50 protein-coding genes and 2 tRNA genes are annotated in these 56,797 nt (G+C 63.4%); 24 read left to right on the plus strand and 28 right to left on the minus strand.

Annotated features, from left to right (window positions below; translation table 11 throughout):
- Positions 1 to 102: 102 nt before the first annotated feature.
- Positions 103 to 393, minus strand: coding sequence for a DUF2798 domain-containing protein (locus B3361_RS03990; protein WP_154211807.1), 291 nt, complete (start codon positions 391 to 393; stop codon positions 103 to 105).
- An 83-nt stretch (positions 394 to 476) separates the two neighbouring features.
- Here B3361_RS03990 and B3361_RS03995 point away from each other — a divergent pair, with 83 nt between their 5' ends.
- Positions 477 to 1,406, plus strand: a complete 930-nt coding sequence (locus B3361_RS03995) for a LysR family transcriptional regulator (RefSeq protein ID WP_029888088.1) — start codon at positions 477 to 479, stop codon at positions 1,404 to 1,406.
- 220 nt (positions 1,407 to 1,626) lie between these two features.
- Here B3361_RS03995 and B3361_RS04000 read toward each other — a convergent pair whose 3' ends face one another.
- From B3361_RS04000 to B3361_RS04010, 3 genes are all read right to left on the minus strand, one after another.
- Complete coding sequence (locus B3361_RS04000) at positions 1,627 to 2,892, minus strand: OmpP1/FadL family transporter (protein WP_029886693.1); 1,266 nt, start codon at positions 2,890 to 2,892, stop codon at positions 1,627 to 1,629.
- A gap of 147 nt (positions 2,893 to 3,039) precedes the next feature.
- Positions 3,040 to 3,522 (minus strand): hypothetical protein, encoded by a 483-nt coding sequence (locus B3361_RS04005; protein WP_029886692.1) that lies wholly within the window; start codon positions 3,520 to 3,522, stop codon positions 3,040 to 3,042.
- 250 nt (positions 3,523 to 3,772) lie between these two features.
- A complete protein-coding gene (locus tag B3361_RS04010) occupies positions 3,773 to 3,997 on the minus strand; it encodes a hypothetical protein (protein ID WP_009686213.1) in 225 nt (74 codons plus the stop codon).
- 946 nt (positions 3,998 to 4,943) lie between these two features.
- Here B3361_RS04010 and B3361_RS04015 point away from each other — a divergent pair.
- Together B3361_RS04015 and rmuC are read left to right on the plus strand one after the other, a co-directional pair.
- Entirely contained in the window at positions 4,944 to 5,363 is a 420-nt protein-coding gene (locus tag B3361_RS04015) for a tetratricopeptide repeat protein (protein WP_029886691.1), read from the plus strand.
- Positions 5,364 to 5,522: 159 nt separating this feature from the next.
- Entirely contained in the window at positions 5,523 to 6,896 is a 1,374-nt protein-coding gene (gene rmuC / locus B3361_RS04020) for a DNA recombination protein RmuC (protein ID WP_166524986.1), read from the plus strand.
- Here rmuC and B3361_RS04025 read toward each other — a convergent pair.
- Entirely contained in the window at positions 6,868 to 10,344 is a 3,477-nt protein-coding gene (locus B3361_RS04025) for a hybrid sensor histidine kinase/response regulator (protein ID WP_029886689.1), read from the minus strand. The two genes, rmuC and B3361_RS04025, sit on opposite strands and share 29 nt — an antisense overlap.
- Positions 10,345 to 10,604: 260 nt before the next feature.
- On the opposite strand from B3361_RS04025, the gene B3361_RS04030 reads away from it, so the two are divergent.
- The 4 genes from B3361_RS04030 (at position 10,605) to B3361_RS04045 (ending at position 15,584) form a co-directional block, all read left to right on the plus strand.
- Complete coding sequence (locus B3361_RS04030) at positions 10,605 to 11,336, plus strand: GntR family transcriptional regulator (RefSeq protein ID WP_029886688.1); 732 nt, start codon at positions 10,605 to 10,607, stop codon at positions 11,334 to 11,336.
- Positions 11,337 to 11,435: 99 nt separating this feature from the next.
- Positions 11,436 to 12,710 (plus strand): MFS transporter, encoded by a 1,275-nt coding sequence (locus B3361_RS04035; RefSeq protein ID WP_029886687.1) that lies wholly within the window; start codon positions 11,436 to 11,438, stop codon positions 12,708 to 12,710.
- Positions 12,711 to 12,733: 23 nt separating this feature from the next.
- Positions 12,734 to 13,567, plus strand: coding sequence for an amidohydrolase family protein (locus B3361_RS04040; RefSeq protein WP_029886686.1), 834 nt, complete (start codon positions 12,734 to 12,736; stop codon positions 13,565 to 13,567).
- 139 nt (positions 13,568 to 13,706) lie between these two features.
- Positions 13,707 to 15,584: an MFS transporter gene (locus B3361_RS04045; RefSeq protein ID WP_286920115.1), complete on the plus strand. Its 1,878-nt coding sequence runs from the start codon at positions 13,707 to 13,709 to the stop codon at positions 15,582 to 15,584.
- Positions 15,585 to 15,593: 9 nt separating this feature from the next.
- Here B3361_RS04045 and sugE read toward each other — a convergent pair whose 3' ends face one another.
- Positions 15,594 to 15,911 carry a quaternary ammonium compound efflux SMR transporter SugE gene (sugE, locus tag B3361_RS04050; protein ID WP_009686221.1) on the minus strand — a complete coding sequence of 106 codons (318 nt, stop codon included), beginning with the start codon at positions 15,909 to 15,911 and terminating at the stop codon, positions 15,594 to 15,596.
- Positions 15,912 to 16,195: 284 nt separating this feature from the next.
- Positions 16,196 to 17,116, minus strand: coding sequence for a recombination-associated protein RdgC (gene rdgC / locus B3361_RS04055; protein WP_154211809.1), 921 nt, complete (start codon positions 17,114 to 17,116; stop codon positions 16,196 to 16,198).
- A gap of 217 nt (positions 17,117 to 17,333) precedes the next feature.
- On the opposite strand from rdgC, the gene B3361_RS04060 reads away from it, so the two are divergent.
- Both B3361_RS04060 and B3361_RS04065 read left to right on the plus strand, forming a co-directional pair.
- Positions 17,334 to 17,409: transfer RNA gene (locus tag B3361_RS04060), tRNA-Val, on the plus strand.
- 13 nt (positions 17,410 to 17,422) lie between these two features.
- A tRNA-Asp gene (locus B3361_RS04065) sits at positions 17,423 to 17,499 on the plus strand.
- 108 nt (positions 17,500 to 17,607) lie between these two features.
- Here B3361_RS04065 and map read toward each other — a convergent pair.
- Positions 17,608 to 18,405 carry a type I methionyl aminopeptidase gene (gene map, locus B3361_RS04070; RefSeq protein ID WP_238784005.1) on the minus strand — a complete coding sequence of 266 codons (798 nt, stop codon included), beginning with the start codon at positions 18,403 to 18,405 and terminating at the stop codon, positions 17,608 to 17,610.
- 259 nt (positions 18,406 to 18,664) lie between these two features.
- Here map and B3361_RS04075 point away from each other — a divergent pair, with 259 nt between their 5' ends.
- The 3 genes from B3361_RS04075 (at position 18,665) to nirD (ending at position 25,900) form a co-directional block, all read left to right on the plus strand.
- Positions 18,665 to 22,690 carry a bifunctional nitrate reductase/sulfite reductase flavoprotein subunit alpha gene (locus tag B3361_RS04075; protein WP_154211810.1) on the plus strand — a complete coding sequence of 1,342 codons (4,026 nt, stop codon included), beginning with the start codon at positions 18,665 to 18,667 and terminating at the stop codon, positions 22,688 to 22,690.
- 295 nt (positions 22,691 to 22,985) lie between these two features.
- Positions 22,986 to 25,538 carry a nitrite reductase large subunit NirB gene (gene nirB / locus B3361_RS04080; protein WP_154211811.1) on the plus strand — a complete coding sequence of 851 codons (2,553 nt, stop codon included), beginning with the start codon at positions 22,986 to 22,988 and terminating at the stop codon, positions 25,536 to 25,538.
- Positions 25,538 to 25,900, plus strand: a complete 363-nt coding sequence (gene nirD / locus B3361_RS04085) for a nitrite reductase small subunit NirD (protein WP_009686226.1) — start codon at positions 25,538 to 25,540, stop codon at positions 25,898 to 25,900. Before nirB ends, nirD begins: the two co-directional genes overlap by 1 nt.
- Before the next feature lie 127 nt (positions 25,901 to 26,027).
- Here nirD and B3361_RS04090 read toward each other — a convergent pair whose 3' ends face one another.
- The 4 genes from B3361_RS04090 to B3361_RS04105 form a co-directional block, all read right to left on the minus strand.
- Positions 26,028 to 26,978 carry a 2-hydroxyacid dehydrogenase gene (locus tag B3361_RS04090; protein ID WP_154211812.1) on the minus strand — a complete coding sequence of 317 codons (951 nt, stop codon included), beginning with the start codon at positions 26,976 to 26,978 and terminating at the stop codon, positions 26,028 to 26,030.
- Positions 26,979 to 27,018: 40 nt separating this feature from the next.
- The gene (locus B3361_RS04095) at positions 27,019 to 27,777 is read right to left on the minus strand and encodes an SDR family oxidoreductase (protein WP_029885869.1); all 759 of its coding nucleotides are present in this window, start codon (positions 27,775 to 27,777) and stop codon (positions 27,019 to 27,021) included.
- 18 nt (positions 27,778 to 27,795) lie between these two features.
- Positions 27,796 to 28,506 carry a fumarylacetoacetate hydrolase family protein gene (locus tag B3361_RS04100; protein ID WP_154211813.1) on the minus strand — a complete coding sequence of 237 codons (711 nt, stop codon included), beginning with the start codon at positions 28,504 to 28,506 and terminating at the stop codon, positions 27,796 to 27,798.
- 203 nt (positions 28,507 to 28,709) lie between these two features.
- On the minus strand, positions 28,710 to 30,050 hold the full coding sequence (locus B3361_RS04105) for an MFS transporter (protein WP_009686232.1): 1,341 nt from the start codon (positions 30,048 to 30,050) through the stop codon (positions 28,710 to 28,712).
- Positions 30,051 to 30,464: 414 nt separating this feature from the next.
- Here B3361_RS04105 and B3361_RS04110 point away from each other — a divergent pair, with 414 nt between their 5' ends.
- From B3361_RS04110 to B3361_RS04145, 8 genes are all read left to right on the plus strand, one after another.
- Positions 30,465 to 31,394: a helix-turn-helix transcriptional regulator gene (locus B3361_RS04110; protein ID WP_286920116.1), complete on the plus strand. Its 930-nt coding sequence runs from the start codon at positions 30,465 to 30,467 to the stop codon at positions 31,392 to 31,394.
- A gap of 10 nt (positions 31,395 to 31,404) precedes the next feature.
- On the plus strand, positions 31,405 to 32,337 hold the full coding sequence (gene pcaQ / locus B3361_RS04115; RefSeq protein ID WP_009686234.1) for a pca operon transcription factor PcaQ: 933 nt from the start codon (positions 31,405 to 31,407) through the stop codon (positions 32,335 to 32,337).
- A gap of 193 nt (positions 32,338 to 32,530) precedes the next feature.
- A complete protein-coding gene (locus tag B3361_RS04120; RefSeq protein ID WP_154211763.1) occupies positions 32,531 to 33,295 on the plus strand; it encodes an FKBP-type peptidyl-prolyl cis-trans isomerase in 765 nt (254 codons plus the stop codon).
- A gap of 289 nt (positions 33,296 to 33,584) precedes the next feature.
- A complete protein-coding gene (locus tag B3361_RS04125) occupies positions 33,585 to 34,025 on the plus strand; it encodes a YkvA family protein (protein WP_029885873.1) in 441 nt (146 codons plus the stop codon).
- 77 nt (positions 34,026 to 34,102) lie between these two features.
- Entirely contained in the window at positions 34,103 to 34,273 is a 171-nt protein-coding gene (locus tag B3361_RS04130; RefSeq protein WP_009686237.1) for a YhfG family protein, read from the plus strand.
- Complete coding sequence (locus B3361_RS04135; protein WP_054905608.1) at positions 34,270 to 34,887, plus strand: Fic/DOC family protein; 618 nt, start codon at positions 34,270 to 34,272, stop codon at positions 34,885 to 34,887. Before B3361_RS04130 ends, B3361_RS04135 begins: the two co-directional genes overlap by 4 nt.
- A 283-nt stretch (positions 34,888 to 35,170) precedes the next feature.
- Positions 35,171 to 35,509, plus strand: coding sequence for a helix-turn-helix domain-containing protein (locus B3361_RS04140; protein ID WP_029885875.1), 339 nt, complete (start codon positions 35,171 to 35,173; stop codon positions 35,507 to 35,509).
- Complete coding sequence (locus B3361_RS04145) at positions 35,506 to 35,874, plus strand: hypothetical protein (RefSeq protein ID WP_009686241.1); 369 nt, start codon at positions 35,506 to 35,508, stop codon at positions 35,872 to 35,874. The genes B3361_RS04140 and B3361_RS04145 overlap by 4 nt, the downstream gene beginning before the upstream one ends.
- Positions 35,875 to 35,970: 96 nt before the next feature.
- Here the strand turns inward: B3361_RS04145 and B3361_RS04150 are convergent, their stop codons facing one another.
- On the minus strand, positions 35,971 to 38,052 hold the full coding sequence (locus B3361_RS04150) for a carboxy terminal-processing peptidase (protein WP_165944151.1): 2,082 nt from the start codon (positions 38,050 to 38,052) through the stop codon (positions 35,971 to 35,973).
- Between the two features lie 143 nt (positions 38,053 to 38,195).
- Between B3361_RS04150 and B3361_RS04155 the strand changes: the two genes are divergently transcribed.
- Complete coding sequence (locus B3361_RS04155; protein ID WP_009686243.1) at positions 38,196 to 39,158, plus strand: NAD(P)H-quinone oxidoreductase; 963 nt, start codon at positions 38,196 to 38,198, stop codon at positions 39,156 to 39,158.
- Between the two features lie 106 nt (positions 39,159 to 39,264).
- On the opposite strand, the gene B3361_RS04160 is transcribed toward B3361_RS04155, so the two are convergent.
- The 6 genes from B3361_RS04160 to B3361_RS04185 form a co-directional block, all read right to left on the minus strand.
- Complete coding sequence (locus tag B3361_RS04160; RefSeq protein ID WP_029885876.1) at positions 39,265 to 39,918, minus strand: HAD family hydrolase; 654 nt, start codon at positions 39,916 to 39,918, stop codon at positions 39,265 to 39,267.
- 14 nt (positions 39,919 to 39,932) lie between these two features.
- On the minus strand, positions 39,933 to 40,922 hold the full coding sequence (locus B3361_RS04165) for an ABC transporter ATP-binding protein (RefSeq protein WP_009686245.1): 990 nt from the start codon (positions 40,920 to 40,922) through the stop codon (positions 39,933 to 39,935).
- A gap of 1 nt (position 40,923) precedes the next feature.
- Positions 40,924 to 41,718 (minus strand): ABC transporter permease, encoded by a 795-nt coding sequence (locus B3361_RS04170; protein ID WP_029885877.1) that lies wholly within the window; start codon positions 41,716 to 41,718, stop codon positions 40,924 to 40,926.
- A complete protein-coding gene (locus B3361_RS04175; protein WP_054881375.1) occupies positions 41,708 to 42,556 on the minus strand; it encodes an ABC transporter permease in 849 nt (282 codons plus the stop codon). The genes B3361_RS04170 and B3361_RS04175 overlap by 11 nt, the downstream gene beginning before the upstream one ends.
- Complete coding sequence (locus tag B3361_RS04180; RefSeq protein ID WP_009686249.1) at positions 42,535 to 43,341, minus strand: alkaline phosphatase family protein; 807 nt, start codon at positions 43,339 to 43,341, stop codon at positions 42,535 to 42,537. The genes B3361_RS04175 and B3361_RS04180 overlap by 22 nt, the downstream gene beginning before the upstream one ends.
- 138 nt (positions 43,342 to 43,479) lie before the next feature.
- Positions 43,480 to 44,544, minus strand: coding sequence for an ABC transporter substrate-binding protein (locus tag B3361_RS04185; protein ID WP_154211764.1), 1,065 nt, complete (start codon positions 44,542 to 44,544; stop codon positions 43,480 to 43,482).
- A gap of 315 nt (positions 44,545 to 44,859) precedes the next feature.
- On the opposite strand from B3361_RS04185, the gene B3361_RS04190 reads away from it, so the two are divergent.
- Positions 44,860 to 45,573 carry a UTRA domain-containing protein gene (locus tag B3361_RS04190; RefSeq protein WP_029885880.1) on the plus strand — a complete coding sequence of 238 codons (714 nt, stop codon included), beginning with the start codon at positions 44,860 to 44,862 and terminating at the stop codon, positions 45,571 to 45,573.
- Positions 45,574 to 45,611: 38 nt separating this feature from the next.
- Here B3361_RS04190 and B3361_RS04195 read toward each other — a convergent pair whose 3' ends face one another.
- The 7 genes from B3361_RS04195 to minC all read right to left on the minus strand — a co-directional run bounded on the left by B3361_RS04195 (position 45,612) and on the right by minC (position 52,365).
- Entirely contained in the window at positions 45,612 to 47,765 is a 2,154-nt protein-coding gene (locus B3361_RS04195) for a mechanosensitive ion channel family protein (RefSeq protein ID WP_029885881.1), read from the minus strand.
- Between the two features lie 44 nt (positions 47,766 to 47,809).
- On the minus strand, positions 47,810 to 47,977 hold the full coding sequence (locus B3361_RS04200) for a hypothetical protein (RefSeq protein WP_009686254.1): 168 nt from the start codon (positions 47,975 to 47,977) through the stop codon (positions 47,810 to 47,812).
- A gap of 183 nt (positions 47,978 to 48,160) precedes the next feature.
- Complete coding sequence (locus B3361_RS04205; protein ID WP_029885882.1) at positions 48,161 to 49,450, minus strand: M18 family aminopeptidase; 1,290 nt, start codon at positions 49,448 to 49,450, stop codon at positions 48,161 to 48,163.
- A gap of 173 nt (positions 49,451 to 49,623) precedes the next feature.
- Positions 49,624 to 50,259, minus strand: a complete 636-nt coding sequence (locus tag B3361_RS04210) for an RluA family pseudouridine synthase (RefSeq protein WP_029885883.1) — start codon at positions 50,257 to 50,259, stop codon at positions 49,624 to 49,626.
- Positions 50,260 to 50,412: 153 nt separating this feature from the next.
- Positions 50,413 to 50,667: a cell division topological specificity factor MinE gene (gene minE, locus B3361_RS04215; protein ID WP_009682849.1), complete on the minus strand. Its 255-nt coding sequence runs from the start codon at positions 50,665 to 50,667 to the stop codon at positions 50,413 to 50,415.
- Between the two features lie 3 nt (positions 50,668 to 50,670).
- Positions 50,671 to 51,483, minus strand: a complete 813-nt coding sequence (minD, locus tag B3361_RS04220; protein ID WP_003252574.1) for a septum site-determining protein MinD — start codon at positions 51,481 to 51,483, stop codon at positions 50,671 to 50,673.
- 120 nt (positions 51,484 to 51,603) lie between these two features.
- A complete protein-coding gene (gene minC, locus B3361_RS04225) occupies positions 51,604 to 52,365 on the minus strand; it encodes a septum site-determining protein MinC (protein ID WP_009682850.1) in 762 nt (253 codons plus the stop codon).
- A gap of 111 nt (positions 52,366 to 52,476) precedes the next feature.
- Between minC and B3361_RS04230 the strand changes: the two genes are divergently transcribed.
- Together B3361_RS04230 and B3361_RS04235 are read left to right on the plus strand one after the other, a co-directional pair.
- Positions 52,477 to 53,412 (plus strand): lipid A biosynthesis lauroyl acyltransferase, encoded by a 936-nt coding sequence (locus B3361_RS04230; RefSeq protein WP_009682851.1) that lies wholly within the window; start codon positions 52,477 to 52,479, stop codon positions 53,410 to 53,412.
- 25 nt (positions 53,413 to 53,437) lie between these two features.
- Positions 53,438 to 54,589, plus strand: coding sequence for a patatin-like phospholipase family protein (locus B3361_RS04235; RefSeq protein ID WP_154211766.1), 1,152 nt, complete (start codon positions 53,438 to 53,440; stop codon positions 54,587 to 54,589).
- 54 nt (positions 54,590 to 54,643) lie between these two features.
- Here the strand turns inward: B3361_RS04235 and B3361_RS04240 are convergent, their stop codons facing one another.
- Together B3361_RS04240 and B3361_RS04245 are read right to left on the minus strand one after the other, a co-directional pair.
- A complete protein-coding gene (locus B3361_RS04240; RefSeq protein ID WP_050492197.1) occupies positions 54,644 to 55,390 on the minus strand; it encodes an MlaA family lipoprotein in 747 nt (248 codons plus the stop codon).
- A gap of 73 nt (positions 55,391 to 55,463) precedes the next feature.
- A complete protein-coding gene (locus B3361_RS04245; RefSeq protein WP_029885886.1) occupies positions 55,464 to 56,762 on the minus strand; it encodes a serine/threonine protein kinase in 1,299 nt (432 codons plus the stop codon).
- Positions 56,763 to 56,797 lie beyond the last annotated feature (35 nt).

A 56,797-nucleotide genomic window follows, 5' to 3' on the forward strand; every position in this document is an offset into this window, starting at 1 on the left:
AAGATCAAGATCAAGATCAACAGCCAGATCAAAAGCCAGATCAAAAGCTGTGCGGGGGTTGAAGAGGTGGGCCAGCGCCACCTGTGCCAGCGGTAGGCGACCTCACTTGGCATGCACCGTGATCGCCACCAGCCGTACAACCACCGGCCTCACCATCAATACACAGACAAACGCCACCGGCATCGCCAACTGATAGGCCTTCAATACATTGCTCAGGTAGTCCGGGGTAACCCCAGCGTTCGCTGCTGTAATAACAAAGCTCATCAATAACGCCATGATCGAAGACATGTAGAACGCGAAAACATAGGGCGTGGCAACGGGGTGCAATTTGCGGCGGCGGCGGGTGGGGACAGATCGCTCATGCGTACTCCTTGAAGTTAAGTGAAGCCGCAGGCTAGCAACCCTCGCAATGGCAGCAGTAGACCAGCAAAACTGAGTTCTTTATAAAGAGATGCTTACGAATCAAGGGCCACTGCATGGACCTGCTCAACGCCATCCGTTGCTTCATCAAGGTCGTCGAAGCCGGCAGCATTGCCGCTGGCGCCCGTAACCTCGGCCTCACCCCGGCCGCGGTCAGCCAGAACCTCGCCCGCCTGGAAAGCCACCTGCAAGTGCGCCTGCTTACCCGCACAACCCGTAGCATGTCCCTGACACCCGCAGGCAACCAGTACTACCAACGTGTCAGCCATATCGAACGTGACCTTGCCGAAGCCGAGCAGGCCATCACCACCCCAGACAGTGAACCCCAGGGCCGACTGTGCATTGCTTCGACCTCGGCCTTCGGTCGCCATGTACTGGCTCCCCTGATACCCGCATTCAGCGCCCGTTACCCACTGCTTTCGATAGAATTGGTAACGACCGATCGCCGCGTCAACCATGCCCGTGAAGATGTCGATGTGAGCCTGCGCATCACCCCGCAGTTGGAAGAGCAGCTGCTGGCCCGGCACATCGCCCGTATCCCGTTCATTTGCTGCGCCTCCCCCGGCTACTTGCGAAGCGCCGGCCTACCGAGCACGCCTGAGGCCCTGCGCGATCACCGGTGCCTGGTGTTCCGCTACCCGGTGGACGGCCGCCTGCTACGGTGGGGGTTCATGCGTGACGGGCTGCGCTTCGAGCCGGTGTTCGGCAACGTGCTCATCAGTGACGACATCGATGCGCTGACCCACATGGCCGTGCATGATGGTGGTATTACCCGCCTGGCCGAATTCATCGTGCGGCCACATCTGGCTTCAGGTGCGCTGGTGCCGTTGTTTGAATACAGCGACAACGGCCAGGCATACGCCCAGACCGAGCCGATGGACATCTACCTGTGCCTGGCGGACCGCTTTGCCATGACGCCTGCTGTGCGCGTGTTCACGGCGTACCTGCGTGAACACCTGGCTGACACCTGGCAAGTCCAGACGTGAAAAAACCGCCACGAGGGTAATGCCAGTCAGTTAAGTAATTTGGGGCCGCTTTGCGACCCTTCGCGGGCACGCCCGCTCCCACAGGGAATCGCGCTTTTCTTGAGTTCAGCGCCAAACCTGTGGGAGCGGGCGTGCCCGCGAAGGGCTGCAAAGCAGCCCCAGTAACGCTTAACTGACAGGCATCAACCGCGAGGGCGGTTTTTTCAGGCAGCGCGTACCGTCAGAAACGATAGGTAAGCGACGCACCGACACCGTGCGCGCTGTTCTCGTACTTGGCCTGGTAGCTGCCCTTGGTTGCGCTGACCTGGTTGACCTTGGTGTCTTCTTCCCAAAGGTAGGAATACGCCACGTCAATAGTCATGTCGTCATTCGGGCTCCAGCCTGCGCCCAGGCTGAACACCTTGCGATCACCTGTCGGGATGCGCGGCGAACGGTCGTGGTTGTTGGTTGGCGATTGGTCAACGGTAAAGCCGGTACGCAGTACCCACTCCTTGTTGACCTTGTACGATGCACCAATGGCGTGTGCCCAGGTATCGTGCCAGTTCTGCTCCTCGGTAATGGTCTGGAATGCCGAACCTGCCAGTGGCGCAGGCACATCGTTCTGCACGGTGATGTTTTCCAGGCGGCTCCAGCGCGTCCAGGTGCTGCCCGCGTACAGGGTCCACTGGTCATCGAGTTCGTGTGTAACCGAAAGGTCGACCGATTCCGGCGTCTTGATCTTCAGGCTGGCATCGAACTTGTTGCCGTTAAACGGCCCGATCAGCGGGGTGCTGACGCGGGTCTTGCCTTCCAGCTTGTAATCGACCATCGAGTGGTAGGTCAGGCCGACGCGGGTGCGGTCGGTGGCCTGCACCATAAGGCCGATGTTGTAACCAACGGCAGTATCGTCACCCTTGATTTTCACTTCACCATCGTTGCGGCCCGGGGTGAATGGGTTGATCAGGCTGGAGCCCAGCTCACCCTTGATGCGGTTGATCGTTGGACCAAAACCGATCGAGACCTTGTCGTTGAAGGCGTAGCTGACGGTGGGCTGGAAGGTGACGACCTCGACGTGGCTCTTTTTGCCCCAATAGCGCGCAGCGTCATCGCTGCCGTAGTCGGTCACCAGGCCGAACGGCACATAGACACCGAAGCCGACGCTCCAGTGGTCGTCGATAGGTTTGACGTAGTAGCCCATGGGCACGCCAACGACCGGCACCATGTCACCATCGGTTTCCCCCCCGAGGTTGCTGCCAGGCCCGGAAATGTCGGTTTTGGCGATGACGGCTGCGCCGCCCACGGTGAACTGTTCACGTTTGAGGCGGGACATGCCGGCCGGGTTGCCAAACACGGTGCTGGCATCTTCGGCAGAAGAAGAACGTCCCGCGAAACCTGTCCCCATGCTGCTGATGCTCTGTTCGTTCAATGCAAAGCCGCTGGCGAGCAGTTGGCTGGATGCAAGAGCCACGGCTACGCCGAGGGAGGTTTTGAGCATTACTTTTTTCATTATTAGAAAACTCCTTGGGATCTCCGGGGCGAAAAGCTACCAACAAATGACGCGCCGCGCTATAGCCTCAATCGCAGGAGTTAGAGCGTTTTTGTAGGACAATCCGACCAAAATTCCCTTTTTTCCGGCTTTGATGTAGGACGCTTCTCAAGATGCCTGGGGCAATCTTTGATCCACGCAGGTGTGCCAAGCATGAGTGAAGTCGCGCAAGCGGCCTTGGGGGTAGAAAATCTGACGCCATATGCGCGCCAGTGCCAGTAAATCGTCAGCGGCGGGCAAGGGCATGGCGTGTTCTTCGACGAGCATCCAGGCAATGGCCGTGGAGTATCGCAGGTTGACCGTAAGCTCGAGGTGCGGGCCGCCCAGGAAGGCATGCTGGCTCGCCAGGCCCCGGACGAGGCTGGCCAGGTCGGGATCACGGGCCAGGTAGTTATCCCACAGCGCTTGGTGGCGGTGTTCGCCAATGCGGTAGAGGCCGTGCCCGCGTCGGTCGTGCAAGGCAGCCCCGAGTGCCGACTGGCTGGCGGCAATGCCCAGTAACAAGGCTTCAGCGCTGGCGCAGTGACGGTTCAGGTAAACCAGGGTGGGCCGTATCACATACTGACACAATTCATTCGCCGCAATACCCATGATGCCCTCGAACAGTAAAGGGCCGGACGGGCGCTGGAGCTTGGCAGCTGGTGAAGGAGTCAGGCCCGCCGGAAGCGGCAAGTACCGCTCGAGTTGAAGTGTAGTGTGATAATCGTGGTGTAAAGAGCTGTTTTTAAATCAATTGCTGCCTGACGTTGCGGGGTATATGCCCTAAGGCAATTACGCCGTGAACGTTCAGGCAGGTAGACGATGGCATGATTCAGCGTATGAATACTGCAGCATTCGCCGCTCACGCGGTGAGCGACTGGCGAGTCCTTGCAATGACTGCCTGCAAGGGTTCATTGCGGCTGTACTGTTCAGGGTACAGGCGCTCGGTGTGGCAGGCGACGCCGTGTTCGTCTACCAGGGTAAAGCTGAAGCTGCCTTTGCGTGGGGCAACGATAAGGCACTTCAACGGCGAGAAGGCCTGGGAAAGGGTGCCAATGGCAGCCTGAATCTGATGATGGGTTTGCATATTGTTGGATGTTCCTGCTTTAAACACGGGGAGTATGATCCGTGCATGATAGAAACGTTCCAGTGACGCCATTATTAAGGGACGAGCGAACCTGACTGGAACAGGGCAGCCAGAGGGGCGCAATCAAATGTGGGCGCTTGGGCTGACTGGTAGGTACTTCAGAAGGCAGGCAGCACGCCGGGGCCAAGGTTCGCGGCCATCGGGGTGGGATCCTGATCAATCTGTCGGGTGATTCGTGCTTGACCAGCCTGTGGCTGGCGAGTGAATCATCGAATGGGCCGGTCCTGGTTTCAGCAGGGCCGCACTTGGGAGGTGGGCGACTGCAAGGACATGGGGCCAGAATTGACTTTCAGCTTGGTACTAACGAGGCGGACTGTACAGTGAATGAGTGCGCTTGGCAAGCACCGTGTCAGTATTGGGTAGCCGAGCAGTATGGCCTGAATTCGCCAGGCTGGGAAGAGGGTGCAAATGGCCCGTATCGCCACGGATGTACCCATTGCGTGCATTCAAAAGAGGGCTCACGGTGCATTTGTTCACATTCGGTGCAGGGCTTGTAACAGCACCGCAACAACCCCTGGCGACTTCGCCAATGCCTTGACTGCGTGGTTAAGTCAATGAAAAAAAACACTATTTTCAGCTGGTGAAAAAATCGTCAGTTTGACTGAAGCCCACAGTTTACGGGGGTTTGCGGGGTGTGTCATAGGGTTGTCCACCGAGTTATCCACAGGAACTGTGGATTGTCCCCGGCACTTGCTCTAGCACGGGCGTATCAGCTACGCGCCGAGCTGTCCGACAATCGCGAAGCCTGGACGACTAGCCCAACCATTCGCCGGCGAACGTCAAGAAAAGATCATCTAAAATTTTTTTCATTGTTCCGGATTCGACAGGCCATGGCGGAAAAAAAAGCGTACAGTGGCGCGCCTTTCGCATTGCCTGACGTGTTGCCATGAAGTTCCGCAGTAAACACCTCGCCAACTCCGCCGCCCCTACACCACCCCCTGACGCCGAGCGGTTCAGCTTGAAAGTGGCCTTGTGGCTGCTCGATAGCCCGCGCCTCGGTGACAAGCCCCAGGTCAAGCATCTGGCGGGCCGCCTGCTGAAGCAGCCGGCCCGCCAGGGTGTGGTGGTGGCGCAAAGCCGGCTAGGGCAAATGCTGTGCCGGGATTGCGGCAATGCCCGTGACCGGCGCATTGGCCATGAGTTACTGCGCCAGGCAGCGCGGGCCGGGGACCGGCGGGCGCAGCTGGAATACGCGCGGTTGTGCCAGCACAACGCGCCGGCGCAGGCGCGTTACTGGCTGGAGCTTGCGGCGGGGCAAGGTTCGCAGGAAGCGCGGCGGCTGCTGGGGCAGTGGTTTGCGGGTTGAAGGCTGATAAGCTGCACCCATTCGTACAGCGCGTTCGGGGTAAGCATGACAGTGGATCTGGCCAGCATTCTGCTCGGCGTGGTGGCAGGGGCTTTGCCCTGCCTGGGGTGGATCATTCAGCTCCAGCGCCGTCAGGGTGCACGGCAGGGCGAGCAGGCATTGCTGGAGGAGCGCCTCAACGCCGCCCAGTTGGCCCAGGCCGGGCTGCAAGCGCAGCTGGATGCCAGCCGCGACGAAATCAGCGACCTCAGCGAAGCCAATACCCTCAAGCAGAGCCAGCTGGCCGCCCAGGGTCGTGAGCTGGAGTTGCTGCAGATCGACCGCGACAACGCCCGCGACGCCGCCCATGCCTGGCACCTCGAACGCGCCAACCGCGAAGCCGAACTGCGCCGCCTGGAGGCGCAAAGCGCACGCCTGGAGGCTGAACTGCGCGAACAGCAGGAAAGCCACCAGCAACGCCTCGAAGACCTGCAAGAAGCCCGTGACACCCTGCGTGCCCAGTTCGCCGAAATGGCCACCAAGATCTTCGACGAGCGTGAGCAGCGCTTTGCCCAGACCAGCCAGCAGCACCTTGGCCAGTTGCTCGACCCCCTCAAGGAACGCATCCAGTCGTTCGAAAAACGGGTCGAGGAGAGCTACCAACAGGAAGCCCGGGAGCGCTTCTCGCTGAGCAAGGAGCTGGAGCGCCTGCAACAGCTCAACCTGCGCCTGTCCGACGAAGCTACCAACCTGACCCAGGCACTGAAGGGCCAGAAAACCCAGGGCAACTGGGGCGAGTTGATTCTCGAACGGGTACTGGAGCATGCCGGTCTGGAGAAGGGCCGTGAGTACCAGACCCAGGTCAGCCTGAAGAGCGCCGATGGCGAGCGCTTCCAGCCCGATGTGCTGATCATGCTGCCGGGCGACAAGCAGGTGGTGGTGGATGCCAAGGTCAGCCTCACGGCCTACCAGCAGTTCGTTTCCAGCAATGACGAGGCCGCGCTCAAGCAGCATGTGCAATCGCTGCGCAGCCATGTCAAAGGCTTGTCGAGCAAGGATTACAACCGCCTCGAAGGCCTGCACAGCCTCGACTTCGTGTTGCTGTTCGTGCCCATCGAGGCGGCCTTCTCGGCGGCCCTGCAGGCGGAGCCGAACCTGTTCCAGGAAGCTTTCGACCGGCAGATCGTGATCGTCAGCCCCACGACCTTGCTGGCGACGTTGCGGGTGATCGACAGCCTCTGGAAGCAGGAACGCCAAGGCCAGAACGCCCGGGAGATCGCCGAGCGGGCCGGCTGGCTATACGACAAGTTCGTCCTGTTCATCCAGGACCTGGACGAGCTGGGCAGTCGCCTGCAACAGGTGGACAAAGCCTATGCTGCGGCGCGCAACAAGTTGTGCGAGGGGCGCGGTAACCTGGTAAGCCGCAGCGAGCAATTGAAGTTGCTCGGCGCCCGCGCCAGCAAAAGCCTGCCGCCCGACCTGCTGGAACGGGCGCTGGCCGACGCGGCGCTGGCCGATCAAGCGCTTACTGAACCAGGTTCAGATGGCGATTGAGCATAGCGCGCAGGGCCGCAGGCTTGACCGGCTTGGCCAGGTAGTCGAGGCCGGACGCATGCACCAGGGCAATGGTTTCCTTGCTGCCGTCGGCACTGATCACCACACCCGGTACGGGCTCACCCAACCGCGCACGTAGCCAGCCCATCAGCCCGGTGCCGGTCTCGCCGTCGTCTAGGTGGTAGTCCACCAGCGCCAGGTGCGGGCGCAGGCCGTGGTCCAGCAAGGCGGCGCATTCGGCCTGGTTACGCGCAGTAGACACCTGGCAACCCCAACGGCTGAGCAGGCTGTTCATGCCGATCAGAATGCTGTCTTCATTGTCTACGCACAGTACCTGCAAGCCTGCCAGCGGCTGGCTCGCCTGCTCCAGCGGGGCGGGCTGTGCCGGCGCGGCCTGGCGGGCGATGGGCACACTGACCCGAAACACCGTACCTTTGCCTGGCCATGAACGTACTTCCAGTGGGTGGCCGAGCACCCGGCACAGGCCGTCGGCGATCGCCAGGCCCAGGCCCAGGCCCTTTTCGGCACGGGTCTGGTGGCTGTCCAGGCGCTTGAATTCCTGGAAGATCACCTGCAGCTTGTCGTCGGCGATGCCTGGGCCGCGGTCCCAGACTTCCAGCCACAGCCGCCCGCCCTGGCGCCGTGCCCCCAGCAGAATCGGGCTTTTGCCATAGCGCAGGGCGTTGGTAAGAAAGTTCTGCAGCACCCGGCGCAGCAGTTTCATGTCACTGTCCACCCGCAGGCGGCTGCCGCGCAGGCGGAATTCCAGGCCCTTCTCGGCAGCCAGCAGCTTGAACTCGGCGCCGAGGGTGTCGAACAGTTCGGTAAGGGCGAAGGGCTTGGCGTCTGGCGTGATCTTGCCGTTTTCCAGGCGCGAGATGTCCAGCAGGTCGCTGATCAGCTCCTCTGCCGAGCGCAGTGAGCTGTCCATGTGCTGCACCAACTGCCGGGCTTCTTCATTCATGCCTTCGGCCTGCTGCGACAAGGCGGCGGAAAACAGCCGCGCAGCGTTCAACGGTTGCATCAGGTCATGGCTGACTGCAGCCAGGAAGCGGGTCTTGGACTTGCTGACCGCTTCGGCCTGGCTCTTGGCTTCGGACAATGCCTGGTTCAGTTGCGACAGTTCATGGGTGCGCTCGGCCACCCGTTGCTCCAGGCCTTCGTTGGCATCGCGCAGTGCCTGTTCGGCCTCGCGGAACGGCGTGATGTCGGTGAAACTCATGACGAACCCGCCCCCGGGCATCGGGTTGCCGATCAACTCGATCACCCGGCCGTTGGGGAACAACCGCTCGGAGGAGTGCGCACGGCCCTGGCGCATCCAGTGCAGGCGGCGCGCCACGTGCACCTGGGCCTCGCCGGGGCCGCACAACCCGCGCTCGGCGTTGTAACGGATGATGTCGGCAATCGGCCGGCCGACACTGATCAGCCCCTCCGGGTAGTTGAACAGCTCCAGGTAACGGCGGTTCCAGGCCACCAGGTGCAGGTTCTGGTCGACCACGCTGATGCCTTGGTTGATGTTCTCGATGGCGCCCTGCAGCAGGGCGCGGTTGAACTGCAGGACTTCGCTGGCTTCATCGGCGATGCGCACTACGTCTTCCAGCTGCATGTCGCGGCCTTCGATGGCCGCCTTGACAACCGCGCGGGTCGACGAGGTGCCCAGCACGCCGGCCAGCAGCCGTTCGGTGTGTTCGATCCAGTCGCCGTCCGCGTTCTGGTTGGGGTTGAAGCCCTTGCCCTGGCGGTAGGCAAAGCGGATGAAGCTCTGCCGGGCGCGCTCTTCGCCGACAAAGCGCGATGCCAGGGTCAGCAGGTCGTCGATCTGTACCGCCAGCAGCGGCTTGCTGCTGGGCCGGGCGCTGGTCTGCTGGCCAATGAAGCGGCCAGCCTGCCAATGTTCGGACACCCGCGTGCGCGACAGCAGCGACACCCAGGCGAACAGGGTGAAGTTACCCGCCAGCGACAACACCACGCCTTGGGTCAGGGGACTGATCGGCAGGTTCAGCGGGTTGCCGTGCAGCCAAGCCAGCCCTGGGAACACCTGCAGGGGCCAGCCCACACTGTGCGCGGCAATCGGCAACACCAAGGTGTAGAACCACAGGAAGATACCGGCAGCCAGGCCGGCAAACACGCCGCGGCGGTTGGCCTGCTTCCAGTACAGCGCGCCGAGCATGGCCGGGGTCAATTGGGTCACGGCGGCAAACGCGATCTGGCCGATGGTTGCCAGGCTGGCGGTCGAGCCCAGCAGGCGATAGCTGACATAGGCCAGCAGCAGGATCACCACGATGGTCACCCGGCGCACCGAGAGCATCCAGTGACGGAACGCTTCGAACGGCCGTTCGGCATTGTTGCGGCGTAGCAGCCAGGGCAGCAGCATGTCGTTGGAGACCATGGTCGACAGTGCCACGGCCTCGACGATGACCATGCCGGTGGCTGCCGAGGCGCCGCCGATGAACGCCAGCAGCGCCAGGCTCGGGTGGGCCTCGGCCAGCGGCAGGCTGATCACGAACGAGTCGGAAATCACGGCCCCTGGCAGCAGCATTTGCCCGGCCAGGGCAATCGGCACCACGAACAGGGCAGCCAGCCCCAGGTACAGGGGGAACACCCAGCGGGCCAGGCGCAGGTCTTGTGGTTCGATGTTCTCCACCACAGTAACGTGGAACTGCCGCGGCAGGCAGATGATCGCCATCATCGCCACGGCGGTCTGCACCACCATGGAGGGCCAATTGATGGTCTCCTGCCAGTAATCCTGCAACTGAATCGACTGGCGTGCCTGGCTGAACAGGTCGCCGAAGCCGTCATACAGGTTGAACACCACGAAGATGCCCACAGCCAGGAAGGCCAGCAGCTTGATCAGCGATTCGAAGGCAATGGCCAGGACCATGCCACGGTGGTGTTCGGTCACGTCCAGGCTGCGCGTGCCAAACACGATGGCGAACAGCGCCAATACCAGCGACACCACCAGCGCGGTGTCCTGGACGCGTGTGCCGGTGGCGTCGGCACTGGCGCCGATCAGCAAGTTCACGCCCAGCACGATGCCCTTGAGCTGCAGGGCGATGTAGGGCAGCACGCCAACCAGGCAGATCAGCGCCACCACCACCGCCAGGGTCTGCGACTTGCCATAGCGTGCGGCGATGAAGTCGGCGATCGAGGTGATGTTCTGCTGCTTGCTGATCAGCACCATCTTCTGCAACACCCAAGGCGCAAAAATCAGCAGCAGTACCGGGCCCAGGTAGATCGGCAAGAACGCCCACAGTTGTTCGGCGGCCTGGCCAACGGCGCCGAAGAAGGTCCAGCTGGTGCAGTACACGGCCAGCGACAGGCTGTACACCCAGGCACGCAGCTTGGGCGGCAACGGCGTGCTGCGGCGGTCGCCATAGAAGGCGATGGCGAACATGATGGCCATATAGGCCAGGGCGACCACGGCGATCAGCCCGCTGGACAACGACATGAAAACTCCGAAGCAATAAGATAACGCGGTCCCGATCTACCAGTCTGGCACGCTGGTGGCGCTTCGTCAGCGCCGACGATGGTCGCAGTGGCGCGTGGTCGCAGGGCCCGGCTTCGCTGACCGGTACCGGCCCTGTCGCCAGCAAGGCAGCTGACGCCTCAGAACCGCGACAAGCGGAGGATTGACAGCCCGGCATACGCGGGGAATACTGCCTCCAGAATTCATATATATGTTTATATAACAACAAGAGAGCGAGACCCATGCACCCACTGTCCGGTGATGCTCGACTGCCCCGTTACCAACAACTGCGCGACCACTTGCTCGAGCAGATTGCCAACAACCGCTGGCGCCCAGGCGAAGCGATCCCGACTGAGGCTGCCTTGGCCACCGAGTTCGACATGTCAGTCGGCACCGTGCGCAAAGCCGTGGACGTACTGGTGGCTGAAGGCGTGCTGGAGCGTCAGCAGGGGCGCGGTACCTTCGTGCGCCGCCCGCAATTCCAGTCTTCGCTGTTCCGGTTCTTCCGCTTCGAAGCCGCCAATGGCCAGCGCGCGGTGCCTGAAAGCCGCATTCTTGCCATCGAGCCGATGACTGCGCCTTCGGCGGTCGCCGAAGCACTGGGCCTGGCGGTTCACAGCGAGGTGATCCGAATTGTCCGTACGCGCCTGCTCGGCGCCCAGCCGGTACTGGCCGAAGAAATCTGGTTGCCGCGCCAGACGTTCCAACCGTTGCTGGAGGTCGACCTGAACAGCGAGGGGCCGCTGCTGTACCCCCTCTACGAAGCACTGTGCGGCCAGGTGGTCGCCTACGCCGAAGAAACCCTCACCGCCGAAGCGGTTGACGCGGCGCATGGCCGCTTGCTGCAACTGCCGGCCGGCAGCCCGGTGGTGGTGATCGAGCGCCTGGCCCGTGACTACGCCGGCAAGCCGCTGGAATGGCGCCGCTCACGCGGCCATGCGCAGCACTTCCGCTACCGCATCGACATTCGCTAAGCCGGCGGCTGCACCCCGTTTCCCTCTGCGCCGTGCACACGCGGCGCGGTGGTTCCGCTTGCCTGGCGGTCACAGGCACACACTAGAAGGATAACAGTCATGTTCAGTTGGTATCGCCAGATCACCTCGCGGGAACGCAAGACATTCTGGGCCTGTTTCGGCGGCTGGTCGCTCGATGCGCTGGAAGTGCAGATGTTCGGCCTGGCCATCCCGGCGCTGATCGCCGCGTTCTCCCTGAGCAAAGGCGATGCCGGCCTGATCAGTGGCCTGACCCTGGTGACTTCGGCCATCGGCGGCTGGCTGGGTGGCACCTTGTCCGACCGCTACGGCCGCGTGCGGACCCTGCAGTGGATGATCCTCTGGTTCTCGTGCTTCACCTTCCTCTCGGCGTTCGTCACCGGTTTTTACCCCTTGCTGTTGGTCAAGGCCATGCAAGGCTTCGGTATCGGCGGCGAGTGGGCTGCCGGCGCCGTGCTGATGGCCGAAACCATCAACCCGAAATACCGCGGCAAGGTCATGGGCACGGTGCAGAGCGCCTGGGCCGTGGGCTGGGGCCTGGCCGTGGCACTGTTCATGCTGATCTACTCGCTGGTGCCGCAGGAATTTGCCTGGCGGGTGATGTTCTTCGTCGGCCTGTTGCCGTCGTTGCTGATCCTTTGGGTACGCCGCAACGTGCCCGAGCCGGACAGCTTCCAGCGCCTGCACAACGCCAATGCCATCCCTGCCAGCTTCCTGCACTCCATGGCCGGCATCTTCCGCCCGCAGCTGTTGCGCGTGACCTTGCTGGGCGGCCTGCTTGGCCTGGGCGCCCATGGTGGGTACCACGCGGTGATGACCTGGCTGCCGACCTTCCTCAAAACCGAGCGCAACTTGTCGGTGCTGAACTCCGGTGGTTACCTGGCGGTGATCATCCTGGCCTTCTGGTGCGGTTGCGTGGTCAGCGGCCTGCTGATCGACCGCATCGGCCGGCGCAAGAATATTCTGCTGTTCGCCCTGTGCTGCGTGCTGACCGTACAAGCCTATGTGTTCTTCCCGCTGACCAACACGCAGATGCTGTTCCTCGGCTTCCCGCTGGGCTTTTTCGCCGCCGGTATCCCGGCCAGTCTGGGGGCGTTTTTCAATGAGCTGTACCCGGCCGAGGTGCGCGGTGCCGGGGTGGGCTTCTGCTACAACTTCGGCCGCGTACTGTCGGCAGTGTTCCCGTTCCTGGTCGGCCACATGAGCGAGTCGATGTCCTTGGGCAGCGCCATTGGTATCGACGCTGGCATCGCCTATGGCGTGGCGGTGATCGCCGCCTTGTGCTTGCCGGAGACCCGCGGGCGCACCCTCGAAAATGCCACGGCGCCGCACACCGCCGGGGCAGTTGCCAAATAACCTGACTTTTCTGTATGAGAGCCATGCCCGACGTACCTCCTTTACACCTGAGCGCGATCGACAGCCACGCCCACGTTTTCAGCCGTGGGCTGGCGCTGGCCAGTGAGCGGCGCTATGCCCCTGATTACGATGCGCCGCTGGGCGACTACCTGGGCCAGCTGCTGGCCCATGGTTTCAGCCATGGCGTGCTGGTGCAGCCGAGTTTCCTCGGCACCGACAACCGCTACCTGCTCAGCGCCCTGCAGGCTGTGCCGCAGCAACTGCGCGGGGTGGTGATGCTGGCGCCCGATGTCGAGCCACACACCCTTGCCGACATGGCCCGGTCAGGCGTGCGTGGTGTGCGCCTGAACCTGATGGGTCAGACCCTGCCGGACCTGGCCAGTGGCCGCTGGCGACCGCTGCTCGAACGCATTGGCGAACAAGGCTGGCACCTGGAACTGCACCGGCAGGTGGCGGACATACCGGCACTGGTCCGCGCGCTACAACCCTATGGCCTGAACATCGTGATCGACCATTTCGGCCGCCCCGATGCCCGCCGTGGGCTGGGCCAGCCCGGGTTCGCCGAACTGTTGACCCTGGGCGGGCAGGGCAAGGTTTGGGTGAAGGTGTCGGGGATCTACCGGCTGGCGGGGGCGCCGGACGAGAATCTGGCCTTCGCGCGCTCGGCACTGTGCGCGCTGGAAGCGCACTACGGCGCCGAGCGCTTGATGTGGGGCAGTGATTGGCCGCATACCCAGCATGAGTCGACGACCAGCTTTGCCACTGCAGTGCAGCAGTTCGAGGCCTTGGGTTGCTCGGCCCAGCTGCGCCAGGCCCTGCTGGTGGATACCGCGCGGGCTTTGTTCGGTTTCGAATGAGCGCCTGCCGGGCGCGATCGACCCGCTGAGCGTGGCGGGTTCTGCCCCTGCGCTTGCCAGCCGCTGCCTTTCCCATGCAGATTTGTGGCCTGGTGCGCCCGGCGCGCCTCCAATTGAAAAGCCATCAGGACCAAGGACGATGAGTCATTCCTCGCAATTCACCTTGCTCGGCAAGCGGCGCTTCCTGCCGTTTTTCATCACTCAGTCGCTGGGTGCCTTCAACGACAACCTGTTCAAGCAGTCGCTGATCCTGGCGATCCTGTTCAAGCTCAGCCTGGGCGAGGGTGACCGGTCGATCTGGGTCAACCTGTGTGCCTTGCTGTTCATTCTGCCGTTTTTCCTGTTTTCGGCGTTAGGTGGGCAGTTTGGCGAAAAGTTTGCCAAGGACGCGCTGATCCGCGCCATCAAGCTGGCCGAGATCGCCATCATGGCGGTCGGCGCCCTGGGCTTCATCACCAACCACCTGGCGCTGATGCTGGTGGCGCTGTTCGGCATGGGCACGCATTCGGCGCTGTTCGGCCCGGTGAAGTATTCCATCCTGCCCCAGGCCCTGCGTGAAGAAGAGCTGGTCGGTGGCAACGGGCTGGTCGAAACCGGCACCTTCCTTGCCATCCTGGCAGGCACCATCGGCGCCGGGGTGATGATGTCGGCCGACAGCTACGCCACCGTGGTGGCCGGGGGGGTGGTCGGCACTGCGGTGCTGGGCTACCTGGCCAGCCGCTGGATCCCGCGGGCAGCCGCGGCCTCGCCGAACATGCCGCTGGACTGGAATATCTTCAAGCAATCCTGGGTGATCCTGCGCATGGGCCTGGGCCAGCCGCCGGCAGTGTCGCGCTCGATCGTCGGCAACTCGTGGTTCTGGTTTGTCGGTGCCATCTACCTTACGCAGATTCCGGCCTACGCCAAGGACTGGCTGCACGGTGACGGCACCGTGGTAACGCTGGTGCTGACGCTGTTCGCGGTGGGCATCGCGCTGGGCTCGCTGCTGTGCGAACGGCTCAGCGGGCGCAAGGTGGAAATCGGCCTGGTGCCATTCGGCTCGTTCGGCCTGACCCTGTTCGGGTTGCTGTGGTGGTGGCACTCTGGCGATGTGCCAGCGGCTGCTGCGCCGCATGACTGGCTGGCGCTGCTGGGCATGAGCCAGGCCTGGTGGATCCTGCTGTCGATCATGGGCCTGGGGGTGTTCGGCGGCTTCTATATCGTGCCGCTGTATGCCTTGATCCAGGCCCGCACCGGCGAAGACCAGCGCGCCCGGGTAATCGCGGCCAACAACATCCTCAATGCCCTGTTCATGGTGGTGTCGGCACTGCTCACCATCCTCCTGCTGGGCCTGGCCAAGCTGAGCATCCCCCAGCTGTTCCTGGTGGTGTCGCTGCTCAATATCGCGGTCAACGCCTACATTTTCAGGATCGTGCCCGAGTTCACCATGCGCTTCTTGATCTGGCTGCTCAGCCATTCGATGTACCGCGTGCAGCACCGTGACCTCCAGCGCATTCCCGACCAGGGTGCGGCGTTGCTGGTGTGCAACCATGTCTCGTTCGTCGACGCGCTGCTGTTGGGTGGGGCGATCCGCCGGCCGATCCGCTTTGTCATGTACTACAAGATCTACAACCTGCCGGTGCTCAACTTTGTTTTCCGTACCGCAGGGGCCATCCCGATTGCCGGGCGCAATGAAGACCAGGCCACGTACGAGCGGGCCTTCGCACGCATTGCCGCGTACCTGGCCGACGGCGAACTGGTGTGCATCTTCCCGGAGGGCAAACTGACCGGTGATGGTGAAATCGATGTGTTCAAGGGGGGCGTCAAGCGCATCCTCGAAGAAACCCCGGTGCCGGTGATTCCGCTGGCCTTGCAGGGCTTGTGGGGCAGTTTCTTCAGCCGCGACCCACGCAAAGGCTTCTTCAAGCGGTTGTGGTCGCGGGTGACCATCGTGGCCGGTGCCGCCATCCCGGTGGAGGCGGCGCAGCCAGAGGCCCTGCGTGAGCAGGTCAGCCGCTTGCGCGGCAACCTGCGCTAGGGGAGGGGATCAGCTGGCGCTGACCTTCAGGCCGACCAGGCCGGTGATGATCAGCGCCACGCTAACCAGGCGTACCAGGGCCATGGATTCGCCGAACAGGATAATGCCGGCGATCACCGTGCCCACGGCCCCCACCCCGGTCCAGATGGCGTAGGCAGTGCCCAGCGGCAACTCCTTCATGGCCAGGCCCAGAAGGCCGAGGCTGATAGCCATGGCGGCGACGGTGAGTACGGTGGGCAGTGGCTTGCTGAAGCCGTCGGTGTATTTGAGGCCTACGGCCCAGCCGACCTCGAACAGGCCGGCGAAGAACAGGATGATCCAGGACATGGTGCTTCTCCATCGTGGTGAATGATGGGGCCGTCCCCGTAATGATCACGCGGTGCGTCGTGAGGTCGTCCTCACAGTGAGCACTATAGTGCACACCTGCAGGTTTCAGGGCAAGACGCGAGACGCAAGCTGCAAGCTGCAAGAAAAACCCAAAGCAGGGGTGCCGTGTTCGATGCGGCACCGTAGTACTTTCACTTGCCACTTGCCACTTGCCACTTGCCACTTGCCACTTGCCACTTGCCACTTGCCACTTGCCACTTGCCACTTGCCTTTCGCTACTGCTTTCAGACCCCCTGCGGAATCTCCTCGCCACCCAGGGCCTCGAACAGCACCGGCAAGAATTCGGCAAAGGTCATCATCATCAGCTGGAAGCTGGCGTCGAACTGCTGGGCCGCCTCATCGCCACCGTCCTGTTCGGCCTGTTCCTGCAGCAGCTCTTCGAACTTCAGGCGCTTGATGACCATCTTGTCGTCGAGGATGAACGACAGCTTGTCCTGCCAGGCCAGGGCCAGTTGGGTAACCACCTTGCCGGTGCTCAGGTGCAGCTGGATTTCTTCGCCGGTCAGGTCCTGGCGTTTGCAGCGCACGATGCCACCGTCTTCGGCGGTGTCGCGCAGTTCGCACTCGTCCAGCACGTAGAAGCCTTCAGCAGCCTGTTGCGACTTGACCCAGTCGGTCATGGTAGCAACCGGTGCGATTTTTACCATGGCTGGGCGCACTGGCAGCGAGCCCATCACTTCACGCAGGGTCGACAGCAGGTCTTCGGCACGCTTGGCGCTGGCCGAGTTGACCAGGATCACACCCTGACGCGGGGCAATGGCAGCGAAGATCATCGAGCGGCGGATGAACGCGCGCGGCAGGAAGGCCTGGATGATCTCATCCTTGATCTGGTCGCGTTCCTTCTTGTAGACCTTGCGCATCTGCTCGGTCTCGATCTCTTCGACCTTTTCCTTCACGGCGTCATTGACCACGCTGCTTGGCAGGATGCGTTCTTCCTTGCGTGCGGCAATCAGCAGGTACTCGCCGCTGACATGCACCAAGGGCGCGTCTTCGCCTTTGCCGAACGGTGCGATGAAACCATAGGTGGACAGCTCCTGGCTGGCACAGGCGCGGGCCGGCTTGCTGGCCAGGGCGGCCTCCAGCGCTTCAGGCTCGAACGGTACTTCCTGGGTCAGGCGGTAGGTCAGCAGGTTCTTGAACCACATGCGGGGCAATCTCTCATTAATGCATAAGGCGGGCATTATTCTCCGAGCAGTGCTCCCAGGCCAACCCTGTCAGAGGGCCAGCAGTGGTTAATGGCGCAAGAAAACGCCTGGCAACGCTAGGTCTTTGAAAGGCCTGAGGTTTTTTTTGAAGAAAGTTTAAAAAGTGCTTGCCAGGGTGCAGGGGCGTACGTAGAATGCGCGCCACACCGAGAGACATGGGTGATTAGCTCAGCCGGGAGAGCATCTGCCTTACAAGCAGAGGGTCGGCGGTTCGATCCCGTCATCACCCACCACTCGATGTATAGCGCAGCGGTAGTTCAGTCGGTTAGAATACCGGCCTGTCACGCCGGGGGTCGCGGGTTCGAGTCCCGTCCGCTGCGCCATATTCAACTTCCAGGGCCCACTGAACACCCGGAAGTTACAAAGAAAGCGACCCTAGGGTCGCTTTTTTTGTGCCTGTATGCTTCAAGAGCCCGCAGAGCGCTTCAGTTTCAGCCCCGGCGTTCTTCTTCACGCAACGTCAGCACTTCGAAACCGTCGTCCGTCACCGCCACCGTGTGCTCCCATTGCGCCGACAGGCTGTGGTCGCGGGTAACCACTGTCCAGCCATCTTTCAGTTCGCGCGTGCCGCGCCCACCCTGGTTGATCATCGGTTCGATGGTGAACACCATGCCTGGCTTGAGCTTCATGCCCATGCCGCGCTGGCCCACGTGCAAGACCTCCGGTGCTTCATGCATCTGCTGGCCGATACCATGCCCACAGTATTCGCGCACCACGCTGTAGCCCGCGGCCTCGGCATGGGCCTGCACGGCGTGGCCGATGTCACCCAGCGTGGCCCCTGGGCGCACCTGCTCGATGCCTTTCCACAGCGCTGCATAGGTGGTGTCGACCAGGCGGCGGGCCTCGTCGCTGATCGTGCCAATGCAGTACATCTTCGAGGCGTCGGCGATGTAGCCGCCCTGTTCCAGGGTAATGTCGACGTTGACGATCGAGCCTTCCTCAAGCACCTCGTCGGCTTTGGGCATGCCATGGCACACCACATGGTCCACCGAGGTATTGAGCGAGTAGGGGAACCCGTACTGGCCCTTGCTCGCAGGCCGGGCCTTGAGCGTTTCGACAATGTAGGCTTCGGCGCGGTCGTTGATTTGCAGGGTGGTCATGCCGGGGCGGATGAAGTTGTCGAGGTCAGCGAATACCTGGGCCAGCAACTGGCCGGCCCGGCGCATCAGCTCGAGTTGGGCGGGGGTCTTGAGGATCACCTGGGGCATGGGGAAAGGGCGGTTGCTCATGCTGGAATTTGCCCCAGCATAGCGCCAGCGGGTGTTAAGTTGCCACCGCATGGTGCGCAGGGTGCGCACGGTACGCCAGAGCGCGGGCGTGGTAGAAGCGTCTGCTCCAGCTGGCCCACTAATTGCTGGCTACCTCCCATCCCGGGCCATCAACGTCGACAGCCCGCACATTCTCACGACAAAGGCGCCGTGTTGCCCCCGCTTGCTGCTGCAGGCCGGGGCAGCCGGCGCCTTTTTGCGTTTCCACAGGAGCCCGCCCATGGTCAATAACGAAGTGCGCAGCGTATGCCCGTATTGCGGGGTTGGTTGCGGCATCGTCATGAGCGTTGCCGATGGCAAGGTCGGCAAGATCAGCGGCGACAAGCAGCACCCCAGCAACTACGGCCGGCTGTGCACCAAGGGCCTTACCGCCCACTTGCCGCTGACGGCGGCCGGGCGCATGGAAGACGCCTACCTGCGCCAGCAACGCAACCAGCCGCCAGTGCGCGCCAACATGGACCAGGCAATTGCCGAGAGTGCTAAGCGCCTGCGTGGCATCATCGACCAGCATGGGCCAGACGCCGTAGCGCTCTACGTGTCCGGGCAGATGTCGCTGGAGGCCCAGTACCTGGCCAACAAGCTGGCCAAGGGTTTCATTCGCACCCGCCACATCGAGTCCAATTCGCGCTTGTGCATGGCCAGTGCCGGCAGCGGCTACAAGCTGTCGCTAGGCGCCGACGGCCCGCCTGGCAGCTACGAGGATTTCGAGCACGCCGATGTGTTTCTGGTGATCGGTTCGAACATGGCTGACTGCCACCCGATCCTGTTCCTGCGTCTGCTCGACCGGGTCAAGGCAGGGGCCAAACTGATCGTCGTAGATCCCCGGCGCAGCGCCACGGCGGACAAGGCCGACCTGTTCCTGCAGCTGCGCCCCGGCAGCGACATGGCCTTGCTCAATGGCCTGCTGCACCTGCTGCATCGCAATGGCCACACCCAACCGGACTTCATCGCCCGCCATACCGAAGGCTGGGACGACATGCCCGCCTTGCTCGATGACTACAGCCCCGAACGGGTGGCCGCCATCACCGGGCTGGCCGAGGCCGACATCGTCAAGGCCGCGCAATGGATCGGCAGCGCCGGCAACTGGATGAGCTGCTGGACCATGGGGCTGAACCAGAGCATTCATGGCACCTGGCACAGCAATGCCATCTGCAACCTGCACCTGGCCACCGGTGCCATTTGCCGCCCTGGCAGCGGGCCGTTCTCGCTGACCGGCCAGCCCAATGCCATGGGCGGCCGCGAAATGGGCTACATGGGGCCCGGCTTGCCCGGCCAGCGCTCGGCGCTGGTGGCGGCTGACCGTGCCTTCGTCGAACAGCAGTGGCAACTGCCACCCGGTAGCCTGCGCAGCGAAGCCGGCGAGGGAACGGTGGCCCTGTTCGAGCAACTCAAGGCCGGTAAGGTGAAAGCCTGCTGGATCATCTGCAGCAACCCGGTTGCCAGTGTCGCCAACCGCCAGCAGGTGCTCGACGGCTTGCGCCAGGCCGACCTGGTGATCGCCCAGGACGCTTTCCTCGACACCGAAACCAACCGTTACGCCGATATCCTGCTGCCTGCCGCGCTGTGGGCCGAAGGCGAGGGCGTGATGATCAACAGCGAACGCAACCTGACCCTGATGCCCCGCGCTGTCGAGCCGCCCGGGCAAAGCCTGCCGGACTGGCAGATCATCGCCCGCGTGGCCTGCGCGATGGGCTATGGCGAGGCCTTCGATTACCCGAACGCCGAGGCGGTGTATGAGGAAATTCGCCGCTTTCACAACCCGGCCACCGGCTATGACCTGCGTGGCATCAGCTATGCCGACCTGCGTCAGCAACCCCGGCAGTGGCCCAGCGCCCCGGGGCGCGAGCAGCACCGCAGCCCGCTGCGTTACCTGAACGATGGCAGCAGCCAGGCGCTGCTGCTCGATGACCAAGGGCAGCGGCCGGCTATCGCCTTCCCCACGGCCAGTGGCAAGGCACGCTTCTTCGCCCGGCCCTGGTTGCCCGCCGCTGAGTTGCCGGATGACGCCTACCCCCTGGTGCTCAACACCGGCCGCGTGCAGCACCACTGGCATACCCTGACCAAGACCGGCAAGGTACCGGCGCTGAACAAGCTGGAGCCCGGCCCGTTCGTTGAAATCCACCCGGAAGATGCCGCCCGTTTGGGCATTGCCGAGAAAGACCAGGTGGCCGTTCGCTCGCGGCGTGGCCAGGCCGTGCTCCCGGCGCGTACCAGCGACCGGGTCATGCCGGGCAACTGCTTTGCGCCGTTTCACTGGAACGACCTGGTCGGTGAGCAGCTGGCCATCAATGCCGTGACCTGCGATGCGCTCGACCCTCTGTCGTTGCAGCCCGCATTCAAGCACTGCGCCGTGGCCCTGCAGCGGGTTGCCGGCGAGCGTATCGATGCCCTTGAACTGCACACCTCCGTTGCCGAGCCTGCCAGCATGCCGACCGCCACCTTGTCCCGCCTGTTAGGCCTGGACACCTTGCCGGCCCCGGTGCTGGCCGACGACGAGCGCCACTATCTGCAAGGTTTTCTGCTGGGGCTGGCCCAGGCGCGCGCCGACGCTGTGCCCAGCCTGCCGGCCAGTGCGCCGCTGCCGGCCAGCCGGCGTATGTTCGTTGACGGCTTGCTGGCCGGGCTGTTCGCGACCCCGGCCCAGGCACCGGCCGCGGCGCCAGCCCAGCCGCTGCACCAGGTGGTATGGGCTTCGCAGACCGGCAACTGCGAACTGCTGGCCGAGCGCTGCGCCGAACGCCTGCGCGGCGCAGGCCTGCAGGTGCAGCTCAGTTGCATGCAGGCGACCCGCCCCAGCCAGCTGCGCGGCGCTGCCAGCGTGGTGTTCATTACCAGCACGTTCGGTGATGGCGAGGCCCCCGACAGTGCCGCGAACTTCTGGCAGGCGTTGCAAGGTGAGGAGGGCGGCCACTGCGCCGAGCTGCCGTATGCCGTGCTGGCCTTGGGCGACTCCAGTTATGAGCAGTTCTGTGGTTTTGGCCGCAAGCTGGACCAGCGGCTGGCCGAGCTGGGCGGCCGGCGCCTGCTGCAACGGGTGGACTGCGAGCCCGACTTCGACGAAGTGTTTGCCGGCTGGCTGGAGGCACTGCTGCCAAGCCTGGGGAGCACCGCCGCGGCACAGCCGGCCGGCGCAGCGGCACCCGTGGCGGCTTACACCAAGCAGCGGCCCTGGGCGGCCACCCTGCTGGAAAACCGTCTGCTCAACGGCCCCGGTGCCAGCAAGGAAACCCGCCAGCTGGTCTTCGACCTCAGTGGCAGCGGTTTCACCTACGCCGCCGGCGACGCCCTGGGGGTATGGCCACGCAATTGTCCGGCGCTGGTTGCAGAACTGCTGGCGCTGATGCAACTCGACGGCCAGGCGCTGGTGGAATTGAAGGGCCAGCCCGCCATGCCGCTGGCCGAAGCCCTGCAGGCACACCTGGAAATCGCCAAGGTCACCCCACAGCAACTGCAGGTGTTCGCCGCTAATGCCCCCGACCTGCAGCGCCTCCTGCAGCCCGAGTGCAAGGCCGAACTGCAGGCGTGGTTGTGGGGCCGGCAACTGGTCGATGTGTTGCGCGCCTTCCCGCAGCAACTGCCACTGGCCAGTTGGCTCGCGTTGCTCAAGCCGTTGCAGCCACGGCTGTACTCGATCAGTTCCAGCCCACTGGCGCACCCGCAACAGGTGCACCTGACCGTTTCCACGGTGCGCTACGGTGATCGCAACGGTGTGTGCTCCAGCTTCCTGGCCGACCGGGCACAGGCGTTGAAGGTGGCGATTTTCCCGCAGGTGTCGAAGCACTTCCGCCTGCCTGAGGACGATGGTGTGCCGTTGATCATGGTCGGCCCTGGCACTGGCATTGCGCCGTTTCGGGCGTTCCTTGAAGAGCGTGAAGCGCGCGGCGCCAGCGGGCCGAACTGGCTGTTCTTCGGCGAGCAGCACGCTGCGAGCGACTTTTATTACCAGGCGCAATTGCAGGCCTGGCAAGCCACGGGGCACCTGCGGCTGGACACGGCGTTCTCGCGTGACCAAGCGCAAAAGATCTACGTGCAGACGCGCATGCTCGAGCACGGTGCGCAGCTGTGGCAATGGTTGCAGGCCGGGGCGTACTTCTATGTCTGCGGTGATGCCCAGCGCATGGCCAGGGATGTGGATGCGGCCTTGCGGGCGATTGTCGCCGAGCATGGCGGCATGGATGCGGCGGCGGCTGATGCCTACGTCGACGGCCTGAACCAGGCCCGGCGCTACCGGCGTGACGTGTACTGATGTGCACCGCGATGGGCTGCAGTGCACTGTGAATGTGCGCAGCCGGTGCCGGGTGGCGGGCGAGCGAGCCCGCTGCTGCAAAGCCCTGGAACGCTGTGCAGGCCCGTGCAGGTGCGGGTTTGCGCGTAACGCGTCCACCCCCGGCACCAGGCTTGGCACACTCCCTGCTTAGCCCATGTAACAACAAAGCCCACTGATCAACGGCGATCAACCGGGCCCCCTACCGTGATGAATACAGGCAAAGGCGCCTGGAGCTTCGGCTCCAGGCGCTTTTTTTTTGATCGAGGATCGGCTTATGAAGGCAACAGCGAGCAGCGGGCAACGAGAGCGACTGGTCATCGTCGGCAACGGCATGGTCGGCCACCACTGTGTCGAACAACTGGTCAGCCGCGGCGCCCTGCAGCAGTTCGAGGTACGGGTGTTCGGCGAGGAGCGCCAGCGCGCCTACGACCGAGTGCACCTGTCCGAGTACTTTGGCGGTAGCTGTGCCGAAACCCTGGCCCTGTGCGAGCGCGACTTCTACACCGCCAGCGGCGTGCACCTGCACCTTGGCGAAGCGGTCCTGCAGATCGATCGCGAGCGCGGCGAGGTGGTTACCGCCCAAGGCCGCTACGGCTACGACCAACTGGTCCTGGCGACCGGTTCCTACCCCTTTGTGCCGCCGATCGAGGGCTCCAGCGGTGATGCCCGCCTGGTCTACCGTACCCTCGACGACCTCGATGGCATTCGCGCTGCCGCCGCCAGCGCCCGCCGTGGCGTGGTGGTGGGGGGTGGCCTGCTGGGGCTGGAAGCGGCCAACGCCCTCAAGTCGCTCGGCCTGGAAGCCCACGTGGTGGAGTTCGCGCCACGGCTGATGCCGGTGCAGCTGGATGGCGAGGGCGGCGCAGCGCTCAAGGCACAGATCGAAGCGCTGGGCGTGGGTGTGCACCTGTCGCGTGCCACCCAGTCGATCAGCCAGGGCGACGCCTACCGTTACCGCATGAACTTCGACGGTGGCCAATACCTGGAAACCGACCTGATCGTGTTCTCCGCTGGCATTCGCCCACAAGATGCCCTTGGCCGTGCCTGCGGCCTGGACATCGCCACGCGCGGCGGGATAGTGATCGACGAGCACTGCCGCAGCAGTGACCCGCGCATCTTTGCCATCGGTGAATGCGCATCGTGGAACGGCAGCGTGTTCGGCCTGGTGGCGCCCGGCTACAGCATGGCGCGCAACCTGGCGGCATTGCTCTGCGGCGAGGCGCCGGTGCCGTTCAGCGGTGCCGACATGTCGACCAAGCTCAAGCTGCTGGGGGTGGACGTCGGTTCGATCGGTGATGCCCACGGTGCTACGCCCGGTGCACGCAGCTACCGCTTCATCGACGAAGCCAACAGCGCCTACCGGCGGCTGGTGGTGGATGCCAGCGGCAAGCATGTGCTGGGTGCGGTGCTGGTTGGCGACAACAGCTATTACGACACCTTGCTGCAGTATGCCCAGAACGGTATTGCCCTGCCGGCCGACCCCGCCGCGCTGATCCTGCCGCAAGGCGGCGCAGCACCAGCGCTGGGGGCCGACGCCTTGCCCGACAGCGCCACCATCTGCTCCTGCCATAACGTCAGCAAGGGTGCAGTCTGTGCCGCCATCGACAGCGGCTGCAGCGACCTGGCTGCGGTCAAGGGCTGCACCAAGGCGGCAACCGGCTGTGGCGGCTGCGCGGCCTTGCTCAAGCAAGTCTTCGAGCATGAACTGACGGCCCGCGGTGTAGCGGTGGACAAGAGCCTGTGCGAGCACTTCGCCTACACCCGGCAAGAGCTGTACGGCATGGTGCGGGTGGAGGGCATCCGCACCTTCAGCGAATTGCTCGCACGTCACGGCAAGGGCCACACCGGCTGTGACATCTGCAAGCCGGCGGTGGGCAACATCCTTGCCTCCTGCTGGAACCAGCCGATCATGGACCCGGCGCTGGTGCCGCTGCAGGACACCAACGACACCTTCATGGCCAATATGCAGAAAAACGGCACCTACTCGGTGGTGCCGCGTATTCCGGGGGGTGAAATCACCCCGGACAAACTCATCGTGATTGGCCAGGTGGCCAAGAAGTACGACCTGTACACCAAGATCACCGGCGGCCAGCGCATCGACCTGTTCGGCGCCCAGCTGCACGAATTGCCGCTCATCTGGGGGGAGTTGATCGAGGCCGGTTTCGAAACAGGCCATGCCTACGGCAAATCGACCCGTACGGTGAAGTCGTGCGTGGGCAGTACCTGGTGCCGCTACGGCGTGCAGGACAGCGTGGCCATGGCCCTGCGCCTGGAAGACCGCTACAAGGGCCTGCGCAGCCCGCACAAGCTCAAGTTCGCCGTGTCTGGCTGCACCCGCGAATGTGCCGAGGCCCAGAGCAAGGACATTGGTGTGATCGCCACCGACAAGGGCTGGAACCTGTACGTGTGCGGTAACGGCGGCATGCGCCCGCGGCATGCCGAACTGTTTGCCACCGACCTGGACGACGAAACCCTGGTACGCCTGATCGACCGCGTGCTGATGTTCTACATCCGCACCGCCGACAAGCTGCAGCGTACTTCGGTGTGGCGTGAAAACCTCGAGGGCGGGCTGGACTACCTGAAACAGGTGGTCATCGACGACAGCCTGGGCCTTGCCAGCGAACTGGAAGCGCAGATGCAGCATGTGGTCGACCAGTATCAGTGCGAATGGGCCAACGCCCTGAACGACCCCGAGAAGCTCAAGCGCTTCCGGACCTTTGTCAACGACCAGCGCGCCGACCCGGACGTGCACTTCGTGCGTGAACGCGAACAACGCCGGCCTGCCGCGCCGCTGCACCTGATCCCCACTGTCGAGGAGGCTGTCTGATGATGCTGTCCAATGCTGCTGTGAACAAACGCGAGAACTGGCAGGCCGTGTGCCGGGCGCAAGACCTGGTGGCCGACTCCGGTGTGGTGGTGTGGCTCGACGGTGCCCAGGTGGCGCTGTTCTATCTACCTGGCCAAGCCCAGGCGCTGTACGCGGTGGACAACCGCGACCCACGCTCCGGGGCCAACATCATCGGCCGCGGCTTGGTGGGTAGCGTGCAGGGTGAGCTGGTGGTGGCGGCGCCTTTGTACAAGCAGCATTTCAGCCTGCACACCGGGGAATGCCTGGAGGACAGCGGGCAGCGCTTGCGGGTGTGGCCGGTGCGGTTGAAGGGCGACGCGGTGGAACTGGGTGTGGCCTGATTCTTGTGCATTGCCAGTGCCGGCCCTTTCGCGGGCTTGCCCGCTCCTACAGGTACAGCGCAGCCCTCAAGCCCTGCGATGACTCTGTGGGAGCGGGCGAGCCCGCGAAGAGGCCGGCACTAGTGCCTCAGAACACCAGCCCCTGCGGCGTGCGCCCGGCAAACACATCTACCAGGCTGGCCACCACCATCTCGCCCATGCGCGTGCGGGTCTGCACGGTGGCACTGGCCCGGTGCGGCTGCAGTACCACGTCCTCACGCTCGAACAACGCCTCGGGCGCTCGCGGCTCATCGGCAAACACATCCAGCGCCGCGCCGGCGATCTCGCCAGCCTGTAATGCCGCGATCAAGGCCGGTTCGTCCACCAGCTTGCCGCGCGCGATGTTGATCAGGTAACCCTCGCTGCCCAAGGCCCGCAGCACGTCGCGATCGATCAGCGCCTCACCCTTGTCGGCCGCCGCTGCAAGGATCAGTGCGTCGCTGTGCTTGGCCAACTGCAGCAGGTCGGCCTCGAAGCCGTATGGCACATCCAGCGCCTGCAAGTCGGTGTAGCGAATCGGGCAACCGAACGCGGCTGCCCGCTGCGCCACCGCGCGGCCGACCCGGCCCATGCCGACAATGCCCACGCGCATGCCCGACACCTGACGGGCCAGTGGCAACGGTGCCAGCGGCGTGGCACTGGTGGCCCAATGGCCGGCGCGCACGAAACGGTCACCGGTGCAGATGCCCCGGCACACACCGATCAGCAGGCCGATGGCGAGGTCGGCAACGTCCTCGGTGAGGGCGCCGATGGTCGCTGTCACCTGGATGCCGCGGTCGCGGGCGTAGGCCAGGTCGACCGCGTCGGTGCCGACACCATTGACCGCGATCACTTCCAGGTTGGGCAGGCGCGCCATCAGTGCCTGGCTGATACCCGTGTGGCCACCGGTGATCACGCCGCGGATATTGTCGGCATGCTGGCTGACGTAGGCGTGCTTGTCGGCCTGTTCGTAGTAGCGGTGTAGGGTGAACAACTGTTCAAGGCGCTCACGGATCTGCGGGATGAGGATCGGGCTAAGTTGCAGGACTTCGGGTTTCATCGGTCACTCCATCAGGAACAGGGTTCATCGAAAGCAAGGTTCAGCCACGGCCAACGAATGGCATGTTGCTGGCCATCACGGTCATGTTCAGCACGTTGGCGTCCAGCGGCAGCGCAGCGATGTAGCGCACCGCGTCGGCCACATGGCGCACGTTTAGCATTGGCTCGGCGGCGATCTCGCCATTGGCCTGGCGCACACCCCGGGTCATGCGCTCGGACAGCTCGGTCAGGGCGTTGCCGATGTCTACCTGGCTGCAGACGATGTTGTAAGGCCGGCCGTCCAGCGCCAGTGCCTTGGTCAGGCCCAGCACCGCATGCTTACTGGCGGTGTAGGGCGCGGTGAACGGGCGCGGGGTATGCGCCGATATCGAGCCGTTGTTGATGATCCGCCCGCCTTGCGGCTGCTGGCGGCGCATCAGGCCGAAGGCCGCGCGGGCACAGAGGAACACCCCATCGACGTTGGTAGCGATGACGTTGCGCCAGTTTTCCAGCGGCAGCTCGTCGACCGGTACGGCCGGGGCATTGATGCCGGCATTGTTGAAGATCACGTCGAGGCGCCCATGTACCTCCTCGACGGTGGCAAACAGCTGCGCGACGCTCTGTTCATCTCGCACGTCAGTGGCTACCGCCATGGCTTCACCGCCCGCAGCCTGCGCCTGTTCGACGACCGCTTGCAGCGGTTCGAGACGGCGCCCGGCGAGGACCAGGCTGAAGCCATCCTCCAGCAGGGCGAGGGCGACGGCGCGGCCGATGCCGCTGCCGGCGCCGGTGACCAGAGCGATTTTCCTGTTCTGCTTCATTTCGTCACTCCAGGGGAATCAGGCAGCGTTGGCGGCTTGCCCGGCAGGGCGGGGGCCGACGTGCAAGTGCAGTTCGCCGATACCGTCGATGCCGGCGTGGAGGGTGTCGCCTGGGTTCAGCGCCGCCACCCCGGGCGGGCTGCCGGTCATGATCAGGTCGCCCGGGCGGAGCGGCAGCTGGCGGGACAGCCGGCTGATGACTTCGGCCAACGTCCAGGTCTGCTGGCTGAGGTGGGCACGCTGGCGCTCCTGGCCATTGACCTGCAGCCACAGCGTCGCATTCAGCGGCCAGGCGCACTCGCTGGCGGGGACGATGGCAGTCATGGGGGCCGAGGCCTCGAACACTTTGGCCGCCTCCCAGGGGAGGCCCTCGGCCTTGGCCTTGCGCTGGTGATCGCGCCGGGTCATGTCCAGGCCGGCGGCAAAGCCGAACACGTGTTCCAAGGCATGCTCCGGGGCGATGTCGGCACCGCCCTTGGCGATGGCTGCGACCAGCTCGATTTCGTGGCAGAACTCGTCGGTCTGCGGCGGGAAGGGCAGCTCGCCCGCTGCCTCGACCACATTGCTCGCTGGTTTCATGAAGAACACCGGCTCCTGTGGCGCCGGCCCGTAGGTTTCCGGCCATGGGTAGTTGCGGCCCAGGCAGAACACCCGGCCGACCGGAAAGCGCACATCGCTGCCGCGGATCGGCAGGCTGACGATGGCCGGGGGGGTGAACAGGTAAGTCATGGGTCAATCCTCCTTGCTGGGGTGGCCAGCGTATGTCACGGGCTGGCCGGTAAAGTTGGACGAAAGCGGGGTTGGGTTGGACTATCCAGGCAACCTGTACCGGTCCTATCGCCGGCAAGCCTGCGCCCACAGGTCCAGGCAACTGCGCAGGCCTTGTGGGAGCTGGCTTGCCAGCGATGAGGCCAGCACAGGCCGTGGGAATCTCAAGCTGCAGTCTTGAGCTCGATGCGGTACAGCTTCCCCAGCAGCAGCGAATACGAAAGCGTCCCCATCAACGCCACCGCGCCAATGAACCAGAACGCCATGGCGAATGAACCGCTGGCCTGCACGATCGCGCCAATCACGATGGGCGTAACGATGCCGCCAATGTTCGCGGCCAGGCTGGTAATCCCGCCGGTCAGGCCGATCAGCTCCTTGGGCGCCACTTCCGACACCGCCGCCCATGACGACGAAGCGATACCCTGGGCAAAGAACGCCAGGGTCAGGACGGCGATGCACAGCACGTTGGAGTCGGTGAAGTTCACCAGCACGATCGACATGCCCAGCATCGAGCCCACCACCAGCGGCAGCTTGCGGGCGAACGACAGCGAGTACCCCTTGCGGATCAGCAGGTCGGAGACGATGCCCGCCAGCAGGATGCCCACCGTAGCGCCAATGAACGGCATGACCGCGAAAATGCCGACCTTGATCAAGGTCAGCTGGCGCTCTTCGATCAGGTAGGTCGGGAACCAGGTCAGGAAGAAATAGAGTGCCGAGGTGCTGGCGAACTTGCCCAGGCAGATCGCCCACACCTGGCGGTAGCGGAACAGCTCGGCGACCTGGCGCCAGTCGAAACGGGTGCGTTGCTGGCTGCTTTTGACCAAGCCGCCGCCGTTCTCTATGTAGGCCAGTTCTTCCTTGCTGACCTTCTTGCAGTTCAACGGGTCGCGGTACAGGAACAGCCACACCACGCCGAACACGATGCCGACCAGGCCCGTGCTGTAGAACACATGGCGCCAGTCGTAGGTGGTCGCCAGCCACAGCAGGGCGCCAGTGAACAGCGCCGTGCCCAGGTACTGGCCGCATACGTAGATGCTGCTGGCCATGCCGCGCTCGCGGGCGGGGAACCACACGGTGACGGCGCGGCTGTTGGCCGGGAAGGCCGGGGCCTCCATGGCACCGACCGCCAGGCGCAGGCCGAACAGCGAGGCAAAGCCACTGGCCAGGCCCTGGGCCACGGTCACTGCCGACCAGCTGATCAGCGACACGCCGTAGGTCAGGCGCGAGCCGAAGCGGTCGGCGATGAAGCCTGCCGGCACCAAGGCCAGGGCGTAGGTCCAGGCGAAGGCGGAGAAGATCAGGCCCATCTCCACCTTGTCCAGGCCAAGGTCCTTGGCCATGAACGGCGCGGCGATGGAAATGTTCACCCGGTCGACGTAGTTGATGATGGTCGCCACCAGCAGCAGCGACAGCATGAACCAGCGGCGGCGGGTGGGCAGGCGCTGGGCAGGGGCCGCGTCCAGCGCGTACGACGACGCGGCGCGGGGGGTAGGCGTGCTCGACATGAGTCGACCTCGTTTGTTGTTGTTGGTAGAGGTTGGGCTGCAGTCCCTCTACTAAGGTGGTCGTACAACGTCTTGAATGCAACGGCAGTTTTAGATCGTTTTTTTCACGGGAGGCGAGGGAAGACTGCACTGTCCAAAAAATCGAGAGGTAGGGTTTTGACCGGTTTTTCTGCTGGGTGTCGCATTTCTAGCGGGCTGTGGACGTTCAGGGTTGCGCAGGTTTTTGCAGACAGGTTTAATTTGATGAGTTTGGACATCGTACAACTTGTGTTGCCTGCTCCCGCCTCTTCGCGGGCTTGCCCGCTCCCACAGGTGCAGCGCAGCCCTCAAGCCCTGTGATGATGCTGTGGGAGCGGGCGTGCCCGCGAAGCGGCCGGAACAGGCAGCGCCCTTCTGGAACCTGGAGTAAGCCCAATGCCCCCAAAGCGCGAGGTCCCGACCTACGTCATGCAGCAGCGCAGCGAGCTGATGGACTTCTACATCCGCGACCAGCGCGGCCGCCCCGCCGAGACAGCGCCACATCGCCACGAGTACTTCCAGATCCAGGTCAACCTGGGCGGCGACACGGTGCAACACATCGGTAGCGTGCAGCGCCCCTTCAGGCGCAACACCCTGGCTTTCATCCTCCCGCACCGGGTGCATGTGATCCCGCACCCGGCCAACAGTGACTTCGTGGTGATCAACTTCTCCCAGACCTTCCTGCTGCCGCACTTGGCCTGTGACCCGATGGACCTGGAAGAGGTGTCGATCCTGCAGGCGCCAGAGCTGTCCCCCTTCCGCTTTCAGGAGCACCTCGACTTTTGCCTGGGCGAGGCCGACTTTGCCGAGTTACGCCAAGTCCTCGAGCGCATGCGTGTACTGGATGCCAACCGCCGCTTCGGCACCCGCGAAATCCTCAAGGGCCTGTTGCTGCAACTGATCGGCCAGGTCTGTGGCCTGTATGCCGAGCCGCTGCGCGAACTGGCCGAGAGCAATGCCGCACAGCTCAGCCGCCGCGCTGCGCTGGGCCGCATGAGCGAATACCTGCGCAGGCATATCGACGACCCCGACCTCAACCTGCAGAAGGTCGCCGCCGCCACCTACCTGTCGCCTATCTACTTGACCCACTGGCTGCGCAAGGAAATCGGCAAGACCTTCAGTGAGCTGGTGCTGGAGCGGCGCATGCACGCCGCACGCAACTACCTGCTCAACGGCAGCCGCCCGGTGGGCGAGGTGGCACGGCTGTGCGGCTTTGCCGACGAAGCCTACTTTTCCCGACGTTTCCGCCAGATCCACGGCCTGCCACCCGGGCAGTTCCGCCGCCAGCAGCGCGACCCGGATACGCCGCAGGTGGCGATGCGGTAAGCTTGCCGGCATGAACCTCGACACCCGCATCAAGTACCGCCACCTGCTGTGCTTTCTGGAGATTGCCCGGCAGGGCAGCCTGGCCAGGGCTGCCAACGTGCTCGCCATCAGTCAGCCGGCGATCTCCAAGACCCTCAAGGAGCTCGAAGACCTGCTGGAAACGCGGCTGTTCGCGCGTAGCCGCCAAGGGGTCGAGCTGACGCCGGCCGGTACGCGCTTCATGCGCTATGCCGGGCCCAGCGTGCAAGCCCTGCGCGATGGCGTCAGCAGCCTGCGCGGCGAGGCACGGGCGCCGTCGCAGGTCCGCATCGGCGTGCTGTCCACGGTCGAGGGCCTGCTCATGCCCGAAGTGCTGTGCCGCCTGCATCAGCGTCATGAGGCGCTGGTGATCAGGGTGGTGACCGGGGTCAGCGCACAACTGCTTGGCCAACTGCACTTGGGGGAACTGGAGCTGGTGGTCGGGCGCATGACCGACAGCCCGCAAATCCAGGGTTTGTCGTTCGAGCACCTGTACAGCGAGTCGATGAGCCTGGTGGTACGCCCAGGTCACCCACTGCTGGCCCGCACCCCCGTGGAGCGCGGCCAGGTAGGGCGTTACCCCTTGGTCTTGCCGCCTGCGGGTACCACCATCCGCCAGCATGCCGACAGCCTGTTCGTGCAATGCGGCATCCAGATGCCGGCGCAGCGCCTGGAAACGCTGTCCCTGGCGTTGAGCCGGCGCTACCTGTTGAGCAGTGACGGCGTGTGGGTGGCGCCGCGCGATGCCGTGCTGCTCGACCTGCGCCGTGGCGAGCTGGTCGAACTTGACCTGGGGGTGCGTGAACCCGGTGGCTCGGTGGGCATCTGTCGCAATGCGGCCCTGCCGCAAAGCCTGCCGGGGCAGTGGGTGTGTGAAGTGCTGCGCGAAGTGGCCGGGCAGTACCGCGAGGGCGTTTACCCCTGAGCCGGCGCTGTCAGCAGGGCGCTCAGCGCCTTGAGGTGGAACCGGCAGCCGCAAGGCCTTCCTGCCGTGCGCGAGGCTGTGGAACTATTCCCTGTTTGTTGGCTCTTATGCCGGTAGCCATGGGTTGGGGACGCCTGATAAGCTCGCGGCTTCTACCCTGATTGCCCTTATGGCGCATGAACAAGGAAATGACATGAAACAGCATCGTTTGGCGGCTGCGGTTGCCCTGGTTGGCCTGGTACTGGCTGGCTGTGATCAACAGGCCAGCAGCCCCGAGCTGAAGACCCCGGCGCAGAAAGCCTCCTACGGAATTGGCCTGAACATGGGCAAGAACCTGGCTCAGGAAGGCATGGAAGACCTTGATTCCAAAGCAGTCGCCCTCGGTATCGAAGACGCCGTTGGCAAGAAAGAACAGCGTATCAAGGACGAAGAGCTGGTAGAGGCCTTCACCTCGCTGCAGAAACGTGCCGAAGAGCGCCTGGCCAAGGCCAGCGAAGAAGCCGCCTCTGCTGGCAAGAAGTTCCTTGAGGAAAACGCCAAGAAGCCGGGTGTCGTAACCACCGCTTCGGGCCTGCAGTACGAAGTGATCAAGAAAGCCGACGGCCCGCAGCCCAAGCCGACCGACGTGGTGACTGTCCACTACGAAGGCAAGCTGATCGATGGCAAGGTCTTCGACAGCTCCGTCGAGCGCGGCAGCCCCATCGACCTGCCGGTGAGCGGCGTCATCCCGGGTTGGGTCGAAGGCCTGCAACTGATGCACGTTGGCGAGAAGTACAAGCTGTTCATCCCGGCTGAACTGGCCTACGGTGCACAAAGCCCAAGCCCGCTGATCCCGGCCAACTCGGTACTGGTGTTCGATCTTGAACTGATCGCCATCAAGGACCCGGCCCAGCTGCAAGGCGCTGAGCCGGACGCTGAAGCCCCCGCTGAAGCGCCTGCCGAAGCCCCTGCCAAGTAATACTGGCTGTTTGCCGAAAACGCCCCGTCTTTACGGGGCGTTTTCGTTTCAGCTGCTTGGACGAACCTGCCACTGCTGATACTGTCCGAGGAAATGCAGCGTGAAGAAGTAGGACGCTTCTGACGCAAGTCGCTCGCGGCGCTGGTAGCAACAGCCTGTAACGACTGTGTAAAAAACGCCCGATCTGACCGGGGCCCTTGCCTGGCAGGCACCCAGGGTCAGAAACTGTGGCCTGTTCACAAGGTTATCCACAATAAATGTGGATAACCTTTTCCCTCTCGGAGGTTCCATGAGCGCACCCTGGAATTTCGCCCGTTTCCTGCCCTTGGCCGAGCGCCTGCTTAGCCGCGGCCGGTTGCCGGCCTTGCTGTTCGCCGTGGCGCGCAAAGGCCCACGCCTTGGCCAGTTGCGTGACGACGTGAAATTGCTGCAGTCGCTGTGCCTGGCATGGTGGCGCGGCGAATACCGCGCCATCAGCCCCAAGGCGCTGGTGACCATCGTCGCTGGCCTGCTGTATTTCGTCAGCCCCATCGACGCTATCCCCGACTGGTTGCTGGGCGTCGGGTTCCTCGACGACATCGCAGTGCTGGGCTGGGTACTGAAAACCGTGGCCGACGAACTGGCCCGCTTCAGGGCCTGGCGCGACAGCCAGGCACCCGAGCGGCTACGCGTGGTCGAGCGGCTGCCCGCGACACCGGAAGCACTGCGCCTGGAGCGCAATACCCGGTAAAACCGAACTTTTGGGTAGCTGGCCTGGCTTGGAGTCTGTCGGCTACAATGACACCTACAGACATTAGAGACTCGTCCATGGACAAGCTAAGCCTGCACGCCAAAAAAGCGTGGTTCGCCAAGCATCGCACTGCGAATTTCGAAAACAGCCTGCGCCTTGAAGGCTTTATCGTGCCGCCAGACGACGGCAAAGCGAAGTTGCCTGCCCGTGCTGCTGCACGCGAAGCCGTGCGGCAACTCAAGGCTTGAGTGTCGACAAGTATGGGGTCTATCAAGACCCTGATTGCTACCCTGACACGGACGTCCTGAAGAACCTTCTCAATCTGCGCAATGCAGAGGATCTGACGGAAGCTGAGCGTTACCTCACCCAGGTAGCGGCATCGCAGCTGGAGTTCGAAGAGCCTCCATACGATCTAGGTACATTAAAACGAATTCACCGCTGTATGTTTTCAAGTATCTACAGTTGGGCTGGAGAAACTCGATCCGTAAAGATCAGCAAGGGCCATAGCCACTTCTGTGTACCGGACCGTATCGAGCCAGAGGTAGCGAAAGAGTTTTCCAGAATGGCGCGGGCGGGCTGGTTTGAAGGCTACTCTCGTGATTCGCTCGTGGTTTCCGTTGCTCAATCGTATGGAACATTGAATGTCGCTCATCCCTTCCGTGAAGGTAATGGTCGGGCTCAGCGTGTTCTGTTTGAATGGCTAGTCGTGAACGCTGGTTTCGAGATTACCTGGGGACGGGTTGGCCAGGAGCAGTGGGTAGCGGCGAATATCGAGTCTTTTCAGGGCAATGACCAGGCTTTGGAGCTCGTCTTCAATCAATGTATCGGCGCTCCGATCAGGGAAGCCAACGATCCATCTTGATACTTGTTCTCTGATTCTGTGGGTGCTTCAGCGATTGCAAACTGGCGGTGACATTCATTGGGGGCCGACCTCGTCTGACGATGTCCGCTCTCGAGCACGCCTGCTGGAAATCTCTTACAATGAGATATAACAGAAGGGGAGCAGCCCGATTGCCGTTCGCTATTGGCTGTCATCCGGTTGGATGAGAGGGCAGGGTTGCCGCGCTGTATTGCAACGCCTATGCCGGCTCCCCCAGATAGGCCGTATGGATTGCATGCTGTAATCCTTGTTGAAGGGGTTTGTAATGGGTATTCAGGTCATCAGCCGCGACGGTCAGCCCGAGTACGCCGTGGTTCCCTGGGAGCAGTACCAGGCGCTGCTGCAGGCTGCAGGGCAGGCACCTGCCGAGGCCGGTGCCAGCGAGCCGGCTCCCGCCGCAGCCGTTGCAGCGCTGCCGGCGTTCAGTGAAGTTGCACAGATCCGCCAGGCCAAGGGCATCGCGCCTGAGCAACTGGCGCGCAATGTTGGGGTCAGCCCGGCCTACCTGGCCATGATCGAATCCGGCGAACGCCACCCGGATGCCGCCATCCGCCGTGCTCTGGCCTGGCACCTGGGGGTCGCAGGCTGGAGCGAGCCATCATGAGCCAGGTCAGGATCAGCCGTCAGCATTGGGACAACCTGCTGGGCGAGCTTGACCTGGCCCGCCGTCAACGTCACTTGCTGACTTACAGAGCGCTGATCGAGCGCTTGCAATTGCCCAGCCCGGCCATGCAGACACTCACCGCTGCGCTGGAATACCTGGCGGTGCTGGACGCGCGTGCCGAGCAACCGCTACGCAGTTCGTTGGTCATCAGCCAGGGCGCCAGCCGCTTGCCGCGTACCGGCTTTTTCGAATGCGTAGAGCGCCTGGGGCGCTTTTCCGGCCCGATCGACGGTATGGAGGCCGCGTCGTGGCATGCTTCCGAAGTGGTGCGGGTGTTCGAATACAGCTACCCCGAAAGCGCCTGATCGCCAGCTGCACCGGGTTTTATCCAGGCAGGCATGAAATGAAAGGGCCGGGCATTTGCATGCCCGGCCCTAGTTGTGTCGCGACAGCCAGCGGCCTTACTTCTTGGCCACTTTGCTGCTGGCGCTGAGGTAGTCGATCAGGATGCGACCGGTTTCTGCCAGGTAGGCGTCGTCTTCCGGCTTGGTGTTTTCATCCTCGGCCGGCAGCGCGTCTTCGTCCTCTTTCTTCAGCTCTTTGAGCGGTTCTTCACCTTTGGCCTTGCGGCGGGTGTTTTCCAGCGCCAGTTGTTTCGCCTCGATCTCGTCGTGGCGGGCACGGCGGTCCTGCTCGTTGAGGCTGACGGTTTTCTCGTTCATCAGCTTCTGGGTCAGGGCCAGGCGGTCGCGGATGTAGGTGAACTCGGCATCCTTGTCGCTACGTGCCTCATGCTGGGCCTTGAGCTGCGCCAGGAACGGTTTGAACGGGTCGGCAGCGGGCTTGACCACCGGGCGAATGGTGTCCCAAGGCATGGCCTCGGGCAGGGCGCTTTCGCCGATTTCCTTGGTGTCGATGATCGATGGGTAGTCGATGTCCGGCAGTACGCCCTGATGCTGGGTGCTCTGCCCGGATACCCGGTAGAACTTCGCCAGTGTCAGCTTCAGCTCGCCATGGTTGAGCGGCTGGATGGTCTGCACGGTGCCCTTGCCGAAGGTCTGGCCGCCAATGATCAACGCGCGGTGGTAGTCCTGCATGGCACCGGCGAAAATCTCCGAGGCCGAAGCCGAGAGGCGGTTGACCAGCAGCGCCAGCGGCCCTTTGTAGAAGGCACCGGGGTTTTCGTCTTCCAGCACGTCGACCCGGCCATCGCTGTTGCGCACCAGCACCGTCGGCCCTTTCTCGATGAACAGGCTGGTCAGTTCGGTGGCTTCCTGCAACGAGCCGCCGCCGTTGTTGCGCAGGTCGATGACCACGCCGTCGACTTTCTCTTTCTGCAGCTCGGTGAGCAGTTTCTTCACGTCACGCGTGGTGCTCTTGTACTCCGGGTCGCCGGCGCGATAGGCCTTGAAGTCCAGGTAGAAGGCCGGGATCTCGATGATGCCCAGCTTGTAGTCACGCCCGTCCTGCTTGAGCTTGAGCACAGACTTCTTCGCCGCCTGCTCTTCCAGCTTCACCGCCTCGCGGGTGATCGACACGATCTTGCTGGTCTGGTCGCTCGGCGCGTTGCTGGCCGGGATGACTTCCAGGCGCACCACCGAGCCTTTCGGGCCGCGGATCAGCTTGACCACTTCATCCAGGCGCCAGCCGACCACGTCGACCATTTCCTTGTTGCCCTGGGCGACACCGATGATCTTGTCTGCCGGTGCCACCTGCTTGGTCTTGGCTGCCGGGCCGGCCGGCACCAGGCGCACGATCTTGACCTGGTCGTTGTCGCTTTGCAGCACTGCGCCGATACCTTCCAGCGACAGGCTCATGTTGATGTCGAAGTTTTCCGCGTTGTCTGGCGACAGGTAGTTGGTATGCGGGTCGTAGGACTGGGCGAAGGTGTTGATGTAGGCCTGGAAGATATCTTCGGCACGGGTCTGGTCCAGGCGCGCCAGCTGGTTCTTGTAGCGCTTGGTCAGGGTTTCCTGGATCTGCTTGGGCTCTTTGCCGGCGATCTTCTGGCGCAGCACTTCGTCTTTCACGCGTTTGCGCCACAGGTCGTCAAGCGCAGCCTGGTCCTTCAGCCATGGCGCGTCCTTGCGGTCGATCAGCAAGGTTTCCTTGGTGGTGAAGTCCATTTTGTCCACGCCCTTGTTCAGCTCGGCCAGGGCGAAGTCCAGGCGTTGCTTGACGCGGTCGAGGTAGCGCTTGTAGATGGTGAAGCCCGGGTCGAGGTTGCCGCTTTTGAGGAAATCGTCGAATTGCGTTTTCCACTTGTCGAATTCGGCGATATCGGCCGCGGTGAAGTAGCTGCGCGCCGGATCCAGCAGCTTGATGTAGCTGTCATAGATGATGACCGAACGGGCGTCATCCAGTGGCGGCTTGCTGTAATGGTGGCGCTTGAGCAACTCCACCACATTGAGGCTGGCGACAATCTCGTCGCGGTCGGGTTGCAGGCTGTCCCATTTGTTGGCGGCCGCTGCATTGCCGCCGAGCGCGAGGCTGCCCAGGCCGATCATCATGGCCAGGGCGGTGCTTGGGAGGAAATGCTTCATGCTGATTCGACGTGGGGGCAATTGATCACGCATAGTAGGCCGTCTTTTCCGTTCGCCGGTTCCAAAAGAGCCGGGCGCATACTGCAAAAAGCCTGGGCACAACGATCCCAGGCTCGGTCATATGATTCAACTATGGAGGCACTGTGAAGGCATTGCAAGGCGTTGACGGACATGTGACCTGGGTCGAGGCCGAACGCCCGACCTGTGACGCGGGCCAAGTGCGCATCCGCGTGGCTGCGGCGGGGTTGAACCGCGCCGATTTGCTGCAGATGAAAGGTTTGTACCCACCGCCGCCAGGTGCCAGCCCGTACATGGGGCTGGAGTGCTCCGGGGTGGTCGAAGAAGTGGGCGCTGGCGCAGCCTGGCGCGTGGGTGATCGGGTCTGCGCGCTGCTGGCCAGCGGTGCCATGGCCGAGGAAGTGGTGGTCGACGCCCGCCACGTACTGCCGGTGCCCGAAGGCCTTGGCCTGCATGAAGCCGCTGCACTGCCGGAGGTGTACGCCACTGCCTGGCTGAACATCTTCCAGCTTGGTGCGCTGAAGGCGGGCGAGAAGGTCCTGGTGCACGCCGGTGCCAGCGGCGTCGGCTCGGCAGCCATTCAGCTGTGCAAGGCCTTTGGCAGCCCGGTCTGGGTCAGCGTCGGCTCGGCGGACCGCCTGGCCTATTGCCAGGCCTTGGGCGCAGCAGGTGGCGTGGTGCGTAACCAGAACCTCGACGCGCTGGAAGGTCTGGGCCCGTTCGACGTGATTCTCGACCCGGTGGGGGCCAGCTATGGTGAACTCAACCTCAAACTGCTGGCCCGTGACGGGCGCTGGGTGATCATCGGCCTGATGGGCGGCCGCACGTTCGAGCTGGACCTGGCTCAGGTACTGGGCAAGCGCCTGGGGATCACCGGTTCTACCCTGCGCAACCGTGATGACAGCTTCAAGGCCGAGCTGCTGCGCGAGTTGCAGCAGCAGGTGTGGCCGCTGTTCAGCGAAGGGCGCCTGTCGCCGCAACTGGTCGATACCTACCCTGTGGAGTTCGCCCAGGCGGCGTATGCCGAGCTGGAGACCAACCAGGTGTCGGGCAAGTTGGTGATGGTGATCGACCCGAGCCTGGCTTGAGGTTGCCGGGGCTGCTGAGCAGCCCATCGCGACACAAGGCCGCTCCTACAGGAGGTTGCATTTGCCTGTAGGCGCGGCCTTGTGTCGCGAAGCGCCCCCATGTCCCTCAAGTCCAACTCAAGACAGGCCAGCCATTCTTCTCGGCGTGCTCGCGCAACACCCCATCCGGGTTCACCGCATACGGGTGATCCACCTTCAACAACAACGGCAGGTCATTCCTCGAATCGGAATAGAAGCTCGCCCCCTCCAGGTTCTCCTGCTCCTGGTCCAGCCATTCCAACAGCCGGGTAATCTTGCCCTCGCGGTAGGTCAGTACCCCATGGGTGTTGCCGGTATACACCCCGTTCACCGCCTCCAGCTCGATCGCCAGGTATTCGTCCACGCCCAGGCGCGCCGCAATCGGCCCCACCAGGTGCGTGCCCGAAGCGGAAATGATCAGAATGCGATCGCCGCGCTTGCGGTGCTCGGCAATGCAGCGGCAGGCGTCGCCGTAGATGATCGGTTCGATCACCTCTTCAACCCACGGCTCCACCAAATGCTCGACTTCCTCCAGGGTGCGCCCGGCTATCGGCTCCAGGCTGAAGGCCATGTAGTCCTCCATCTGCAGGTGGCCTTTGCCGTACGCTTCCATCAGCTCATGGTCGCGGCGCAGGAATTCCTTGCCATCGACCCAGCCCAACCGGGCCATCTGTTCACTCCACAGCGACGCGCAGTCGCCGTGGATCAGGGTTTCGTCCAGATCGAAAATTGCCAATGCCATCGTGTTGCATCTCCTTAGGCCACTTCGCGTAGCGCCGTGGGGTCGATCGACAGGCTCACCCGTTGCCCGTCTGCATGCAGGTCGGCCGGTGAGCGGTTGAGTACGTCGACCACCAGTTCCACGCCACGCACTTGAACGCGGTAGCGGATCACGTTGCCCAGCAGGCTATGGCTGCGTACCTCGGCGTCGCGCTCACCCGCCAGGCCCAAGGTGATGGATTCCGGGCGGATCGCCAGGCGGCAGGCTATCGGGCGTTGCAGCAGGCGGCTGGCGCTGTCGGCGTCAAGCAGGTTGTAGTTGCCGATAAAGCCTGCGGCAAACAGGTCCACCGGCGCAGTGTAAAGGGTTTCGGCATCGCCGCTTTGCACAATGCGCCCCTGGTTCATCAGGAAGATACGGTCAGACATGGTCAGCGCCTCTTCCTGGTCGTGGGTGACGAAGATGGTCGTCAGCCCCAGTTCGCGCTGGATCGCGCGAATTTGCTCGCGCAGGTGCTTGCGGATACGTGCATCCAGTGCCGACAGCGGCTCGTCGAGCAGCAACAGGCGTGGCCGGGTGACCAGCGAGCGGGCCAAGGCCACGCGCTGGCACTGGCCGCCCGACAGCTGGTGCGGGTAGCGCCCGGCAAAGGTGCCCAGCTCGACCAGGTCCAGTGCCTCGCGCACGCGCCGCTGGCATTCCTCGGCCTTGACCTTCTGCATGCGCAGGCCAAAGGCAACGTTCTGCTCCACGGTCATGTTGGGGAACAGCGCGTAGCTCTGGAACACCATGCCGATGCCGCGTTGCTGCGGGCTCAGCGGCACGATGTCGTGGCCGTCCAGCAGGATCTGCCCGCGGTCCACCGGGGTGAGCCCGGCGATGCAACGCAGCAGCGTGGACTTGCCGCACCCGGAGGGGCCGAGCAGGGTGACGAATTCGCCGCGCTCGATGTGGCAGTCGATGTTCTCGAAAACCGGGTTGCCGGCATAGCGCTTGTGTAATTGCTGTACGCTGACGAAGCTCATGTCAGGTCTTGTCCTTGTTCAGGCAGTTGGCAACCCAGGTCAGTACCAGCACGAAGGCGAAGTAGGAAATCACCAGCGCGCTGTTGAAGTGGCCGCTGCTGTTGCGCATGTTGTTCAGGTACACCTGCAGGGTCTCGTAGCGGGTGCCGACCAGCAGGTTGGCGAACACGAACTCCCCGAACAGGAACGAGAACGACAGCAGCAGCGCCACCATCAGGCCCTTGCGCAGGTTTGGCAGCACCACCAGCAGTGCGGCTTGCCAGGTGCTGGCGCCCAGCAGCTGGGCTGCGTCCATCAGGTCGTGCAGGTGAATGGCCTGCAGGTTGTTGGTGATCGCCCGGTACATGAACGGCAGGGCGATGGTGAAGTAGCAGCCGATCAGGATCCACGGCGTGCCGACCATGGCCATCGGCCCGCTGCCGTACAGCTGCAGCAGCCCTACCGACGACACCACCGGCGGTACCGCGAAGGGCAGCAGGATCAGGATGTTCATCAGCCCGTCGAGCCTGGGGAAGTGGTAGTGGACCACGAACAACAAGGGCAGGATCAGTACCACCGACAGCAGCAGCGCCCCCACGCAGACCAGCAGCGACTGGCCGAACGCCGCCAGGAAGCGGGGTTCGCTCCACAGCGCGATGTACCACTTGAACGTCAGGCCGCTGGGCAGCAGGCTGGCCGACCAACTGGTAGCCAGCGAGTAGAGCAGGGTGCCGGCCAGGGGCAACAGCAGAATCAGGAACAGCAGGTACACCACGGCGCGGTGGTACCAGCCGCCGGCACGGGTTTCAGCGCGCATGGTAGCTCCGTTTCAGTAGCCATTGATGCACCACCGTGACCAGCGTCATCAGCCCTACCAGAACCATTGCCAGCGCGCTGGCCAGGTTGGGGTCGAGGCTGATGTCACCGGCCACCAGGCCAGCGATGCGGATCGGCAGTACGTTGAAGTTGCCAGTGGTCAGCGCGTACACGGTGGCGTACGCGCCAAGGGCATTGGCCAGCAGGATGACGAAGGTGCCCAGCAGGGCCGGGGTCAGCACCGGCAGGCCGATGTGCCGCCAGAACTGCCAGTGGCTGGCGCCCAGCAGTGCCGCCGATTCACGCCAGTCTTCGCGCAGTGCGTCGAATGCCGGGTACAGCAGCAGCACGCCCAGCGGGATCTGGAAGTAGGTGTACACCAGGATCAGGCCGTTTCTGGAATAGATGCTGAAGTCTTCCAGCAGGCCGATCTGCTTCAGCAGCAGGGTCAGTGCGCCGTTGAAACCGAGCAGGATGATGAAGGCAAAGGCCAGCGGCACCCCGGCGAAGTTGCTGGTCATGTTGGCGAAAGCGCTGACGAAGTCGCGCAGCCTCGAGTCTACCTGGCGCAGCGAATAGGCACCGAGGGTAGCGATGACGATACCGAACAGGCTCGACCAGAAGCTGATCTCCAGGCTGCGTTGCAACGCCTGCAGGTAGAACTTCGAGGTGAACACCTTGCTGAAGTTGGCCAGGCCCCAGCCAGCCTCCGATTGCAAGCTGTTGATCGCCACCCAGGCCAGCGGGGCGATCTGGAAGATGACGAAGAACACCGCGAACGGCAGTAGGCACAGCAAGGCCAGGTAGCGGCTGCGGTTCACTTGAGCAACTCCCTGCATACCGTTTTGTCGTGCGCCACGCCCAGCAGCTCGCAGATGGTGCCGCATAGCTCGGTCTGCTGTGGCTTGGCGGCCGGGTCAAGGCTGAAGGCTTCGCCAAAGACGAACAGCGGCACTTCGCGTTCCTCGGTGAGCAAGCCATTGTGCGAGCGGTCGTTGTTCATGCCGTGGTCGGCAGTGACCAGTACCTGGTAGCCCTCTTCGAGCCAGCCTGGCAGGTAGTCGGCCAGCAGGATGTCCACGCTGCGCGCGGCATTGCGGTACTGGCTGCTGTCCAGGCCATGGTGGTGGCCGACATCATCGATGCTCATGGGGTGCAACAGCAGAAAGTTCGGGGCGTGCCGCCGGCGCAGGTACTCGCCGTCGGCCAGCAGGTGTGAGTCCGGGTAACGGTCGTCCCAATAGAACAGCCCGTGCTGGATCGGCAGCTTCGGGGCGTGGGTATGGCGGTCGCGCTGCGGGTCGAAAGGCGAGCGGTTGTACAGTTCGCTCATCCAGTGATAGGCCGCTGCCGCCGTGCCCAGGTTGGCCTCACGCGCGTAGTGGAACACGCTGCGTTGGTTGGACAGGCGGTTGACGCCGTTGTGCACGATACCGCTGTCGATGGGCGCTACGCCGGTGAGGATGCATTCGTACAACGGCCGTGACAGCGATGGCAATTCGCATTCCACGCGGTACAGCGCGGCGCGGTCGGCCTCGACATAAGCGTGCAGGTGGCCCATGGCATGGTGGGCAACCTGGTAGTTGAGGCCGTCGAGCAGGACCAGGATGACGTTGTGTTGCATGGTGGCTCCCAATGAGCTGCAGGCGGTTCTAGCTGAAAGCTGAAAGCTGAAAGTTGCAAGCTACAAGCTGCAAGAAGAAGCCGGCATGGCGCTCACCGGCTTCCACTTGTAGCTTGCAGCTTGCTACTTGAAGCTTCTTCATTCCATCTCGATGATCACCTGCTCCTGCCACAATTGCGGCAGCTTCTTCGAGGTCGTTTCCCAGGCTTCGGCATTCTTGATCGGCTGCGCCGCACTGTACTGCTCATTGGGCAGCAGTTTGGCCTGCACGTCTTCCGGCAACTTCATGTGCTCGGCTCGGATCGGCCGTGCATGCCCCTTGGCCAGGTTGATCTGCCCGGCGTCGCTGAAGATGTATTCACGGGTCAGCTTGGCAGCGTTGGGGTGCTTGGCGTATTTGTTGATGACGGTGGTATAGCCGGAAATCACCGAGCCGTCGGCCGGGATCAGCACTTCAAAACGCTTGGGGTCGATCTGCTCGCGGTAGCTCAGGCCGTTGAAGTCCCATACCACGCCCACTTCAACTTCACCCTTTTCAAGGGTCTGGATGGTCGGGTTCGCCAGGGACAGGCGCTTCTGCTGGGCCAGCTTGGTGAACAGTTGCAGGCCGGGTTCGATGTTGCTTTCACTGCCTTTGTAGGCGATGGCCGCGGCCAACACGCCGTTGGCCGCCTGGGCAGCGGTGCCGACGTCACCGATAGCGACCTTGTACTTGCCTTTCTCCAGGTCGTGCCAGGTTTTCGGGCGTTCGCCTTCCTTGACCAGATCCTTGTTGATGATGAAGGCGATGGTGCCGGTATAGGCCAGTGCCCAGTGGCCATCTTCATCCTTGGCCCATGCCGGCACCTGGTCCCAGGTGCTGGGCTTGTACGGTTGGCTGACACCCTTGGCCACTGCAATCGGGCCGAAGGCGGCGCCCACGTCACCGATATCGGCGCTGGCGTTGTCTTTCTCGGCCTCGAACTTGGCCAGCTCCTGCGCCGAGCTCATGTCGGTGTCGCTGTGCTTGAGGCCATATTTGCTGGCCAGGTCTTCCCAGGTGCCTTTCCAGTTGGCCCAGGCATCGGGCATGCCCACGCTGTTGACGGTGCCTTCCTTGCGGGCGGCGTCTTCCAGCGCCTTGAGGTCAGGGCCGGCGGCCAGCGCCGAGGTGCACAGGGTAATGGCCGAACCGAGCAGTGACGCCATGAACAACTTTTTCATCCGAAGCTCCTTGGTATGGGTGCCTGTAGCGATCGTTGTTAGGAGTGAGGGGTGTTCTGGACCGTTGGTCTAGGTCAGCAAACCTTGAGCCAAGGTAGGCCGCTTGCGTGACAATTTGATGTAGGGGTACACCGGCAACGGCCCTGCGACTAAAGCGTAGACCACGGAATTCAACCGGTCGGGCGGCCTTGGCGCGTTTCTGGCAAGGGTCGCGGCAGGCGCTTGTCACAGGATATTCATCAGCCCTGCCTAGGCTGCACTAATCTTCACAGGCCCCTTTGTGGGGCTGGACTAGTCCAGATAGGTAACCTTTTGATGCAGTCGACGCCCCCGCGTGCGGTAACAGCCATCTGCCATGCCCTGCAGGAGCAGATCGAGCACGGCTTGCTGGAGCCGGGCGGCAAGTTGCCGGCCGAGCGCCGGCTGAGCGAGCTGTTCGGCACCACGCGCATTACCCTGCGTGAAGCGCTGGTGCAGCTGGAAGCCCAGGGCCTGATCTACCGCGAAGAGCGGCGCGGCTGGTTTGTGGCGCCGCAGCGCCTGACCTACGACCTGATCGAACGCAGCCACTTCCATGCCATGGTGCGCGCCCAAGGGCGCGTGGCCAGCACCGAGCTGCTGTCGGCGCGGCTGCAGCCAGCCCCGGCAGCCATCTGCGCACGCCTGCAGATGCCGGCGTTGTCCAGTGTGGTGCGCATCTGCCGATTGCGGCGCATTGATGGGCGGGCAGTGTTGTATGCCGAGCACTACCTCGCCCCCCGGTATTTTCCGGACATCCTCGAGCACGACCTGGCGCAGTCGCTGACCGAGATCTATGGGCGGGTGTATGGCATCGAGTATGGGCAGGTGTGTTTCGAGATCCTGCCAACGGCATTGCCGGTCGAAGCGGCGGGGGCGTTAAAAGTATCGGCGGGGAGCCCGGGGCTGCACATTACCCGGGTCAACAGCGACCAGTATGGGCACCTGATCGACTGTGACCTGGAGTATTGGCGGCATGATGCCATTCGTATTCGTGCCCAGGCGGGCTAGGGTGTTGGCTGCTTCGCGGGCAAGCCCGCGAAAAGGCGCTAACTGGAGGAACCGGTTTCCGCCATCCCACCACCCCCGGCGGTCACCACCTGCACCGACAACCGTGGCGTCGCTAGATCCAGCCCGGCCTCGTCCAGCTGCCGCTTCAGCGCCAGGTTGAACGCCCGCGACACTTCCCACTGCTTGATCGGCGCGGTCTTGAACCGTGCTCGCAACACCGCCGAACCCGACTCGAAGCTTTCCACGCCCTGCAGCTCCAGCGGCGACCAGATATTGCGGCGCATCAGTGGGTCGTTGCGCAGTTTTTGCCCGACTTCGCGAATCAGCGTGATGGCCTGGTCAATGTTCATGCTGTGCGGGATCGCCACCCGGAAGATCGCGTAGCCGAACTCCCGCGAGTAGTTCTTGATGCTCTTGATTTCGCTGAACGGAATGGTGTGCACGATGCCGTCGATATCGCGCAGGCGCACGGTGCGGATGGTCAGCCCCTCGACGGTGCCCAGGTGGCCGCCGACATCCACGTAGTCGTCGATGGCCAGCGAGTCTTCGATGATGATGAACAGCCCGGTGATCAGGTCGGCCACCAGCGACTGCGCGCCAAAGCCGATGGCCAGGCCGATCACGCCGGCACCGGCCAGCAGCGGGGTGACGTTCATGCCCATGTTGGCCAGGGCCACGATTACGGCAATGATGAAGATGACCACGAACATCACGTTGCGGATCAACGGCATCATGGTTTGCGCGCGGGCATTGGCCAGCCCCCGGCGCGAACGTACCAAGGCATGGTGCACGGCGGTGTCGGCCAGGATCCACACCAGCCAGGCGACGATCAGCGTGCCGGCCAGCCCCAGCAGGCGCACGCTGATGTCGTGACCGTCGCCCTCGGCGAAGGTGATCATCGACAGGCCCCACACGCGCAAGCCCAGCTCGATGAACAGCAGCCAGATGAGGATGTGCACCAGCAGGTAGCCAAAGTTGCGCAGGCGCTCGGCATACACCGCCTGGCGCTTGGCCGCCCGCTTGGGGTTGGCTGCATGCCGCCGCACCAGGCCATTGAGCACCATGCACACCACCACCAGCACCGTGCACATCAGTGACTGGCGCAGCGCGGTGCTGGTGTCACCGGCAGAAACGAAGGTGGCGAACAGTGAAATCGCCACCAGGATCAGTGCGGGAATGAACCAGAAGCTGCCAAGGATCTCGATGGTGTCGCTGAGCGTGCGCCGCGTCAGGCGCCGGGACAGCGGCTGGTTGCGGATCAGGTGGGCGATCGGCCGGCGGAAGCGCAGGATGAACAGCCCGGTACACAGGGCGGCAATCACATTGGCCAGGGTTGCCAGCGCATGTGCCAGGTGGGTACCCAATGCCACCAGCAGGCGCGGGTCGCTCATGGCCTCGCCAAAGGCGGCGAAGCTGCCGATCAGCCACAGCGGCCGGAACGCCTGGTGCCGCAGGATATGCAGGGCGCGGTGGCGGTGCGGGCCGTCGAGCAGCGAAAAGGCGATGACGCACACCGCCGAGAAGCAGGTGCCCACCACCAGCGCGTAGGCCAGCACCATGGCCAGCGATTTGCCCAGTGACGGCGGCAGCACGAAGCTCAGGTACACGGTGAACACCAGCGCCACCAGCCAGGGGCCCAGCTTGCGCAAGGCAAAGCGCACCAGGTCCCAGGTGCGTGGGTGTTGCGGCAGTTCTTCACTCAGCCCAAACCGCAGGCGTATGCGGTGGCCGACCCAGTTGAAGAAGTAGGCCAGCAGGCTCCACACGGCAATCACCGCGGCAAAGCCGAACAGGATGGCCGGCCACTGGTGCACCGGCACCATCAGCTCGGTCAGCTCGACCTGGGCCTGTTCGATTTCCGCCGCCCAGCGGTGGAACGGGCTGGCATCGCCGCTGAACTGTTTTTCGAAGTCACTCAGCGCACCGCCGATCAGGCCGAGCACACCTTGCTCGACACTGGGCTGAGTTTGCCGGGTGGCATCGCGCAGTTTTTTCAGGTCGGCCAGCAGCTTGGCCCGTTGCTGGTCGTTCTCGAGGTTCTTGATCACCTCGTCCAGCGACTCGCCCAGTGGCTCGGTGGCCTCCGGCTGCGCGGGCGCGCTGCTGCCCAGCAGGCTGGGCAGGCCCGCTGCCTGCACCGGGGTGATGAACAGCAAGAACAGTAGGAACAGGAAACGCAGAAGGGCAGGCACTGGCAAATCTACCTCAGGTCAAACGATTGCCCGAGTGTAGAGGTTTATGTCGGCAGTTTCTCGAGGATCTTCCAGCAGGTAAGGCCAAAGATGCCCAAGGTGCCGATCCACATCATCAGCACACCGATACTGCGTTCGCGCATGCTGAAGCCAACGGTCAGCAACAGCAGGAACAGAAAAACCGGCACGAACAGGGACAAAAACGGGGACATGGACAGCAATCCTTTTGCAGTGGGGCCATGTAACAAGCATAGCGGGTGGCAAGCGAAGCGGGATTGACCTTGAGCAGGCCAGGCCCTATCGCCGGCAAGCCGGCTCCCACAGGGAAAGCGCCAGCCCTGAAGGTTGTGCAGTACCTGTGTGGCTTGCCGGCGATAGGGCCAGACCTGCCTAGCTCAAGGCAGCTCGCGGCACCGGTAGAACGCTGTCAGCACCTTCACCAGGTGCGCCAGGTCATGGCTACCACACAGCTCGCGAATCGAGTGCATGGCAAAGGTCGGCAAACCGATATCCACGGTGCGCACACCCAGGTGGCTGGCCGTGATCGGCCCGATGGTCGAGCCACAGCCCATGTCGCTGCGTACCACGAAGCTCTGCACGGGCACTTCTTCGGCCATGCACAGGTGGCGGAAGAACCCAGCGGTTTCGCTGTTGGTGGCGTAACGCTGGTTGTTGTTCACCTTGATCACTGGCCCGGCGTTGAGTTTGGGCCCATGGTTGCCGTCGTGCTTGTCGGCATAGTTGGGGTGTACGCCGTGGGCGTTGTCGGCCGATACCATCAGCGAACGCTGGAGGGTGCGCACGTAGGTGTCGCCGTCGGGCAGCAGGCGTTGCAGGGTCTGCTCCAGCATCGGGCCATCGGCGCCGCAGGCCGAGCAGCTACCGACCTCTTCATGGTCGGTGCACACCAGCACGCAGGTTTCGTCGCTGTCGGCGGCCAGCAGTGCCTGCAGGCCGGCGTAGCACGACAGCAGGTTATCCAGGCGGGCCGCGGCGATGAAGTCGCCGTTCAGGCCGACCAGGGCGGCCTGCTGGGTGTCGTAGAAGCTCAGTTCGTAGTCCAGCACCACGTCGGCGATCAGCTCGTGTTCACGGGCCAGTTGCTCGGTGAGCAGGGCGCGGAAGTCGATGCGTTCGTCACCGGCCACCTGGGCCAGAATCGGCGGCAGTTCGTTCTGCGGGTTGATCGCCCAGCCCTCATTGGCGGTGCGGTTCAGGTGGATGGCCAGGTTGGGGATGATGGCAATGGGCAGTTTGAAGTCGATCAGTTGGCTTTCGACCTTGCCATCACGGCGGTAGGTGACCCGCCCGGCCAGCGACAGGTCGCGGTCGAACCACGGCGCCAGCAGGGCGCCGCCATACACTTCTACGCCCAGTTGCAAAAAGCCCTGGCGCTGCAGCTCGGGCTGCGGCTTGACCCGCAGGCAAGGGCTGTCGGTATGCGCGCCGACCATGCGGATACCGTGGTGTAGCGGGGCTTGCTTGCCCAACTTGATGGCGATGATCGATGAATCGTTGCGGGTAACGTAGTAGCGCCCGCCCGGCACCGTGGCCCAGCTATCACGCTCGTCCAGGCGCTGGTAACCGGCTGCCTCCAGGCGTTGGGCCAGGCTGGCGGTGGCATGGAAGGGCGTGGGGGAGGCCTTGAGAAAGTCGATAAGGCCAGAATTCAGTGCATCGCGCATAACTCACTCCAATTCGAGCTTCAAGCTATAAGCTTCAAGCCATAAGCTACAAGCCATAAGCTACAAGCCATAAGCTACAAGTCGTAAGCTACAAGCTTCAAGCAAAGGCAGTCCGCGGAGCAAGCTTCCACGCGATCTGTCTTTGCTTTTTCTTGCAGCTTGCAGCTTGCAGCTCAAAAAGGTGCAGGGCACTCGAACTTCAGCCGTTGCCCGGAAACCGGGTGGGTGAAGCTCAGCATCGAGGCGTGCAGGCACAACCGCTCATGCGCCGCCAATGCCTGCGGGTTGGCATACAGGCGATCGCCCAGCAACGGGTGCCCGATCGACAGCATGTGCACGCGCAACTGGTGTGAACGCCCGGTGATCGGGGTCAGCTCCACCCGGCAGTGGTCGCCACAGCGCTCGACGATGCGCCAGAAGGTGAGGGCATGCTTGCCTTGCTCATGGTCCACCACGTGGCGGGGCTTGGTCGGTGGGTCGTAGCGCAGCGGCAGGTCGATGCTGCCGCTGTCCAGCGCCGGCTGCCCCCAGCACAACGCGGTGTAGGCTTTTTCGGTTTCACGGTCGTGGAACTGGCGCGACAGCTCGCGGTGGCTGTCGGCATCGCGGGCCAGCAGGATGATGCCCGACGTTTCCCAGTCCAGGCGGTGCACGATCAGGGCGTCGGGGTAGCCGTTTTCCTGCAGGCGGGTGATCAGGCAGTCCTTGTTGTCGTCGGCGCGGCCAGGCACCGACAGCAGCAGCGTCGGCTTGTTGATCACCAGGATGGCGGCGTCTTCGTGCAGGATCTGGATGTTCGACAGCGGCATTGCTCGGTCTCGGTTATATCAGGGGAAAACAGCGGGGCCGCTTTGCGGCCCTTTCGCGACACAAGGCCGCTCCCACAGGGGAGTGCATAACCCTTGTGGGAGCGGCCTTGTGTCGCGAAAGGGCTGCAACGCAGCCCCGGCTTTTTTGCCGAATCAACGATCCGGCAAGGTAATGTTCAGCTCCAGAATCGAGCAGCTGCCCTGGTTCTCCAGCTCGATATGCACGTCGTCATTGCCGATGTTCACATACTTGCGGATCACTTCCAGCAGTTCTTTCTGCAGCTCCGGCAGGTAGTCCGGCTCGCTGCGCTGGCCGCGCTCGTGCGCCACGATGATCTGTAGACGCTCTTTCGCCACCGACGCGCTGGTCTGTTTCTGTCTGCCACGAAAGAAGTCAAAAAGGTTCATGGTTTATTTGCTCCCGAAAATGCGCTCGAAGAATCCTTTCTTCTGTACATCGATGAAGCGCATTGGCTTCTCTTTGCCCAACAGGCGGTCGACTGCATCGCTGTAGGCCTGGCCAGCGTCGCTCTGGTCATCGAGGATGACCGGGATACCCTGGTTGGAAGCCTTGAGCACAGCCTGAGACTCCGGGATGACGCCTTTGAGTTTGATCGACAGGATTTCTTCGACGTCGGCCACGCTGAGCATTTCGCCCTTCACCACGCGCTCGGGATGGTAGCGGGTGATCAGCAGGTGCTCCTTGATCGGCTCTTCGCCGTTCTCGGAACGGCGCGATTTGCTCGACAGGATACCCAGCATGCGGTCCGAGTCACGTACCGACGACACTTCAGGGTTGGTCACGACAATCGCTTCGTCGGCGAAATACATCGCCAGGTGCGCGCCTTTCTCGATACCGGCCGGCGAGTCGCAGATCACGTACTCGAAGTCCTTTTTCAGGTCCATCAGTACCTTTTCCACGCCTTCCTGGGTCAGCGCGTCCTTGTCACGGGTCTGGCTGGCGGCCAGCACGTACAGGTTCTCGAGGCGCTTGTCCTTGATCAGGGCCTGCTGCAGGTTGGCTTCGCCGTTGACCACGTTGACGAAGTCGTACACCACGCGGCGTTCGCAGCCCATGATCAGGTCGAGGTTACGCAGGCCCACGTCGAAGTCGACGATGACGGTCTTGTGGCCGCGCAGTGCGAGGCCGGTACCAATGGCGGCGCTGGTGGTGGTCTTGCCCACACCCCCCTTGCCGGAAGTAACCACGAGAATCTTGGCCAAGGTGTTTCACCCCTAAAATAGTCGGGACACTTGTCCCTGCAAAAAACTGAAATAGCTTTAATAGCTCAAATAAAAGGCAACTGTAAAAAAAGTTGCACTAAAAATGCTGGCAAGTATCCGTTAAAGACGGGTGATGTTCAACACGTCACCAGACAGGCTGACTTGCACGCCGGTGCCCCACAGCGGGTCGCGGCGCAGGTCTTCGCAGACCTTGTACTGGCCAGCGATGGAGACCATTTCGGCGGTCATCTGCTGGCAGAAGATACGTGCCTTGGTATTGCCTTTGATGCCGGCCAGGGCGCGGCCGCGCATGGCGCCGTACACATGGATGTTGCCATCGGCCAGAAGTTCCGCACCTGGGCTGACCGAAGCCGTGACTATCAGATCGCCACCTTGGGCGTAGATCTGCTGGCCGCCGCGTACCGGCGAAGTGATGATACGGGTCGGGCGTACCTCCGGCTCCGGGGCTGGGGGCGGTACCGGGGCGGGTTCGGGTTTTTTCACCGCTTCGGGTTCGGGCTCCAGCGGCCGCTCACGGGCGCCGGACGGCGGCAGCACGGGCAGGTCGATGGCGATGGCGGCGGCGATGTCCTCGATGCGGCTGGCACGAATGGCCAGCGTACGCAGGCCATGGTGGCGGCAGATCCGCATCAAGCCGGGCAGGTCGATTGCCCCTTCATCGGCAGGCAGCTTGTCCAGCGCCAGCACCAGCGGCGTGTTACTGAAGAAGTTCGGCGCCTGGGCGACTTTGGCCGCCAGCTGGCGGTCCAGGGCTTCAAGGTCATTGCGCGCCAGTTCCAGTACGGTGATGGCAAGCATGCTGCCCTTGAGCTGGAACACGGAAGCGGTGTCGGGTGTGTGGTTTGGGCTCATGGTCTGCATAGACGGCTTGTTGCGGAAAAAGTGCCCTGACTTATAACGAGAACACCGGTTGCCCGCAACATGCGCTGATCCGTTGTAGAATGCGCAGCCTTTGTCTTTCCGGATGCTTCAATGGAACGCCCGCGTTTTCGTCGCTATTACCTTCACCCAAAGTTCTGGGGCCTGTGGCTGGGCCTGGGCCTGCTGTGGCTGGTAGTCCAGTTGCCGTACCGGGTGCTGTTGAAAATCGGTGCCGCGCTGGGCGCGGTGATGTACCACTTTGCCGGCGAGCGCCGGCGCATTGCTGCGCGCAACCTGGAGCTGTGCTTTCCGGAGCTGTCAGTCGACGAACGGCAGCGGTTGCTGAAGGCCAACTTCGCGTCCACCGGCATCGCCTTCTTCGAAATGGCCATGAGCTGGTGGTGGCCCAAGGCGCGGCTGGCACGCCTGGCCCATGTCGAGGGCCTGGAGCACCTGCAAGCCGCGCAGCAGGCGGGGCAGGGGGCCATCCTGATGGCGGTGCACTTCACCACCCTGGAAATCGGCGCGGCGCTGCTGGGCCAGCAGCACACCATCGACGGCATGTACCGCGAGCATGGTAACGCGCTGTTCGATTTCATCCAGCGCAGCGGCCGCGAGCGCCACAACCTCGATTCGCTGGCGGTGGAACGTGAGGATGTGCGTGGCATGCTCAAGCTGCTGCGTTCGGGCCGGGCGATCTGGTACGCGCCGGACCAGGACTACGGCACCAAGCAGAGCCTGTTCGTGCCGCTGTTCGGCATACCCGCCGCAACGGTCACGGCCACCACCAAGTTTGCCCGGCTGGGCAAGGCGCAGGTCATTCCGTTCACCCAGAAACGCCTGGACGATGGCAGCGGCTACCGGCTGGTGATCCACCCACCGTTGGCGGATTTCCCCGGGGAAAGCGAAGAGGCCGATTGCCTGCGCATCAACCAGTGGGTCGAAAGCGTGCTGCGCGAATGCCCCGAGCAGTACCTGTGGGCGCACCGCCGGTTCAAGTCGCGGCCCGAAGGGGCTGAGCGGCTGTATGACAAGAAAAAGCGTTGAACCCTGTGTCGTCGGGAAGCACGCCATGGCCCCACCTGCGGTAACCGGCCTTATCCTGTCTGGCGGTGGCGCCCGCGCCGCCTATCAGGTCGGCGTACTGGCCGGTATCGCCGAGCTGTTGCCGGCCAGCGCAGCCAACCCGTTCCCGGTGATCGTCGGCACTTCGGCAGGGGCCATCAACGCCGTGACCCTGGCCAGCGGTGCCGGCCAGTTCAACAGCGCCGTGCAACGGCTGACGCACTTCTGGCAGAACATTTCCAGCCACCTGGTGATCCGCAGTGACTGGCCTGGGGTGGTGCGCCAGGCCAGCCGGTTTGTCGGCCACAACCTGCTTGGGCTGGGCGGCCAGGCGCCCGTGGCGTTGCTCGACAGCCGCCCGCTGCGCACCTTGCTGGAGGCGCAGCTGAACCTGGATGGCATTGGCCAGGCCTTGGCCGCCGAGCAACTGCGCGCGGTAGCGGTAACCGCCTTCGGTTACGAGTCCGGCCAGGCAGTGACCTTCTACCAGGGCCGAGGCTCGATCGAGGCCTGGTTGCGCCACCGCCGCATCGGCGTGCCCACGCCGCTGGGCATCGACCACCTGTTGGCCAGTGCGGCGATCCCGCTGCTGTTCGCGCCGGTGCAGCTGGGTGACGAGTATTACGGTGACGGTGCGGTGCGGCAGTCGGCTCCGATAAGCCCGGCCCTGCACCTGGGTGCCAGCCGGGTGCTGGTGGTCGGCGTCAGCGGCAACCCGCAGCGGCCTGCGCCACCCTTGCCGCCCCAGCGGGTGTTCAGCGGGCAGCAGCCAAGCCTGGCGCAGATCGGCGGGCACCTGCTCAACAGCACCTTCATCGACAGCCTGGAAGATGACATCGAACTGCTGCAGCGGCTCAACCACCTGGGCCGGCTGTTGCCAGCGCACCTGGACGCACGCCGCCTGGGCCTGGCACCGATCGATGTGCTGGTGGTTGCGCCCAGCCAGCCGCTGGACGAGATTGCCGCGCGCCACCGCCGCGATCTGCCGGCGGCGCTGCGCCTGTCCCTGCGCGGGCCGGGGGCAACCCGTACCAGTGGGGCGGGGGTGTTGAGCTATCTGCTGTTCGAAGCCGGTTATTGCAGTGAGCTGATCGAGTTGGGGCGCCGCGACGCCTTGGCCAAACAGCGCGAGCTGCGCCAGTTCCTGGGTATCGGATAGCGCCTGCGCCGGCCCTTTTGCGGCATTGCACCGCCGCCAAAGGGCCCGGCCGGCTTACTCCGCTATTTGCAGCTTGCGCGACTGGGTATAGACGTAGCGCACCTTTTCATACTCGAACGGCGAGTTGAGCTGGCCATAGCGGAATTTGGTGTTGTAGCGCTTGTCCACCACGCGCAAGGCGAAGATCTCGGGGTGGTCCTTGCTGGCGTCGGCCACGTTGAGGTAGTTGATGCTCTGCTCGCCGGCGTAGTCCACTGCCAGGCCGGTGGTATCGCGCAGGTTCGACGGGCCCAGCAGCGGCAGCATCAGGTACGGACCTTCGGGTACCCCGTAGAAGCCCAGCGTCTGGCCAAAGTCTTCGCTCTGCCGTGGCAGACCCATGCTGGTCGCCGGGTCCCACAGCCCGCCCACGCCAATGATGGTGTTGAACATCAACCGCGCGGTGATCTCGGCCGAGCGTTTGGCCTTGAGCTGCAGCACGCTGTTGAACAGGTTCGGCACATCGCCCAGGTTATTGAAGAAGTTGCTGACCCCGGTGCGGACGAAGCTTGGCGTAACGTACTGGTAGCCGTTCACCAACGGCAGCAGCACCCACTGGTCGAGGCGGTAGTTGAAGTGGTAGATGCGCCGGTTGACCGACTCCAGCGGGTCGTACACGTTCAGCGCCTCCAACGTGGAGCGCTCGAACTCGCGCTGGTCCAGGCCGGGGTTGAATTTCAGCTCGCGCAGCGGGTCGAGAAAACCGTCGGACTCGGGCACCAGTGGCGCTGTGCCAACCACCTGCGGGTCGGCCTCGACCACGCTGGCCCGCGGTGCGGTTTCGGCGGCCAGGGTATGGCCGGCGGCTAGCAGGGCAGTGGCGAAGAGGAGTTTGTTAACCACGGAAGAACTCCAGCATGGCGTCGCTGTTGACGCGGTAGTTGAGGTTGCCGCAATGGCCGCCATGGGGGTAGAGGGTCAGCCGGTCACCAAAGACCTTGCGCAGGAAGCCGATGTCGCCCGGGCCGAGGATGACGTCGTCGGCGTTGTGCATCACCGCGATCTTGTCGCTGCTGTGCAGGTAGTCTGCCAGCGCGTACAGGCTGACCTGGTTGATCAGTTGCAGGATGCTGTTGCCGTCGGTGCGTGCACGCCACATGGGGATTACCTGCTCGGTCATGTAGCAGTCGAAGTCACACTGCAGTGCACGTTTGAAGAACGGCGTGAGGCTGCTGCCTTCGGTGATCGGGTACTTCGGCGGAATGATCAGGCCGCGACGGTTGATCAGGTCGGAGGTAAAGGCAATGTCGGCCGCCGAGAAGCGGAACGAGGTGCCGATCAACATGGCCATCTGTTCGTTGGACAAATGTTGTTTCGACTGCTGGAAGTCGTACAACAGGGCATCGTTGAGGTCGATGTAGCCCTTGTCCTGGAAGTAGCGGGTGAGCTTTTGCAGCATCAACTCGTAGAAGGTGGTGCTGCGGTCGATGCCCTTCACCTGGGTTTGCACCAGCTTGTCGAGGTTGTTGATCGAGGTGTACAGGTTGACCGGTGGGTTGAGCAGCAACACGCGCTTGAAGTTGAAGCTGCGGCGGGTTTCGTCCAGGTGGCTGACGAACGCCGCGTCGAGGGCCCCCAGGCTGTAGCCGGTCAGGTAGAACTCGCTGACCGGCAGGCGCGGGTGCTGGGCCCGCACGGCCTGCATGACCCGGTACAGGTCTTCGGCGTCTTCCTGGGTGATGCCGGGGGTGGCAAAGCGCGAGGCGGCGCTTATGAAGTCGTAGCTGGTAGGCGAAGACAACTGCACCACGTGGAAACCGGCCTGATAGAACAGCTTCTTCAGGTATTCGTTGATGGTGCTGTTGTAGGCGGCCCCGGTGCCGGCGATGATGAAGATCAGCGGCGCCGCGTGGTCCTGGCGGGCCAGGCGGTACTTGAGCTTTTTCACCGCCCAGAAGTTGTCGGGCAGGATGAACTCGCGCTCCGGGCGCAGGTTCAGGCTGTAGTCGGACTGGTCGATGTCTTCATCGCTGGGCAGGGTCGGGCGCTGCTCCGGCGGTGTGGTGGCGATGGTGGCCTCGAACGGGTTGGTCAAGGGGTAGCCATAGCTGGCGGCGTCGATATCGCGCGCTGAAGCGGCCACAGCCATGAGCAGGCCACCGAGCAAGGCAGCGAGGCGCAAAGTACGAAGCATGTAATCCCCCAAAAGAACGCAAGGTCAAGCGTATG

Origin of the sequence: Pseudomonas sp. UBA6699, assembly GCF_002454615.1 — a bacterium.
GTDB lineage: Bacteria > Pseudomonadota > Gammaproteobacteria > Pseudomonadales > Pseudomonadaceae > Aquipseudomonas > Aquipseudomonas juntendi.

Excerpts from the sequence above, each read along its gene's own strand:
- B3361_RS04100 (WP_154211813.1), bottom strand. The coding sequence starts at position 28,506 with ATGACTTACCTGTTCACCCCCCCGGCCATCGTCAGCCTGCCGATCCGC.
- B3361_RS04140 (WP_029885875.1), top strand. The coding sequence starts at position 35,171 with ATGGGTATTCAGGTCATCAGCCGCGACGGTCAGCCCGAGTACGCCGTG.
- B3361_RS04015 (WP_029886691.1), top strand. The coding sequence starts at position 4,944 with ATGAAGTTCCGCAGTAAACACCTCGCCAACTCCGCCGCCCCTACACCA.
- sugE (WP_009686221.1), bottom strand. The coding sequence starts at position 15,911 with ATGTCCTGGATCATCCTGTTCTTCGCCGGCCTGTTCGAGGTCGGCTGG.
- B3361_RS04005 (WP_029886692.1), bottom strand. The coding sequence starts at position 3,522 with ATGGGTATTGCGGCGAATGAATTGTGTCAGTATGTGATACGGCCCACC.
- rdgC (WP_154211809.1), bottom strand. The coding sequence starts at position 17,116 with ATGTGGTTCAAGAACCTGCTGACCTACCGCCTGACCCAGGAAGTACCG.
- B3361_RS04000 (WP_029886693.1), bottom strand. The coding sequence starts at position 2,892 with ATGAAAAAAGTAATGCTCAAAACCTCCCTCGGCGTAGCCGTGGCTCTT.
- B3361_RS04105 (WP_009686232.1), bottom strand. The coding sequence starts at position 30,050 with ATGTCGAGCACGCCTACCCCCCGCGCCGCGTCGTCGTACGCGCTGGAC.
- B3361_RS04130 (WP_009686237.1), top strand. The coding sequence starts at position 34,103 with ATGGACAAGCTAAGCCTGCACGCCAAAAAAGCGTGGTTCGCCAAGCAT.
- B3361_RS04210 (WP_029885883.1), bottom strand. The coding sequence starts at position 50,259 with ATGCCGCTGTCGAACATCCAGATCCTGCACGAAGACGCCGCCATCCTG.
- B3361_RS04045 (WP_286920115.1), top strand. The coding sequence starts at position 13,707 with ATGAGTCATTCCTCGCAATTCACCTTGCTCGGCAAGCGGCGCTTCCTG.
- B3361_RS04200 (WP_009686254.1), bottom strand. The coding sequence starts at position 47,977 with ATGTCCCCGTTTTTGTCCCTGTTCGTGCCGGTTTTTCTGTTCCTGCTG.
- B3361_RS04035 (WP_029886687.1), top strand. The coding sequence starts at position 11,436 with ATGTTCAGTTGGTATCGCCAGATCACCTCGCGGGAACGCAAGACATTC.
- B3361_RS04120 (WP_154211763.1), top strand. The coding sequence starts at position 32,531 with ATGAAACAGCATCGTTTGGCGGCTGCGGTTGCCCTGGTTGGCCTGGTA.
- B3361_RS04150 (WP_165944151.1), bottom strand. The coding sequence starts at position 38,052 with ATGAAGCATTTCCTCCCAAGCACCGCCCTGGCCATGATGATCGGCCTG.
- pcaQ (WP_009686234.1), top strand. The coding sequence starts at position 31,405 with ATGAACCTCGACACCCGCATCAAGTACCGCCACCTGCTGTGCTTTCTG.
- B3361_RS03995 (WP_029888088.1), top strand. The coding sequence starts at position 477 with ATGGACCTGCTCAACGCCATCCGTTGCTTCATCAAGGTCGTCGAAGCC.
- B3361_RS04205 (WP_029885882.1), bottom strand. The coding sequence starts at position 49,450 with ATGCGCGATGCACTGAATTCTGGCCTTATCGACTTTCTCAAGGCCTCC.
- B3361_RS04235 (WP_154211766.1), top strand. The coding sequence starts at position 53,438 with ATGGCCCCACCTGCGGTAACCGGCCTTATCCTGTCTGGCGGTGGCGCC.
- B3361_RS04040 (WP_029886686.1), top strand. The coding sequence starts at position 12,734 with ATGCCCGACGTACCTCCTTTACACCTGAGCGCGATCGACAGCCACGCC.
- B3361_RS04110 (WP_286920116.1), top strand. The coding sequence starts at position 30,465 with ATGCCCCCAAAGCGCGAGGTCCCGACCTACGTCATGCAGCAGCGCAGC.
- B3361_RS04030 (WP_029886688.1), top strand. The coding sequence starts at position 10,605 with ATGCACCCACTGTCCGGTGATGCTCGACTGCCCCGTTACCAACAACTG.
- B3361_RS04075 (WP_154211810.1), top strand. The coding sequence starts at position 18,665 with ATGGTCAATAACGAAGTGCGCAGCGTATGCCCGTATTGCGGGGTTGGT.
- minE (WP_009682849.1), bottom strand. The coding sequence starts at position 50,667 with ATGAACCTTTTTGACTTCTTTCGTGGCAGACAGAAACAGACCAGCGCG.
- minC (WP_009682850.1), bottom strand. The coding sequence starts at position 52,365 with ATGCAGACCATGAGCCCAAACCACACACCCGACACCGCTTCCGTGTTC.
- B3361_RS04160 (WP_029885876.1), bottom strand. The coding sequence starts at position 39,918 with ATGGCATTGGCAATTTTCGATCTGGACGAAACCCTGATCCACGGCGAC.
- B3361_RS04025 (WP_029886689.1), bottom strand. The coding sequence starts at position 10,344 with ATGTCGTTGTCCAGCGGGCTGATCGCCGTGGTCGCCCTGGCCTATATG.
- B3361_RS04090 (WP_154211812.1), bottom strand. The coding sequence starts at position 26,978 with ATGAAACCCGAAGTCCTGCAACTTAGCCCGATCCTCATCCCGCAGATC.
- B3361_RS04190 (WP_029885880.1), top strand. The coding sequence starts at position 44,860 with ATGCAGTCGACGCCCCCGCGTGCGGTAACAGCCATCTGCCATGCCCTG.
- B3361_RS04165 (WP_009686245.1), bottom strand. The coding sequence starts at position 40,922 with ATGAGCTTCGTCAGCGTACAGCAATTACACAAGCGCTATGCCGGCAAC.
- B3361_RS04125 (WP_029885873.1), top strand. The coding sequence starts at position 33,585 with ATGAGCGCACCCTGGAATTTCGCCCGTTTCCTGCCCTTGGCCGAGCGC.
- B3361_RS04145 (WP_009686241.1), top strand. The coding sequence starts at position 35,506 with ATGAGCCAGGTCAGGATCAGCCGTCAGCATTGGGACAACCTGCTGGGC.
- map (WP_238784005.1), bottom strand. The coding sequence starts at position 18,405 with ATGAGCAACCGCCCTTTCCCCATGCCCCAGGTGATCCTCAAGACCCCC.
- nirB (WP_154211811.1), top strand. The coding sequence starts at position 22,986 with ATGAAGGCAACAGCGAGCAGCGGGCAACGAGAGCGACTGGTCATCGTC.
- B3361_RS04180 (WP_009686249.1), bottom strand. The coding sequence starts at position 43,341 with ATGCAACACAACGTCATCCTGGTCCTGCTCGACGGCCTCAACTACCAG.
- B3361_RS04185 (WP_154211764.1), bottom strand. The coding sequence starts at position 44,544 with ATGAAAAAGTTGTTCATGGCGTCACTGCTCGGTTCGGCCATTACCCTG.
- B3361_RS04245 (WP_029885886.1), bottom strand. The coding sequence starts at position 56,762 with ATGCTTCGTACTTTGCGCCTCGCTGCCTTGCTCGGTGGCCTGCTCATG.
- B3361_RS04170 (WP_029885877.1), bottom strand. The coding sequence starts at position 41,718 with ATGCGCGCTGAAACCCGTGCCGGCGGCTGGTACCACCGCGCCGTGGTG.
- B3361_RS04175 (WP_054881375.1), bottom strand. The coding sequence starts at position 42,556 with ATGCAGGGAGTTGCTCAAGTGAACCGCAGCCGCTACCTGGCCTTGCTG.
- nirD (WP_009686226.1), top strand. The coding sequence starts at position 25,538 with ATGATGCTGTCCAATGCTGCTGTGAACAAACGCGAGAACTGGCAGGCC.
- B3361_RS04230 (WP_009682851.1), top strand. The coding sequence starts at position 52,477 with ATGGAACGCCCGCGTTTTCGTCGCTATTACCTTCACCCAAAGTTCTGG.
- B3361_RS04010 (WP_009686213.1), bottom strand. The coding sequence starts at position 3,997 with ATGCAAACCCATCATCAGATTCAGGCTGCCATTGGCACCCTTTCCCAG.
- B3361_RS04095 (WP_029885869.1), bottom strand. The coding sequence starts at position 27,777 with ATGAAGCAGAACAGGAAAATCGCTCTGGTCACCGGCGCCGGCAGCGGC.